Origin of the sequence: Paenibacillus woosongensis, assembly GCF_009725165.1 — a bacterium.
Taxonomy (GTDB): domain Bacteria; phylum Bacillota; class Bacilli; order Paenibacillales; family Paenibacillaceae; genus Fontibacillus; species Fontibacillus woosongensis.
The window spans coordinates 690754-748132 of sequence record NZ_WNZW01000001.1 but is presented as its reverse complement, the minus strand read 5'-3'; the positions used below and the strand labels follow the sequence as shown (position 1 = coordinate 748132).

Below are 57379 nucleotides of genomic sequence, written 5' to 3'. Positions count from 1 at the left end.
ACAGGCTTTAAAGGAACATTTCCAGGCTGGTAGCAGAATTTAACGGTATCAAGCGGGTTAGGAAAAGTAAATTTTGAAAGGGAAGGGCAAAACTCGTCAATTAATTGAAGAAGATGCGGGGTGGGGGGCATAAGCACTCCTTGGCAGTTAGCCTGGAGAATGGATGCCCCTTCGGTTAGCGTATTTTTGGCTGCTGTCATTGTTCCGAACCCTTGTGCTTCGAACAATATGGGGCCGGTATAATTAAGGTTGCGGATTCTTTGCGGCATAAGGTAATCAGAAGTGGCAATAATGGCATCGTATTGAAACATCTGAAGTAGTTTAAATAATTCAGGGTCTGTTGGGGAGATAAAAGTTGGGATGTCCGAAATGTTCTGCAGACCAGAACCTGTGCTTGTGTATAGAAGATGTCCCTTAATAGCCACTTCGCGCAGCGCTTCGCATCGTAGGCGATTTAACGTTTCCACGCCTCCGCTGGGAACATAAAACGTAAACAGAACCTTCATGATGGGTCACCTCGAAAAATGTATATCATATAGTACGCGCCGAAAAAATAAGGGTGAGGGTATGTTTACCTGTATGCAGCGACTTTCCCCGGAGCATCCTAACGGATGTTCATTATCCATCACTTTAAAAACGGGGGATGACTAAATGCGAATAGCCAAAGTTGTTAGCTTGTCTTTGTCGGCAACGCTTATTGCCGGAATGGTCGGATTAACGGGCTGCGGGACTAGAACCGATAATACGAACATGCGATCTCAAAGCGTCCGCAACAACGGAAATTACGACGTGAATTCCCTGAGAACAGGCGATCGGAATTTCACGCGGAGTCTTGGCAACGGTCAAAGCGAGCGTATCAACTCGTTGAAGTACAGCCCAGCTTTGAGCAACAAAGTAGCGCAGATGCGTGAGGTTCAATCGGCCCATGTTGTGGTTACCGATCGTGATGCTTATGTTGCGGTAACCCTTCATGGACAAGGCCATCAAGGTACCGGTACAAGAGCCGGTGGAGTTAATCAAGGCACTACAAGATATGGGAATCAAGGCATGAGCAATTATGGCATGACAAGTACAGGTACGGGTACAACAGGTCTTGGAAGAACTCCAGGTACTTTCCCTAACGGAACGGCTGGATTTGGTACGGGAACTGGTTACGGTTATGGAACGAGAACGGGGACTGGCCTCGGAAACGGTACATTAGGATACGGCCCAGGCACTGGCATGGGATTAGGTTCGACGGGTTATGGCACAGGTACGGGAACAGGGACAGGTGTTGGAGCAGGGACTGGAACCGGGTACGGAACAGGATATGGTACGGGATACGGGACTGCTGGTACTGGAAGGAACTATGATGGGCTTGGTGGAGGACTAATGGGCCGTTCTGGTGTAGCTGGAAGTTTGTTTGATACGACTACCCGCGGGAACAGAGGGGTAAACGGAATGAATGGCGGCACTGATGGGATGATTGGAATGAAGAGTACGCGCAACAGAAATACGGTGGATGGCGTTGGAACTACTCGCGGTCTTGGAACGGGAACTGGGACGGTGGTTGATAACGTGCCACAAAGCGTTAAGGACCATATTTCCAGCGTTGTCAAGAAAACGGCTCCCCATATTCGCAATGTGCACGTATCCGGTAATCCGGAGTTCATGAACCACGTTAGCAACTACGCGACACAGCATCGCACCGGTGGTACTTTGCAGGGGCATGTAAGAGATTTCGAGCATATGGTTAATCGAATCTTTCCAGGACGTGCTGGTACGATGACAGGTCCGAGCGGATACAGAAATACAAGTACCGGAACAACTGGCACTGGAACAACTGGCACTGGAACGACGGGTACAGGCACGGGCATGTCCGGTACTGCCGGCACAGGAACCGGCAGCGGTACAGGCTTCTCGGGTGGAGTAACCCGATAAGAAGCATCTAGTGCTGTGACAAAAAGGCAGCAGCTCAAAGGATGAATACCATTCAAATCCTTGGCTGCTGCTTTTGATTGTTTTTTATGATTTTACTTCAAATTTCCGCCCTTTGACCCATGTATCCTGCAAATTCAAATTTGCGTCGACCAGCAGTAAATCAGCTTGTTTCCCCGTCTCGATCGAGCCGGTAAAATGGTCGATTCGGATCAGTTTGGCGGGGTTTAAACTGGCCGCTTCCGAGGCTTTTTCGATCGAAAGGCCGACTTCCCGGACCAGATGGCGGAAGCCGCGAATCATAGTCAAGGTGCTGCCCGCAAGCGTATTATCACTGTCTTTAAGGGTACATACATTGTCCTTAACGACAACAGGAAGGTCACCAAGCATGTATTCGCCGTCCCCAAGCCCTGCCGCAGACATGGCATCGGTGATCAAAATCAAATTGTTGTCGTTCTTCACCTGAGCCAGAAGACGGATGGCTGCATGGTGCACGTGAATGCCGTCGGCGATAATTTCCGCACTGATCCCGGGAGTGCTCAGGACCGCACCGGCCGTACCCGGTTTCCGGTGATGAAGCGGAGTCATCGCATTGAAGGTATGGACGGCATGATGCAGCCCCACCTGAACGGCCGCCATAATCTCTTCGTAAGTGGCATCAGTATGGCCCGCCGCTGCGACGATGCCCTCTTTGCGAAGGTATCGGGTCAGCTCCAGTGCTCCTTCTCTTTCGGGGGCAAAGGTTACCTGTTTGATTAGGCCAGGGTATTTATTGTTCCACGCCTCCACCCAGGAACGGTTTGGGGGCACGATATGCGAAGGATTCTGGGCGCCGGGCCATTTTGGGCTGATAAAGGGGCCTTCTAAATGAACGCCTGCCAATTGAGCGTAAGGCATGTCTTTTGCCATATACTCGTTTACTTTCTCAAGCACTTCATCAATCACGGCTTGCGGCATCGTCATCGTCGTAGCAAGCATAGATGTCGTGCCTTGGCTGCAGTGCAGCTTCGTAATCGCGTCGAAGGCTTCCTGGCTGGGAATGGAGAAATCTTCCAGCATGCCTCCGTGAACATGAATATCGATAAAACCTGGCAACACGTAGCTTCCTTCAGCATCAACCGTGGATGCCGAAGCCGGAGAATCCGAAGGCATTCCTGATGTTGAGCCCACGTATGCAATTAAGCCTTCCTCTACGACCACCGCGCCGTCATGTATGATTCCTTTTGGAGTAACGACTTCGGCGTGAGTGATTTGAAAACTCCGGTTCGCGGCAGTCATAGTTATAGCAGCCTCCCGGCATCTTGGTCGACGATGACAACAACATTTGGATGAAGCTGCAGGAGGGAGGCAGGACATTGCGTTGTTACAGGGCCTTTAAGTGCTTTAGCCACGATTTCAGCCTTGTCTGCTCCTTTAGCCATCAGCAGGATTTGCTTCGCCTTCAGAATGGAGCCGATGCCCATCGTAATGGCATGAGTTGGCACTTCGTCGATGGAGTTGAAGTAACGCGCATTAGCTTTGCGGGTAACCTCGTCCAGCTCGACAACATGTGTCGCAGCCTTCAATTCGTCTGCGGGCTCGTTGAAGCCGATATGGCCGTTGTGGCCAAGGCCAAGAAGCTGCAAATCGATTTGTCCTGCTTGCTCTAGAAGCTGTGTATACTCCTCTGCGGCTTTATGCCCATCACCGGATACGCCTGATGGCACATGCGTATTGTTCAAATCGATGTCTACATGATTGAACAATTTCTCGTTCATGAATCTGCGGTAGCTTTCTGAGTGATCCTCCGCAAGGCCGATATACTCATCCAGGTTGTAGCTGCGGACTTCCTTGAAGCTGACCAGCCCTTGCTTGTGAAGCTCAATCAGATGCTGGTATACTCCGACAGGAGTCCCGCCAGTAGCCAGTCCTAACGCAGCACGTGGGTTCGTTTGCAGCAGGCTTGCAATAATTCCTGCTCCGGTCTCATTGAATTGCTGTTCATTGTTTACTTTAATGATATTAAACATATTATTCGCCTCCTGTACTTTTGCGATAAATTTGAACGTTCTGGTATGAATTTTTCAGTTTTGGCGTATATTCCGTAAATTCCAGACTTACCATTCCCGTAAATAGAATATCAATGACATGCAGTTGGGCAATTCTTGAGGCCATGTCTCCCCGGCGCATTCCTTCCTCCAGCGAAGAAGAGAACAGCGATATGTCAGCCAGGGATGCCAGGGTGCTGCTCCCGTATTGGGTTAACGAGAGGGTGATCGCACCGCTGTCTTTGGCACAGCGCAGCGCATCTATCGTCTCCGGCGTTTCTCCAGAATAGGAGATTGCCAATGCCGCATCGCCCTCGCTTAAGCTGGATGCCGAAGTGATTTGCATGTGGGAATCCGCAAACGCAGTACAATTTTTGCCGATCCGAATAAGCTTCTGGTAGAAATCCTGCGCAATGACGGAGGACGTAGCCACCCCGTAAAGATCGATTCGTTTAGCGCGGCAAAGTACCTCTACCGCTTTCTGGAGCTGGCTGATATTCAACAGACGCGTCGTGTCCGTAATCGAAGCAAGATGATTCGCCTCCATGGCCTGGACGATCCTGTGCAGATCATTGCCCGCAATAATGTCCTGGTAGTGGCTTTCTGAAGGCTTGTGAGCGAGTTCAAAAGCCAGCTTCATTTTGAAATCGGGAAACCCTTTGAAATGAAACGACTTGCAAAATCTTGTCACTGTGGATGGACTGATTCCGCACTCCTCAGCGAGATCAGTAATGCCCATATGGATGACGGAACTAGGGGCGTTAAGAATGTGTTCTGCCAGTCGTCTTTCTTGGGGCGGCAAGCTGTTCAGTTGTGTAGACAACGCATGCAGAATAGGAGTAAGAATGTAAGTTCACCTTCTTTCCTGTAGCAGATACACAATAGATTAAGAAAATAATTTTCGTGGAATTAACAAGTAACGTGAAAACTATTTTAGTACATAATAAAATATTCCACTTTATAATGCAAGGTGTTTTATTACACCCAAGTGACACTTTTGAAACGAATTCCTTGTATTTTTAAGAAACGCATAATACACTAATATTTGCTCAAGCTTACCGGTTTTATCCGTATTATTTCCGATGAGGAGGAATAGCGTGGATCCGAATCTCGATCACTATATAGACCGGCTCCAATCGAAGTTTTCGGTGGTCGTCAAGAAGCTGCAAAACGAAATCATGCAGCACCGCGATCTGCCGTTAACGGGGCCGCAGTTCCATATGCTGTCGCTCATAGCGAAGGAGCGAAGCTGCAATGTCACTTATTTGGCGGAGGCACTGGTCGTGAAGCCGAGCGCGATCACGGTTATGCTTGACCGCCTCGTTCAGAACGGCTACGTCGAGCGCAGGCATGATGAGCAGGATCGCCGTGCCGTGCTGTTATCCGTTACGGAGCATGGCAAGGAAGTGTATGAGAAGGCGCGGAAGAAATCCAGGGAAGTGCTGGCTAATTATTTCGCTTGCCTGGATGAGAATGAGAAAGAAGTGCTGGAACGCGTTATCAATAAGTTTGATGAGGTAGGGCGTTTACGCCTTAAAGAGAGAGAAGCTGGTGAAGCATAGGGGAATCGGAAAGATGCAGGTGACTGGATGGCTGTTCCCAGCCCGGCTCGTTGCTTGTACATTTGTGTGATTTGCCCGCATTTGCCGATGCCATCGGGAAAAATTTCGAATTTAAGTTTGGAGTTCTTGTATGCGGTCAGAGCGACTAAGCACCTTTGAGGGTGCTTTTTTTGGGTTTAGCTGAAAGTTTGGAGGAGCGGGTTCCACTAAGTTGGAGAGGCTGCCATAATGCAGCGCCAACGGACCGTAGTTCCGCTATACAGGCAAAAAGTTGTTAAACGGAGTGCTAATGGACCGTAGTTCCGCTATTTGCCTAAAATAGGTATACGACATGCGTATTTTTGGCGAATAAGGGCTTCTCTGTCCGTAAGCTCGTCAAAATCAGCAAAAAAGCAGGAATAAGTACTTTGATGTCCGTTAGCTTCCCGATAACTGTGGTCGGTTGGTGCTATTTGCGTATAAGAAACTTTAGTTTACTTAAAGATGCTTTTGGCTTAATTATACATAGGTTGCTTTAAATTACTTGTTGAGCTTAGGTAATTCGGGGCTTGGCGTACTAGCTGATGCTTAATGAGGATGGTTATCCGGGACAAACCTTCAAGACAGAACATTGCTGGCTCGGGGGTGCTTTTTCATTTGTAACGCAATCCGCTAACGAGGTAGAATAAGGTTAATATTTCTCAATTTTTAAATCTTTAATGTTTTGGAATTCTGTAATTTTAAACGATGCTGGAACTTGAAAGGGAGAGCATGTTGGGCTCAGGTAATAGCAAAATTGAGCAAAGACCAAGGAGCGGAGGATGTTTATGGAACAATATATACTTGCTCTTGACCAGGGAACTACAAGTACGCGGGCGATTCTGTTTAACAAGCAAGGGGAGATCGTGCACTTGGCGCAGCGTGAATTTCCGCAATATTTTCCAAAGCCAGGGTGGGTGGAGCATAATCCCAATGAAATTTGGGGTTCCACTCTCGCGGTGATCGCTTCCTGCTTGTCGGAGTCAGGGGTTAAGCCGGGGCAGGTGGCTGGAATCGGTATCACGAACCAGAGGGAAACAACGATCATTTGGGAGAAGGAGACCGGAAATCATATCTACAATGCTGTTGTATGGCAATCCCGGCAGACAGCGGATATTTGCGAGGAGCTGATGGCGGCGGGCCATAATCCAGTATTCCAGCAAAAGACGGGACTGCTGATCGATCCCTACTTCTCAGGGACGAAAGTGAAGTGGATTCTGGATCATGTCGAGGGAGCAAGGGAGCGTGCAGAAAAGGGAGAACTGCTCTTCGGTACGATCGATTCCTGGCTCATATGGAAGCTGACTGGCGGCCAGGTGCATGTGACCGACTACTCCAACGCATCGAGGACCTTGATGTATAACATTCACGAGCTATGCTGGGATGACGAACTGCTGGAGCTGCTTCAAGTTCCGAAAGCGATGCTTCCCGAAGTACGCTCATCTTCTGAGGTTTACGGACGGACGGCGCCTTACCATTTCTTTGGACATGAGGTGCCGATTGCGGGAGCCGCGGGCGACCAGCAGGCCGCTTTATTCGGACAAAATTGCTTTGAGCGGGGCATGGTAAAAACAACGTACGGCACAGGCTGCTTCATGCTGATGAATACGGGCGATCAGCCGGTCTCGTCGGGTCATGGCCTCATTACATCGATTGCCTGGGGGATCGGAGGCAAGGTTGAATATGCGCTTGAGGGTAGTATCTTCGTCTCGGGTTCAGCCATACAATGGCTTAGAGACGGTTTGCGGATGTTTAGGGAGTCGAAGGACAGCGAAAGGTATGCCGAACGCGTCCAGTCCACGGAGGGGGTATACGTCGTGCCGGCCTTTGTCGGCTTAGGCAGCCCATATTGGGACAGCGACGTTCGAGGCGCTGTATTTGGCCTCACTCGGGGAACGAGTAAGGAGCATTTTATCCGTGCAACCCTTGAATCATTGGCTTATCAGACCAAAGACATTCTAGTGGCGATGGAGAAGGATTGCGGCTACAAGGTGAATACGATGCGGGTGGACGGGGGAGCGGTATCGAATACGTTCTTGATGGCATTCCAAAGCGATATTCTTGATGTTCCGGTGGAACGTCCGGCTGTGCGCGAGACGACCGCGCTAGGCGCAGCCTATCTGGCCGGGCTTGCCGTCGGTTATTGGCGGGATCTTGAAGAAATTCGCCGCATTTGGAGCTTGGAACGGCGATTTGAACCGGCAATGCCGGAAAGTGAGCGTGAATCACTCTACAATGGCTGGAAAAAAGCCGTTTATGCCGCTATGGCCTTCAAATGAGGAATGGGCTGCCAGAAGCAGCCCATTTTTGCTTTGTATCGCACGCTTACTCGCTGTTTTTCATAATATGTTTTGACTGTATCCCTTAACCTTGTTATACCACAAAACCCGAGCAAGGAGGGGTGACGCATTTTGAAAAGCAGCGATCGTAACAGCAAATTTCTGTTGACTCATCGTGAGCGGGAAGTTTTTGAACTCCTCGTGCAGGATAAAACGACGCGCGACATTGCGGGGCAACTATTCATTAGCGAGAAGACCGTACGAAATCATATTTCTAATGTCATGCAGAAATTGAACGTAAAAGGTCGTGCGCAGGCGGTTGTCGAGCTGATTAAGCTTGGGGAGCTGAAAATCTGACGGTTTGGGCAAAACACGTCAAAAATCGCAAGCCTTCTAATTCCTTTTCCGGAGAGGAAAGGAACTAGAAGGTTTTTTGTTGTTTAAGGCTGATGGAGAAAATCTAGTTTTGGGTTGATAATTCCTTGTTTTCCATATATTATATATTGGTGAATTGAATAAACGGGAGCTTGGGCCAACCAGGCTGAGAGGATAGCTAATGCGCTGTCGACCGTAATACCTGATCTGGGTAATGCCAGCGGAGGAAACGTTCGAGCCTATGTGTATACAGAGACCGCTTCTTTCGTTGCGGTCTTTTTTTGTTGCACTTGGCAGCAGCAGCTCCGCTTGAACCCATTCATTCTAAGGAGGAATAGAAATGGCAAGCGAAACCAGCAACAACACAGTCAACCCTGAGTTCTTAGCTTTTCCGGGCAGCCGCAAGGTGTATATTCAAGGTTCACGGCCGGATATACAAGTGCCCATGAGAGAGATTGCACTTACGCCGACCGTTCGAGGAGAATCGGTAGAAGAGAATGAACCTGTTCGGGTATATGATTGCAGCGGTCCTTACACAGACGCTAACTATCATGCGGATATTAGGACAGGGCTTCCAGCGAATCGCACAAATTGGATTCTGGAGCGGGGGGATGTGGAGGATTATGAAGGCAGAAGCATAAGACCTGAGGATGATGGATACCAAACAGAAAAGCAGCTTGAGCAGAAGGAGACATTCCCCGGCCTGCGCCGTAAGCCTTTAAGAGCCAAAGCCGGCCGCAATGTGACGCAAATGCATTACGCAAGAAAGGGAATCATCACGCCCGAAATGGAGTACATTGCAATCCGGGAGAACGTGACTCCGGAATTCGTACGCAGGGAAGTCGCCGAAGGCAGAGCGATCATCCCTTCCAATATCAATCATCCTGAGAGCGAGCCAATGATCATCGGCCGTAATTTTCTGGTCAAAATCAATGCAAACATCGGCAACTCGGCCGTCGCCTCCTCTATTGAGGAGGAAGTGGAGAAGATGAGATGGGCGACCCGTTGGGGCGCCGACACGATCATGGATCTTTCCACGGGAAAAAACATTCACACGACGCGGGAGTGGATCATCCGCAATTCACCTGTGCCTGTAGGCACAGTCCCGCTCTACCAGGCGTTGGAGAAGGTAGGCGGAAAGGCTGAGGCATTGAACTGGGAAGTCTACCGCGATACATTGATCGAGCAAGCGGAGCAGGGCGTCGACTATTTTACGATCCATGCCGGAGTGCTCCTGCGGTATATTCCGTTAACGGCTAAGCGTGTCACAGGTATTGTGTCTCGCGGAGGTTCCATCATGGCAGCCTGGTGCCTTGCTCATCATCAAGAGAACTTCCTTTATACCCATTTTGAAGAAATCTGTGAAATCATGAAAAGCTATGACATCGCCTTTTCGCTTGGCGACGGCCTGCGGCCGGGTTCGATTGCGGATGCTAACGACGAAGCTCAGTTCGCTGAGCTCGAGACGCTCGGCGAACTGACCCAAATCGCATGGAAGCATGACGTTCAGGTGATGATCGAAGGGCCGGGTCACGTACCGATGCACTTAATTAAAGAAAATGTAGACAAACAAATGGAAATATGCCAGGAGGCTCCTTTCTATACGCTGGGCCCGTTAACGACGGATATTGCCCCAGGCTACGATCATATTACTTCAGCGATAGGAGCGGCCATGATCGGCTGGTTCGGGACGGCTATGCTGTGTTATGTGACGCCTAAGGAACACCTCGGCCTTCCTAATAAAGACGATGTTCGCGAGGGAGTCATTGCTTATAAAATAGCCGCGCATGCAGCTGATCTAGCTAAGGGACATCCTGGGGCCCAAGACAGAGATAATGCGTTATCCAAGGCCCGGTTCGAATTCCGCTGGCGAGACCAGTTCAACCTCTCGCTCGATCCGGAGAGGGCTCTGGAGTATCATGATGAAACATTGCCCGCGGAAGGGGCCAAGACCGCTCACTTCTGTTCCATGTGCGGCCCTAAATTTTGCAGCATGCGAATCACTCAGGACATTCGCGATTATGCCAAGCAGCATGGACTTGAAGAAGAGGAGGCTATCGCCAAAGGCCTGAAGGAAAAATCACGGCAGTTCAAAGAAGCGGGTAATGTCATTTATCGCTAGTAAATATTAAGCCTCCTAACTTTTGTCCGGAAACGGAAGAGAGCCAGGAGGCTTTTTTCATACTACAAATCACAACGCTTCTTCTTCATCAATTGCCTCCGGTAATCCCTCGGCGTCATCCCGTAGGTTTTGTGGAATACTTTGCTGAAATACCGGGAATCCTTGTAGCCGACCATCTCTCCGACGGCATACTGCGTCAGCTCGGGATTTCTCAGCAGCTCGCATGCCTTTTCCATGCGGATTTGCGTCAAGAAGGAGAGGAAGGTCTGCCCGGTGACCGACTTGAACACCTGCCCGAAATATTGTGTCGTCAGATGGAACTGCTCGGCGGCATCCTTCAGGCTGATGTCATTGTCCAAATGGTCATGCATAAATGTAATGGCCCGTTCCACTACGTTCTCATGATAGGTCATGGGCACCAGCTCAGGATCGGCTTCTTCAGTGCTGGCTTGGCGCGGCGTTTCCGTGGCCAGAATATCGTCGACGATGGCCAGCAGCTCATCCGTATCGATTGGCTTAAGTACATAGCCGGCAGCCCGGTACTTCATCGCCTTCTTGACGTAGTCGAATTCCTCATAGCCGCTGATAACAATCATGTGAATATCCGGACGATGCTTATGCAAATGCTCCATCAGCTCAAGCCCGTTCATATCGGGCATTTGAATGTCTGTGATTAGCAGGTCGATGTGGGTGCGCTCCAGCCAGTCCATCACCTCGCGGCCGTTAGCCGCAGTGCCGACGACATCGACGTCCCGTTCTGCCCACTCATCCATCGTGCTCAGGCTTTCCGAAATCATGTGTTCATCATCTGCGATTAATAGCCGGCAGGTCATCCGTGTTCCCTCCTTGGAAGCATAATCGTCACTTTCATTCCCCGATTGATCTCGCTATCCAGCGTAATACCGTAGCGGTCTCCGAAATGATACTTGATCCTCGCTTGTACGTTAAAGAGCCCGATGTGCTCCTGCTTTTTCGATAACTGCCCATAGTCGTTCTCCAGCGCTTCCTGAAGCGGTTTCAACTTATCGCTGTCCATGCCGACGCCGTAGTCCTGAATGACGATCCAGACCACATCGTCATCGATCCAACCCATTACCTCTATGCAGCCTTCGCTTTGCTTCGGATCCAAGCCGTGCATAATGGCATTTTCGAGAATCGGCTGGAAAATCCACTTGACCGTGTAAAGATCATAGATTTCTTCCTCGACCTGGATCGTATAGCTGATCTGCTTCTTCAGCCGCAGTTTATGGATTTCCAGGTACAGCCTCAGGTATTCCAGCTCTTTGGAGAACGGTACGAGCTCCTCAAAGGAACTGATGCTGATGCGCAGTAATTTGCCGAGCAGGACGATCATTTTACTGATGTCCTTCTCTTTGCTTTGCCGGGCCAGTGAATTGATAGACTCTAGCGTATTGTATAAAAAATGAGGGTTGATCTGGGCCTGAAGGGCGGCAACCTCTGCGATTCGCTTATGGTTCTGCTCAGTATAGACAAGCTCGATCAGGTCTTTGATTTTTCTGACCATTTTGTTATAGCCGATCCCCAGCAGGCCGATTTCATCCTTGGCCGTGATCCGGAACTGTTCATCGAAATTGCCCTGCTCCACCTCCTTCATCAGCAGGCGAAGCTGCTTGATCGGCCTCGAGAAACGGGTCGAAATGAACAGGGAAGCGACCGCACCGATAATCAGGCTGACAATGATGGCGCTTACAAATATTTTGCGAATATCATAAACCGGTTCGTACCACTTATTCTCGAGAAAATAAGCAGACATGGTCCACCCGGTCATTGGCTCCGTTCGCTGGACAAGGCGATATTTCGATAAGTCGCGGGGCAAGTCATGCTGGGCTTCGCTATGTGGATATACTATCGTTCCCTGCTGATCCTGAATGTAGAAGCGGAGCGAATCCCCGGACTCATTCGCGCTAAATGCCGGATCTGCCGCAAATAAACGGCTTAGCGCATCGAGATCGAAATCGATGACAAGCAGGCCCGTAGCCCGCAAATCGATGCTGTGCAGCTTCCGCACGAAGGAGAAGACCTTCTGGCCGCTGTTCAGATTGCTGTACGGCCGCAGATGCAAAGGAGTTACATAAGCATTATCCTGTAGGGCGGTTTCTTTCGGCAGCCAGTCGAAGCGGGAGAAGTTATCGTTGTCCCGATTGAGCGAATAGCCGTAATAGTACACGAACTGGTTGCTGCTGACAAGCGTGATACCTGTATTTTCCGGCCGAATCGAATTTGCGCTGTTTATGATGTCGTCCATTTTCGGAAAAGACGCATAATAAGCAGACTCGCTTCTGTTCTTCAGAAAGTCGGAGACCACCGAGCTCATCGCGATGGCATCGCTCATGCGGTTCAAGTCGCTAAGGTAAATGGACAGCACTTTGAAATTGCGGTTAAAGGTCGATTCCGCCTCGTTATTCAGCTGCTGATTGAGAGATGAGGCGGAGTTCCGGTACGTAATCCAGCCAAGAAATAGCAGAAGCACCGTAAACAAAATAAAGAAGGAGACGAACAATTTTGCGAATAAAGTATGGTAGAATCTCACATGCTCATCCCTCTTTCCCTAGGATGACTCTAAATTAGCAAAAGTTATATCCGAAATCAATGGTTGGCCTAACCAGTCCTCATGAACCATTTTTTTTTCACCTTTTTCAATGTTTTGTCACATTTTCACCGGAAGAAGAAGACGGTATAGTTGTGCATAAGCCGGCTTGACACCAACCACAGGGGGTATGAGAACAACATGAAGAGAAGATTACAGCTATTCGCCAGTTTGCTTATGGTTTTCGCGCTTGTATTGTCAGGCTGCCAATCGCCAGCAGGCTCTTCTTCCAAACAAGATGAAAGCGGTGCCAAGGCGAATGGGAATGCCAGCCAGCAGGCTGGGGGAGATAGAACGCTAAGACTAATGATTCCGAACTATTTCAACGATCTGGAGAAAAATATTTGGTCCAACGTCGTCAAAAACTTTGAAAATGCCAATCCAGGCGTCAAAGTCGAGCTGACGACCGGCGACATGCAGGTAGAGAACGGAAAGCTGACTACGATTCTTCAATCTGGAGTTACACCGCCGGATGCCATGCTTATCAATGCCGGCGCAGGCCGTGTCAAAATATTGGCGGATGCGAACTTGATCAAACCGCTGGATGAGGCTTACCAAGAAAACGGCTGGCAGGACAAAATCAAGCCATTCGCCTATAATCTCGTTTCGGGCTCGGAGCATATTTACGAGCTGCCTCATTCGATGGATGCGCTGCAGGCGTACTATCACAAGGACATGTTCGAGCAATATGGCATTCAAGTACCAACGACACAGGAGGAATTGATCCAAGCGTTCGACAAATTGAAGGAGGCAGGCATTACGCCAATCAGCGTGGGCGCGCGCGACAGGTTCCCGATCAGCTGGATGTTCTCGACGCTTCTTGAGGCAGCCGCGGGACGCGAGAAAATGGAGAGCCTGCTGTATGGTGATGGCCGATGGGATGATCCTGAAGTAGTTGCGGCGGTTGAGACATTGGAGCTATGGGTGAAAAAAGGCTACATCGCCAAAGAGTCCATCTCCCAGACGGCGGCCGACGCCAAATTTGCTTTCCTGAACAAGAAAACCGCGATTGGCTTCTACAGCTCGCAAATTATCGTCAATGCGGTAGAGAACAAGGTGGAGAACAATCTGGGCGCATTTACTATTCCGTCCTTCATCGAAGGGAAAACGGCGGCGCCAGCCAGCGGTCTGGGCACAACATGGGTCATTCCGTCCAAAGCGGAGAACGCTGATTTGGCCATCACTTGGCTGAACTATGTTCTGTCCGATTTCAGCAAAGTCGTTCTTGCGGATACGAACTACAACTACATTCTAGTATCGAAAAGCGCCGAGTCCACCCAGCCGGCTGGCCAGCTTCTAGAGCAAGCAATGAAGGCTGTGGAACAGGATTCCGGTTACAATCCGGCGGTATTCATCGGGCCAGAAACGAAAGAAGCTTATTTCCAGAATCTGCAGGGAGTCGTGGGCGGTCTAACATCGCCGCTGGAAGCCGCAAAAAAAATCCAGGAAGGCAAAGAGAAGGATACAGCGGCAGGCTACAAAATCACCAAAAAGTAAAATTCAACCCGGCCAGGACTCGTCCTGAGTCCTGGCCGGTGATATAGAGGGGGATTAAAATGGAAACGGCTTCGATGGGAAAGACCCGCATGCTGAGACGCTGGCTCGTCATCGCATCATTTATACTTCCCGCCTTTATATTGTATGGGATGTTCCTGCTTTGGCCGGTAGGGCAAGCGATACAATTGAGCTTCTTCCATTGGGACGGCTCGTCGCCGCAAATGGAATTTATCGGACTGGACAATTACGCTAATTTGGCCAAGGACGCGATTTTCATCAAAGGGCTAATACATAACGTCATTTGGCTCGTGCTTAGTCTGCTGTTAGTCGTCATTCCGACGCTGGCGTTGTCGCTTTTGATCAGCAAGGTACGGAAGGGAAGAATGTTTTTTCGGGCGGCTTTTTATTTGCCGTCAGTGCTCTCGCTTGCCGTCATCGGGGTATTGTGGACGAAGATTTACGATCCGAACGCAGGGCTGCTGAACGAGTTCCTGCGTGATATCGGCTTGGGCGGCCTGGCGCGCAACTGGCTTGGAGAACCGCTTACCGTGCTCCCGGCGCTTGTCGTAGTTAGCACCTGGGCATTTTACGGGCTGTACATGATCCTGTACTTGGCTGGCCTGCAAAATATCGATTATTCGATTTACGAAGCAGCCGATATCGACGGAGCGGGGCCGCTCCGCAAATTCTGGAGCATTACGGTGCCTAGCCTTCGCAATACGCTGAATATTGTTATCAGCATGGTAATCATTTATTCCTTCAAAGGGTTTGCACTGGTTTGGATTATGACACAGGGCGGGCCATTCTATATGAGTGAAATTGTCCCTACTTATGTCTATAAAGCAGCTTTCAGTATGAATAAGGTAGGCTACGGGACGGCCGGCAGCCTTGTACTGGGCATCATTGTCATGGGGTGTACGGTGTTATTCAATTATTACCGGGAAAAGAGGGAGTGACCATGCACAGCAGCCATAGCACGCGAAAATATCCGCAGGTTATTTTATACGTAGTTCTATCCCTGCTGCTCATCGTTATTGTAGCCCCGATTTTCTGGGCGATTCTGGGCAGCTTCAAAACGAACTTTGAAATCGCGAACTACCCGTTTGCCTTGCCATCCTCCTGGAGGCTGAACAATTTCTACGAGGCCTGGAATCTGGGGAATTTCAAAAGGTATTTTTTCAACAGTGCCTATATTACGGTTTCAGGCATGGTTCTCGTGGCGCTCGTGGCTTGTCCGGCAGGATATGCCTTTGCCCAATTCGCATTTAAGGGCCGTAACCTGCTGTTTTATTTGTTCCTGATCGGCATGCAGCTGCCAGTTCAAGCGATTATCATTCCGGTGTTCTTCCAGCTCAAGGCGATGGGCATCATCGATACGCTGAGCGGAGTTGTGCTGGTATCTGCCGCTGAGGCGCTGCCGTTCTCCATCTTCCTCATGCGCAATACGTTTAAGGACGTACCGGCGGAGCTGCGGGAATCCGCGCAAATTGACGGGGCCAGCGAGTGGAGAACATATTTCCAGGTCATGCTTCCGCTGGCGAAGCCGGGGCTTGTCGCGCTGCTTGTGTTTACGTTTATGAATATTTGGAACGACTTTCTAACACCGCTCGTGCTGTTGATTTCCAATGATAATTTTACGATGTCGATTGGCTTGTATTCGTTCACGGGCGAGAATGCAACCAACTTTGCGCTTATATTTGCAGGCACCGTCATCAGCATGATCCCGAGCATTATCGTTTATATGATTTTCCAGCGGCAATTCATTGAGGGAATGTCGGCAGGCTCCGGCAAATAACAGATAAATCCTAAGCGACAAGAATTGATAAGGGGAGAGAGAAAATGACTACATTGAAGCAAGTGACAATCCTATATACGAATGATTTTCATGCCCAGGATCAACCCGTAAGAGCGACTTGGGTAAACGGCAGCCCGCTCATGGGAGGAGCCGCCCATTTGGCCAGTTATATCAGAAATGTACGATCCGAAGAGGAGAATGTGGTCGTGCTGGATGCCGGGGATATTCTGACGGGTCCGCCAATCAGTACACTAACTGAAGGCGAGGCTCCAATCGATCTCTACAATTATATTGGTTATGATGCTGTTGCCGTAGGCAATCACGAATTTGATCATGGATGGCAGCGGGCGCGGGAGCTGCTTAGCAAGGCGCAGTTTCCGTTCCTGTCGGCAAATATCTTCTATAAGAATACGAATATTTTATTTGCCAAACCCTATGAAATCATTGATACGGGTGATGTCCGCATCGGAGTCATCGGCATTCACGGCAAAAAAGCGGGACTTGAGACGATTCAGCTGGACCGGGTTACTGAACTCGAATTCCGAAGCCAGGAATCCATACTTCAGGAGGCTGTCAATTTGCTGAGGCCGCATGTCGACCTGATCGTTGTACTAGCCCATCAGGGCGTTCCGGCCGAACAAGGTACGGAAGATCGCGAGGTGGACGTAGAGCGTGATTTTGAGGAAGACGTATATATTGTTAATAATGTGACGGGCATTGATGTATTAATTGCCGGTCACTGTCATAAATCGATTGCCGAGCCTTATGTTGCCAAAAGTACAGGCACGCTGCTCGTATCCACTCGCGGGTTAGGCACAGTTGTAGGATATCTTCATCTTACGGTCGATGCTGAGGCGAAGAAGGTGGTCCGGCATAAAGGGCATTTAGTGCCGATTTATTCAGATAAAATCGAAGCAGATCCGATTTTGGCCAGCCGACTCGAGTACTGGGACGAGAAGCTGAAGGTGTTGATCGACCAGCCGATCGGACAAGCAACGGCGGCATTTACGCGGAATTATTTTGAAGAATCGACTTTAGGGAATCTTATTACCGATGCAGTTCGTGATTATACGAATGCGGATGTCGCCTTCCAGGTTGGCGGCGGTCTGAGAGCGGACATTGAGCAGGGCATTGTGACTTATGGAGACATTATGAATGTTGTTCCGTTCAATTCGGAAATTTATTTAATGGAGATGAGCGGTGCGGATCTTCTATATCTGCTGGAGCAGAGCGCGGGAATGGTATCTGGAGTGCTGCAGCAGTCCGGGCTTACGCTCGTCATCGATACGAAGCGGGAAATTGGAGACCGGGTCGCTTCGGCGATCGTGAACGGCAGACAGGTGGAGAAGGAAGAGACGTATACGATTGCGGTCAATGCGTTTATTCGCTCGGGCGGTGATGGTTTTACCGGCTTCCTCAGGGGAGCGAATGTCCGCAGTACCTCTGTGGTGGAGCGCGAAATCGTCGTAGACTATATCAAAAAACTTCAAACGATCGCTCCGAAGGTGGAAGGAAGAATTATTCTGCAATAGTTGATAAGGAGACAAAACAGTGAGACAGCCCAATATTGTAGTAGTTGGAAGTTTAAACATGGATATTGTCGTAAAGGCGGAGCGTGCTCCGGAAATGGGGGAGACGCTGCTGGGCCAAGAGGTCCATTTCATTCCCGGCGGCAAAGGAGCGAATCAGGCAGTAGCCGCCGCCCGGCTAGGTGCAAACGTCTTCATGCTTGGCGCTGTAGGAGATGACGCCTTTGGCCTGGAGCTTCGACAGTCATTGGAGCAGAACGGCGTGAATGCTGCTGCAGTTAGAATCGCTGCAGGGGAATCGTCTGGAATAGCATCGATTCTGCTTGTTCAGGGAGACAACCAGATTGTTGTCGTTCCTGGTGCAAATGCAAGCTGTACGCCGGAGGATGTATATATTCATGAGGAATTGTTCGCGCAAGCGGACGTTGTCCTTTTGCAATTGGAAATTCCGGTGGAATCGGCCGCTGCGGCGGCGGAGCTGGCTCATAAGTATGGCAAGGCCGTCATTCTCAATCCAGCCCCGGCGCAAAGTCTGCCGGAGAAGCTGCTGGAGAACACCGATTATATTACGCCCAATCGTTCGGAGCTCGGGCTGCTGACAGGACTTGAAGTTTCGGGAGCCGCTTGGAAATCGGCTGCAGAGCAGCTGGTTCGGATGGGCCCGGGGCAGGCCGTCGTTACTCTGGGCTCGGAGGGAGCTGCCTATATGACTGGAGCAGGCACAATGGAAAAGAAATCTGCTTACCGTGTCTCCGCTGTGGATACAACCGGAGCTGGCGATACTTTTAATGGAGGCTTGGCCTACGCGTTAGGATCGGGAGCTGGGCTGGGGGAGGCCGTATCTTTTGCCGTGGCTGCCTCGGCCCTCTCAGTGACGAAGCTGGGTGCACAAACGGGAATGCCCACGTATGAGGAAGTCATGAAATTTATGCACAAAGAGAAGGAAGTGATCGAATGACGGCAGCACCGCGAAAAATAATATTGGACTGCGACCCGGGCATTGACGATGCCATGGCGATCATATTGGCCGCTTACAACCCCTATATCGATCTGCTGGGAATCACGACGGTGGCTGGCAACGTCTCGGTAGAGAAGACAACTAGGAACGCCCTCTGTCTATGCGAGCTTATGGGAATCGGGCATGTTCCCGTGGCTCAGGGCGCGCAGCAGCCGCTTGTTCGAAAATCGGTATTTGCCGATTATGTACATGGCGACTCCGGCCTCGGGGGGATTCAATTGCCGCCTCCCCAGAAAGAAGTCATGCCCGAGCATGGGGTTGATTTTATCGTCCGTACGCTGATGGAATCGGAGGGGGATATTACACTTGTAGCGATCGGGCCGTTGACCAACGTGGCGCTCGCTTTGCGCAAGCAGCCGGAAATCGCCGCAAAAGTGCAGGAGATCGTCATTATGGGCGGCGGGACGATGGGCAATATTACACCAGCGGCGGAGTTCAACTTCTTTGCTGATGCGGAAGCTGCAAAAGTAGTGTTCGGCTGCGGGGCCCCGATTACGATGATCGGCCTGGATTTGACAAATCAGGCGATGGCGACCGCAGAGGTCAAAGAACAATTCGCCGCGGTGAACAATCGCATGTCCCGGTTCATCCTGGATTTAATTGAGGATTATGAGCAGCATAATTTAAAGCTGGGCCTAGCCGGAGCCACGGTTCATGACCCTTGCTGCATCGCTTACTGCATCGATCCGTCGATGTTTGAGGCAAAACGGCTGCGTGTAGATATTGAGACGAACGGTGAATTGACCTATGGGATGTCTGTCATCGACATGCTGGGCGTCACGCAGAAGCCGGCGAACGCCAATGTCCCGCTCAAGCTGGATCAACGGGTGTTCTGGGATTTATTTGTGAAAACGATTAGGGAAGCGAATGGTTCAGAGGATTAGATGGATTTTACGCAAATCCAATATTCCTTCCTTATTGCAGAAATTAACTGCTATAAATCCATTTATAATAAGTTGAACTTTTTAGTTGAACTTATTATAGCAATAAAACCATCCAGCCCCCTCCATGCGGAGGGGGCTGGAAAGGTTGATTGTCACCTGTGCTGGAGCGATTTCAGATAGTCTACGATCGTTAGCAGCCCTTTATCGAAATTCTCCAGATTGAAGTGCTCGTTGGGAGCATGGAGGTTCTCATCGGGAAGCCCGAAGCCCATCATGACGGCCGGGGCATTCAGTACGCGCGATAATGTTTCGACAATCGGGATGGAGCCGCCGTCGTGCGTAAACAGAGCTCGGGTGCCATATACGCGTTCGTATGCGTCCGCGGCTTTCTGCAGCATCGGATTCGCAGGATTGATAGTGAACGCCCGGGCTTTCTCGACTTGAACGATGTTCAACTTGGCGCCAGGCTGTACGTGCTGCTTGAGGTGCGCCTCGATTTTATCCAGAATATCCTGAGGATCCTGATCGCCGACTAAGCGGCACGTAATTTTGGCGTGAGCTTCCTTTGGGATGACGGTTTTGGAGCCTTCGCCCTGGAACCCGCCGTATACTCCATTCAATTCCAGCGTTGGACGGGCACCGGTCCGTTCCACGAAGCTATAGCCTTCTTCGCCATAGAGCGTGTCCAGGCCCAGATCGGCTTTTAATTTGGTCTCGTTGAATTGCTGCTTAGCGAATTCCTCGCGCATGGCAGGAGTCAGCTCCGGTACTCCTTGATAGAAGCCCTCCACGGCTACTCTTCCCTTGTCGTCATGGAGCGAGGCCAGCAAAGAAACGATCGCATGCAGCGCATTGGGTACGCCGCCTCCGAAGGTTCCCGAGTGCAGATCCGTATTTGCGGTGTGCACCGTAACTTCCAGGGAGCAAAGGCCGCGAAGCCCAATGCAGATTGCTGGTTTGCCCGGCTCCAGCAGAGCCGTATCGGAGATAAGGACGACATCGGCCGCTAGCTTCTCCTTATGCTCATCCAAGTACGGCGGAAGGTTAGGGCTGGCGATTTCCTCTTCGCCTTCAATGCAAAACTTAATGTTGACCGGAAGCTGCTTCTCTTCCTTTAATATAGCCTCCACGGCTTTGATGTGCAGAAACAGCTGGCCTTTATCGTCCGTTGCTCCGCGGGCATACAGCTTACCGTCCCGGATTGTTGGCTCGAACGGAGGGGTCTCCCATAAGTGCAGCGGATCTACCGGTTGAACGTCATAGTGCCCATATACGAGCACGGTTGGTTTCCCTGGAGCATGCAGATGGTCTGCGTAAATAATCGGGTGTCCCTTGGTTGGGATGATTTCCACATTCTCTAGTCCTGCGCTGGATAGTGAACTGGAAATCCACTCTGCTGCCCTGGCAATATCCGGCTTATGCTCGGATAGGGCGGAAATGCTTGGTATCGTTAGCAATTGCTTAAGTTCGTCTAAATGCTGTTCCCTGTGTTGTTGAAAATAGGATTCATAGCTCATCGTTGATCATATCCTCCCGGACTTTTTTGTGACCCCTTTAGTTTACTACGTTTTGCCCGCTAACACGAATACAAAGAGACAGGTACAGTTATTCTAACCGTGCGGATCATTTGTCATGTGAATTTGACAGATTTTACAATAATCTCGTTAATTTTATTTTTCTTTAATGTACGATATCACTAATTCTGGTACTCTTTTTAAAGAGAGCTCAATACTGAGAGCTTGGGTTGTCAGTAGATTGAAGGGAGTTATTGCGTACATGGATGATAAAGATAAGAAGGAACTGGAATCAGTAGAGGGGGTAGAACAAGAGCAAGGAAGCCAGTCCGCTGAACCGGGAACAGCTGATGAGGCAGTAACTGGATCGGAAACAGGGACTGGAGCCGAAGAAGGCGCAAATGCAGATGACAGCAAGGAGGCTGAAGCGGCTGCTGAAGGTAGTACGGAAGCAGAAGCTGACGTAGACTTCACGGAACCGGAAGCTGTTCAAGCGATCGAGGCGATTGAGCCAGCACAGGCTGCCGCCAAGCCGGATTATTATTTTGATGGACAAGCCAATACAGGAGCTGGATTTACGCCTTCACCATCTTCCAGTTCGTCCAAAGCGTGGCCGATCATTTCACTGATTCTAGCCGCTGGGCTAGTAATTGCATTGGTATTTCCACTGCTGAATAACAAGAAGGATGTTGTGGCTACGGTTAACGGTACTAAAATTACGCAGGATGAACTGTATAATGAACTTGTGAAGGCTGGCGGCGGAGAGCAAGCCAAGCAAGCGCTGAATGCTATAGTTATGAAGACTCTGATTACGCAGGAGGCTAAGAAAAAGAATATCGTAGTGACGGAAGAGGATATCAACGCGGAAATCGATAACTATATAAAATCCTTCGGCAGCCTTGAAATGCTGGAGCAAATGCTTCAGCAGTATGGCATGACGATGGACGATTTGAAGCAGGACTCCGAAATGAATGTCATGATTACCAAGCTGCTTGAGGATAAAACGAACGTGACAGAAGACGAAGTGAAGCAAACCTTCGAAACGTATAAAGAGTCCTTCAACACTCCTGAGCAGGTTCGGGCTTCTATTATATTGGTAGAGACCGAAGATGAGGCTAACGAGGTCATTCAGCAGTTGAAGGACGGCAAGGATTTTGCCGAGCTTGCCAAGGACAAGTCGCTGGATACCTTCACTAAGGATTCGGGCGGGGATACAGGATTCTTTGAACGGGGACAAGTGGAGCCTGCCGTCGAGGAGGCCGCATTTAAGCTGAAGCAGGATGAAGTCAGCGGCGCCGTTAAGACCGACGAGGGATACAAAGTCATTAAATTGACCGACCGCAAGGAAGCCAAAGAGGGTACGCTTGAAGAAAATAAAGAAGAGATTCGCAAGGGCTTGGTAGCGCAGCAAGTTCAGGAACTGTTCGGGGATTGGTACAGTGAACTAGAGAGCCAAGCGAAGATCACTAATAAACTGACGGATGCGGATACAGCGAAAAGCGATAATTCCGCAAGCTAATTTTTGAGCAAAGAAGAATTCGACTCAAGAATAGCCGGCGTCTCCTAAACAGGGATGCTGGCTATTTTGCTGTATTTTCGGCCTGATGGCCAGGGAGCCTAGCTGGAGATGTCAATTTCGATTGCAAGTTGCAGGGTTTATGTATAACCTTATGAATAGATGTTTTTTTTGATAGGAGAGGAGTAGTTCTGATGGCGGAGTGGTATGAACGCAGCTTCGGTGAAGATTATTTACTTGTCTACAAACATCGCGACGTGCAAGGAGCGAAACGCGAAGTACATACGATGATTTCTTGGCTGGATTTGCCTGTAGGGGCAAAGGTGCTCGATCTTTGCTGCGGCATGGGACGGCACTCCATGGCGTTGGTTGAAGCGGGTTACGAGGTTACGGGAGTAGATTTATCGGACGTGCTGCTGCGGGAGGCGCGGAAGAATGATCCTAATGGCCGCGTTACCTGGCTAAAGGGGGATATGCGCCAATTGCCGCTTGAGAGCGGTTTTGACGCGGTTGTCAACCTGTTCTCTTCCTTTGGCTACTTTGAGGAGGATACAGAGCATATCAAGGTATTACAGGAAATTCGCAGAGTATTGAAGCCAGGCGGACAATTTATTATTGATTTCCTAAATCCGGCATATACGGTGGAGCATCTGGTGCCTCGCTCCGAGCGGGTGGATGAAGGACAGCACATTACAGAAGAGCGCAGCATCCAGAACGGATATGTGAAGAAAAATATAACGGTCCGGAATATGGACTCGGGGACGACGGATGAACCGAGACATTATTTGGAACGGATCAAACTGTATAATCGAGAGGATTTTACCGAAATGTTAAAAAGCAGCGGTCTGCAATTGGAGCATGTTTATGGGGGCTACGGCGATATCCCCTATGAGCCGGAAACATCCCCCCGCATGATTATGGTCGGTAGATCCCTATGACGACCGGGCGATTTCAGGAGTGGGCTGAAGCTGGTGTGATTCAAATTCCGATTTCCATGGCGCCGCCGCTGCGACAGGTGAACAGTTATCTGCTTCACGGTCCAGAGGGAGTCACTATTGTAGATCCAGGGCCGCGAACGGATGCGACGGAGCAGGAGTGGAAAGAAGTCTTAAGGGAGCTTGGGCTTCAACCAGCCGATATTACATCGATTGTCCTCACCCATCATCACCCCGATCATTTTGGACTGGCCGGGTATTTGCAGCAATTGACCCAAGCTCCGGTCTACATGTCCGAACGCTCATATGAAGAAGCCGAGCGAATGTGGGGAGCGAACAGTAGGGTCAATGAGGCGCTGCCCGCCCTGTTTCGGCAGCATGGCATGCCTGAAGAGTGGTTGAGCCAGCTGCCGTCGCATTTGCACAGCTTCATGGCTCAAGTGACGCCTTTCCCCGAAGTTACTTTTGTAACGGAAAGCACCCCAATCGCTATGGGAGGGCGAAACTGGGAGCCTATCGTTACCGGGGGGCATGCTCCCGGTCATATGTCGTATTATGATCGGAGCAGCAAAATCATGATCTGCGGCGATGCCGTACTGCCGCAAATATCTCCTAACATCAGCTTAGTGCCCGGCAGCGAGCCAAATCCGCTGAAATCCTTTATGGATAGCTTGAAGCGGCTGGGTGCTTACGAAGTCAGTATGGCTTTTCCAGGACACCGCAGTCCGTTTGATTATTTCAATGAGCGGATTCGTTTGTTAATCGAACATCATGAGCAGCGGTTGGAGCGAATGGAACAGCTGCTGGTGGAAAAGCCAATGACAGGCTTCGAGGTGTGCAGCGCCGTATTTGGAACTAAGCTGGGCATCCATCAAATGCGGTTCGCGATCTCGGAGACTCTGGCTCATTTGCTTGAGCTGGTCCGCCAAGGCCGCACGGCCTTGGAAGAGACGGGCGGGAATGGGGAGCTTCAATTCAGGGGTTTGCAGGAATCTTATAGAGCCCGTTAGAGGCATATGATTATTAAAACAAGAACAAGCCGCGCATTCACGCAGCTTGTTCTTTGTTTTCCCGGCAAGTAAGATTTAGCGGTCTGAATCGATCGTTTCCTCGCCGTGTTCTTTCTCGCGCTCCGCCTGTTTGCGGTGGGCGATCCGGCTGCTCGCTGAAGCGGCAATGGCTCCAACGATATCGTCAAGAAACGTGTTGCAGGGGCCCAGGCTTTTATCGTTCAGCCGCTCCAAGACGCCAGGTTTAAGCTTGTCCACATAGCCATAGTTCGTAAAACCGATGCTTCCGTAAACGTTAACAATGGAGAATGCTAAAATTTCATCGACGCCGTACAAACCTTCGTCATTGGCGATCATATCCTGCAGCTCTGGAATCAGAAGCCCTTGCTCTGCCAAAATATCCAGTTGAATGCCTGTCAGCACGGCATTTTGGACCTCTCTCTTGCTGAGAACCTGCTCCACGTTGTGGATGCACTCCTCCATAGTCAGGTTTGGGTAATACTTCTGCTGCAGCAGCATAACCAGCTCGGCAATTTCGCCGAGTGTCACCCCGCGTTTATGCAGCCACTCCATGGTGGCATCAGCTACCTTTTTACTGTTCAAAGTATAAGGTACTTTCGCTTTTGGTTGGTCCATCCCCATTCACCTCTACCCCTCTTATATGATGTTCATGTGCTTGAATCGTCTGACTCGGCTAAGATGCAGTGTGTCCACTTCCGGGAAAAATTAGTTATTTTTCAAGAAGGGGCTCGTATATATAGTAATACAAACCTTAGAAAAATGTTAGGGAGGACCCTGGTCATGAATTGGAACCGCTCATTACGCAATACTGCCGTAGCGGGAATGCTCGCGCTTCCGTTATTGCTGACAGCCTGTAATCCTTTTGCCGCAAAATCGTCGGGTCAAATCGATCCTCCGCCTGCAGATGTTGAATACGAGATGCTGAGGAATCTTGAAGCGCAAGATCAGACAAGCCTGAGTACGGACGGTTTAATGTCCACCGTCTATCTGGAGAACGAGCACGGTTTGCTTGCTCCGGTAGCCCTGCGGCTGCCTGATGAAGACAGCAGCACGCAGTTGACAAGGGTACTGGAGAGCTTGGTGAAGGACGGCCCTTACGCCAAGCTTATTCCGGAAGGATTTACTGGTGTGCTGCCGGAAGGTACGGAAGTCGAGGCGGTTACGCTGCAGAAGGATCAGCAGCTGGCGATCGTTGAATTCACGGAGCCATTTACAAATTACGATGCCCGCAATGAGCGCAAGATTATGGAGGCTCTTGCATGGACGTTAACGGAGAATCCGGACGTTCAGCAGGTTCAGCTCTGGGTTGACGGAGCCAAACTGAACGAAATGCCTGTAGATGGCACGCCTCTGGATCGTCCATTGACACGTGCTTTAGGCATCAACTTGGAAATCAGCAGCGGCACAAGCCTTTCGCTGAGCAGTCCGGTCACTGTGTATTTCTCAGCTGCGACACCGGAGGGAGTGCAATATTTTGTACCGGTTACCCGTTTTGTCTCAAGTACCACCGACCGGGTTCAATCGGCGCTGCATGAGCTGATTAAAGGGCCGGCCCAGGGCGAAGGATTGGAGCGGGTCGTAACCGATAATACTAGCGTCGACAGTATTGACGTATCCCAGGAAGGGATCGTTACGGTAGCGATCAGTGACGATATGTTTGAGCCCGGGGAGAGAGTTCCTGCCCAAATGCTGCAGTCGCTTGTTCTTACTGTAACGGAGAACACACAGGAGGATCAGGTAAGGATCTGGCTGAATGGCGAAAAAGATGTCATAGGGCTTGATAACCAGAAATATAGCGAGCCGGTTTCCAGGCCTGAAACCATTAACGAAATCCCTCTGTAATGCTGTAATGACGATGCTTCGATTGCTTATTGGGCTTGCTGCGGCAAGTCCAATTCTGTTATTCAAGGCATTTAGGCTTTTGGAGTACCGTTCTGTGAAGGAGGAATACAGATATATCGCGGGGAAGGAATGGAATGGTGATTTTATGCTTACACTTTGGTAGAATAGGGAAAGCGTAAAGACAGCATGAAACGTAGGAGGCGGGTTACGATGAGAATAAACGGGCGTGAAGCAAACGAGCGGCGGCCAATGAACTTAACAGTAAATATTAACAAGTATGCAGAAGGATCCGTATACATCGAGGTTGGAGACACGAAGGTAATATGTACGGCTACCGTCGATGAGAAGGTGCCGATGTTCATGAAAGGCCAGGGCAAAGGTTGGGTAACTGCAGAATACTCTATGCTTCCCCGGGCAACCCACTCCCGTAACCAGCGCGAATCGGCACGCGGCAAGCAAAGCGGACGGACGATGGAAATCCAGCGTTTGATCGGCAGAGCTCTGCGTTCCATCGTTGATTTGCAAGCCCTTGGCGAGCGGTCGATCACCATTGACTGCGATGTGCTGCAAGCCGATGGAGGAACACGCACCACGTCGATTACTGGTGCATTCGTTGCACTGGCACTGGCAGTGAACAAGATCGTACAGAAGCACGCTTTGCCTGTATTCCCCATCACCGATTATCTGGCTTCCGTCAGCGTCGGTATCGTCGGCCAGGAGACGCTGCTGGATCTTAATTACGACGAGGACTCCAAGGCCAAGGTGGACATGAATGTAGTTATGACGGGGCAAGGCCAGTTCGTCGAAGTGCAGGGAACCGGCGAAGAGAATCCATTTTCCCGGGAGGAACTGAATAATATGCTCGAGCTTGCGGAGAAAGGCATTCGCGAAATGATTCAAATTCAGCGCGAAGCGCTTGGACCCATCGCCATGAAGATTGGAAGCAAGCAATCGGGGGCGGATGTATGAATAATAGCCAGGAATCAGTTCTTATTGTAGCCACCCGGAATCAGGGAAAAGTGAGGGAATTTGCTCATGCGCTTGCCTTTCTAGGCAAGCCCGTAAAGAGCATGTACGACTATCCCGAGGTTCCGGAAGTGGTCGAGGACGGCAAGACGTTTGCGGAGAACGCACGCAAGAAGGCAAAGGAAGTGGGTGATTTCCTTGGCCAGTCTGTGCTGGCCGATGATTCGGGGTTATGCGTGGACAAGCTGGAAGGCGCGCCTGGCGTTTATTCGGCTCGCTATGCTGGGGAAGGGGCTTCGGATGAGGACAACAATGCCAAGCTTCTGAGCGAATTGGAGCACATGCGGCTAGGGGAAGATACGGAGCAGCCGCTGCTCAGCACAGCCCGGTTCGTGTGTCATCTTGCCCTGTATAATCCGGCGACGGGGGAGTTTACAGAGGCTTCTGGAACGGTGGAGGGCTGGATTACATCGGAGCCAGCCGGAGAAGGCGGATTCGGATATGACCCGCTGTTTTATCTGCCGGAGTACGAGAAGACCCTTGCCGAGCTAACCGTCTCGGAGAAGCAGGCGATCAGCCATCGCGGGGCGGCATTGCGCCAACTGGCCCAGCAAATGGAGGACATGAATAAATAAGAAGCCTCGGCAGTGCGGAGGCTTCTGAGAAATTGATTACGTAATGAAGTTACTATAACCCCTTTAAGTGACCGTATACGAGCCTGTTCATTTCCTTAAGGACGGACTGAATGCTGAACTTAAAGGGGTATTTCGCATGACACGGTTGTGGCCGCTATGCTACTGAAGCTCGTTGTTTTCATTGTTATTTTTACGGCGGCTATAATAAAAAAACCAACAGTCATTAAGCAGGCGAATTTGACGCCGGTCTTTTTTATGAAAGGCGCGCATCATCTGGTTGCTGAGCCAATTGGGCAATACAATCTCCTCCCGACTTTTCCCTATGTACGTTAGCATATGGGGAGAAGCCGTGAAATGTGCAGGTCCATGAGCTCTAGTGGCCCTCTTCCTCGTACCACTGCTCTAGCTGGGCCTGCAGCGCGCGAATTTCCGTAAGCAAAGAGATCAAGGGATAATTCTCTTCGCGTATTGCGGAGAATGCAGCTTCAAGCTCATTGATGTAGGCTAAGCCGCTTGTAATTTGCAGTGATTCCTGCAGCAGATCAAGCTGTTCGCATTCGGCAATCGCTTGCGGCAGAGATGGAATCTGGGCTGCGGTTAGCTTATCGATTTCTTTGTTCAGGCGCAAATTGAGGGCGCTTAGCTGGTAAGCGTAATCCGCAGGCATTTCCACAAAACGCAAATCGCTGCCCTGCTGCAAAATGACATATCTCATTAAGGACATTTTTTACAGTCTCCTTTTCAATTATTGCTACTTGACAGTGTAGCTTAACAGGAAGTTAGAATTCAAGTACAAACCGTGTTTGATCAAGGGCAGGAATGTGAATGGCTGCAAGAAATGGGGGTTATTTTCATGACGGATGAACAACTACAGGCCTGGGTGGAGGAGATTTCGCTTCGCAGCTTTGGGTTGCCTTTTCGCCATGAAGCCAGGTTTAACCGGAGGCTTAGGTCGACAGGCGGCAGATATTTTATGAAGTCCCATCATATCGAGATTAATCCGGCCCAGCTGGCTGTTTACGGGGTAGAGGAAGTGGAGAAAATCATTAAGCATGAGCTATGCCACTATCATTTGCATATTATGGGCAGAGGCTACAGACATCGGGACCCGGAATTCAAAGCGTTATTAAGCCGGGTTGGGGGAAGCAGATACTGTCAATCGTTGCCTGGAGATCAGGGCAGAAGTACATTGCCTTACCGGTATATGCTCAAGTGTACAAGCTGTGGTATGGAATATTTGCGTAAACGCCGCGTTGATCCTCGGCGATACCGCTGCGGGAAATGTTCGGGAAGTCTACAACTGTCGAGTTACGGGCAGCAAAATTGACATAAGCAGCAGAACTGAAGTGTGATATACTACAATAAAAGATAGGGAAGTGATCCATTATGGCTAAGTCGAAGGCCAAACGAATGCGCGAGAAATTAACGCGCGAAGGCAGACGCAACCCGGAACTGGGGAGAAGCCCCTTTGCCACAGCAGATTTGAGAACGAGAAGAACCAAAACTAAGCAAGAGCTGTTAAATCAGAGTAAGCATAAACGGAAGAACCTGATCTCTTATTATGGAGATGATGGTTCTTTTTTGTTGACAAGAAGCAGCTCGGCTTGTCATATATATGAAGTGGGAGCGTAAGGATCCAAAAGGGAGAGGAGCAGCCGGCCTCGAAGGAGCAATATGCGGACGGAGGCGAAGCAAAATGAGTGCAGAGATGCTGATTCAACTGCTAGTACTTATCGTCATGCTCATCGAACTGGCGCGGCACCGAAAGGATTCCTGAAGTTCCGTGAAGGTCTGGCCGCCGGTGCCAGGCCTTTCCAGCCCTATCTTACGACATGTCCTAATCTTGACTTTGCTTCAAAATCATGATAAATTATACCGTAAATCTATAGTAAACAATTAGCGTTCCCCGATAGCTCAGTCGGTAGAGCACTCGACTGTTAATCGAGTTGTCACAGGTTCGAGTCCTGTTCGGGGAGCCATGTCTTTGGAGAGATACCCAAGTGGCTATAAGGGGACCCTCTGCTAAGGGGTTAGACTGCGTAAGCGGTGCGAGGGTTCGAATCCCTCTCTCTCCGCCACTATAGATTGAGAACCCTCGGTGGTTCGTCGGAGCATGAAGCCAAAAAGTCCTGATGGACTTTTTTTAATTTTCTTTTGTAAAAAAAGGGGTTGCCAACGCTCGCGAACTTTGCTATACTCATTTTTGTTGTCGCTCCAAAAAAGACTTCACCTTAAATAAATATGGCCCGTTGGTCAAGGGGTTAAGACACCTCCCTTTCACGGAGGTAACAGGGGTTCGAATCCCCTACGGGTCACCACTTTCATATATATGCTTCAGTAGGGTGAGAATCCCTTGAGGGGTTCGTCGGAGCATAGGCTTCGGTAGGAATACTTCGCAGTCTCGAACGAAAGAGAGAGTATCCCCTACGGGTCACCACTTTCATATATATGCTTCGGTAGGGTGAGAGTCAGAAGTATTATAACTTAATATGCGGTCGTGGTGGAATGGCAGACACGCTATCTTGAGGGGGTAGTGGGTGTATACCCGTGGAGGTTCGAGTCCTCTCGACCGCATTGATAACAAAGAGAAGAACCTTGCGTAAGCAGGGTTCTTTTGAACTTTTTATTACATCGCAATATATAGCAAAAGCTGCTTAAGGAATCTACATATGGTAAAAGAAAAGCATCCTCGCCATTGGCGAGGATGCTCTATAGCGGAAGCTTTATAGATCTAGAAGCGTACTTAAGGCATAGGCGACTCCGTGTTCGTTGTTACTGCGGGTAGTCAAAGTGCTTAGCCGCTTGACTTCTTCGACGGCATTACCCATCGCTACCTTTGTCCCAGCAATCTGGAACATGGAAATATCATTATAACTGTCACCGATAACGATCGTATCAGCCATGTCGATATCGAAATAGGAAGCCAGAAATTGAAGGGCGCTTCCTTTGTCCGTTTCGGTCGATATGATTTCTAGCGTATGCTTGGCAGCGGCTGTTGTATGGACGAAAGGCTGATCGCGGAAATGATCGCGAATTTGATCCAGCTTCGCATCATCATAAGTAAAAATTAACAGTTTATAAATAGGGCTTCTGGCTTGTACCACCTCACGAAGATCATCAATTTGCCGGAAGCCGAATTGTTGAAACTGGGTTTGCACAGCGGCCTGCAGCGTATCTGCGTCGATGTCGGGATTGGCGCTGACTAGGATATCGATTTCGGCCTGAAGCTTGCCTTCTCCGCCACATGGCGAATAAATGTCATCCGGGCAAAATATTTCGAAATATACGTCCTGCTCCAATAAGTAATTTATGGACTCAGCGGCAATGGCGTGGGGGATCGGAGTCTCGTTCAAAAGACGGCCACGCTCATCGTGGACAGCAGCTCCATTGGATGAAATAATCGGAATGGATAATTCCTCGCCAATTATTCCCTTCACATCAAAGCGGGCTCTGCCTGTGCAGATCGTTACTTTATGATCCCCGCCGGACAATATATTGCGAATGGCCGCGAGGCCCTCTGTACTAGGTTTGCTCTCAGCGGTGAGCAAGGTTCCGTCCAAATCGATAGCAATTAATTTCATGCATATAGCCTCCCTATAGCTTGTTCTGCGGTTGCTTGCTAAGAGTATAAAGTATGAAAATGATTTCAGGTCAATATAAGGAAACTATGTTACTATAAATCATAGGTAATCAGGGTGGAAAACCCAGCATTCTATTGGAGTACCACTTGAATTTGTATAAAGATAAAAGAACAACTTAGGAGCAGGATGGGGAAATGGAATCTCAACTTTGGATTATTCTTCTCATTGGAGCAGGAACTTATTTGTTTCGCGCAGGTTCGCTTGTGCTTGGGAGCAGGGTACAATGGTCAGAACGGACTAAGGAATGGCTTTCTTACGTGTCCCCGGCAGTTCTGGGTGCCTTGCTAGGTCCTTTATTATTGCTGGACGAGGGGCAATGGGTGCCCATTAAGGATAATATTATGCTGTTAGCGGCTATACCAACGATAGCAACAGCCTGGTGGACGCGGCGGTTGCTCTTGACTGTAACGGCAGGCATCGCCTGTTTTGCTGTATTATATTATTTCATGTGACAGGAGATACAAGCATGAGTCGAAGAGATAGAGTAGCTTTGGCGTTAAAGGATGTGTTGCCAATCATGCTGGCATATTTTCCTTTATCGATCACGTTTGGCGTCTTGGCAGCTGCAAGCGGGGTGCCCTGGCATACGTCGATTTTTAGCTCGATATGGATTTATTCCGGGGGAGCCCAGTTTATGCTTATCAGTATGTTGGATACGGCGACGGCTCCTGCTACAATCATCGCTACCATCCTGCTAGTGAATATGCGGCATATTTTGTATGGTGCCACAATGGGGCCGAATTTGGCTCACTGGCGGGAACCATTGAAATGGTTGGCGGCGGTAGGATTAACGGACGAGAGTTTTGTCGTAACCTACAACCGGGCCGCTGCCGGCGAAAAGCTGGCGCCTTCCTATTATTTGACCTTTGCGCTGGCGGCATACGGATCATGGATTGCAGGTACGGTTGTCGGTGCGGGAATCGGCGGGATTGTTCCCTCAGAGGCCGCCGCTGTGCTTAGCTTTGCGCTTCCTGCGCTGTTCCTAGCACTATTGTTCGCTGGCGAGCGCACGCTTCCGCATCTGCTGGCAGCCTGCACAGGAGCGGGCTTAGCTACGCTGGCAGGGCTCATGAATTTAGGCGGAGTCGGCCTTATCGCCGGGGGGCTTGTCGGAGCTACGGCAGGACAGCTGCTGTACAGGCAAAGGAGCAGAATCAGCAAACAAGCCAGAAGCTAATATCTGGATGATAGCGTTAGCCCTAGTCCTCATTTGCGGGTAAATCAAGGATTGAAGAATATTTGGGATATAAGACACGGATGCAATCCGGGCATATATCATGAGTAAATTCCGCATGGGTATTCCTGATCAGGAAGTTCTCGATATCGTCCCAGTGGTTATCTTCATCCTTTATTCGCTTGCATACCGCACAGATCGGAAGCAGACCGCGCAGCGTGCGGATTTGCGAGATAATTTCTACAAGCTGCAATTCATACCTCTTATAACGCGTCATATCTATGCAGCTCAGGACAACGCCGCCAATACAGTTCTCTTCCATAAGCGGGATAACCTCCAATTGGAACCATATCGTTTCTTGCGACAACGACAAATGAATGTGAAATTCCTTGCTATAGAAAGAACAGTCCCCTTGAAGAATGTTATTCAGCTGAGAAAGGAACATCGGGGCATTAGGGCACAAATCCCGATTGTCCGGATTCTTTAGAAACTCGATAAGATTTAATCCGGGTCGATCCCATAAAGGAGATAGACCCAACTGAGCGGCTTTCTTTGCCCAGGTTGGGTTCACCTGCTGGATGGTACCTTGGGTATCGGTTATGGCCAGGCTTTGGTTCAGGGACTGGGCAGCCGAAATCCATAAAGACAGACTATGGGTCATCGCGAACACTCCTATCTGAAATTACTAAAGGATAGATGCTGGCCTGGCTATTGTCACCGTGTGCGGGATCAAGATGTGAAGGATCTGGATGGTCTATGATATAATGGCCTGAAAGGATTGCCCAAGACATAAAAAGGTTTAATCAAATTATACACGTAAATACGTGACTTTACAACAAAATGACGTAAATGCGTAATGGTTTTGCGAAGGAGGGCCGAAGAGTTGTCTATTTATGAAAGGATCGAATCGCTCATCAAAAGCAAAGCTATGACCAAGAAGGAATTCTGCAAGGAACTTGGCATCAGCACCGGAAACTTGGGCGACTGGAAGCGCGGCAAATCTTCGCCTGGCACGAATAAGCTCATCGATATTGCCGCATATTTCGATGTGAGTCTGGATTGGCTGATGACCGGCCGGGAACGTGAAGCAGTACAGGTGCATGAGGAAAGAGAAGCTTATGCTGCGGACGAGCCGGACTGGATCCGCCTTAGCAGCCGTTTGACAGAGCGTGAGAAGGCTTTTATTCAGGAGTATTTGGAGTTTACCGAATACCGCAGAAAGATAAAGAGAATGGGCGGAAAATAATAACACTTTACTTTTAGTTCCCGCGGCGATATAATATAAAATGTTCGTTTCAAACATAACCTGCGGTCGTGGTGGAATGGCAGACACGCTATCTTGAGGGGGTAGTGGGTGTATACCCGTGGAGGTTCGAGTCCTCTCGACCGCATATGGCAAATGAAGAAAAGCCGTTTCTTTAGTAGATTATATCTACTGGAGAGACGGCTTTTTTGCTGTTGAATTGGATTTGGACCGCCCCTCAAAACCGTCTGGCAGGTTTTAACATTCAGAGAACAATCATTTGACATTCCCCTAAAGATTGGGATTTACACTCTTAATAGTTCTGATCATTGTTGGGAGGAGATTTAGTGAATAAACTACTGAAAGGCTTGGCAATCGGCGGATTGGTATTATCCGTTGTTTCTGCCGGATCATTGGCAACAGCGAAGGAGAATACCTCGGGGGCGGCAGTCTCGAAAGGGCAGTCCAAAAATTTGATCGTTCTGATCGGAGACGGCATGGGGCCGGCGCAAGTATCGGCGGCTCGTTATTTTCAACAATACGAGAATAATGTAAAAAGCCTGAATTTAGATCCGTATTATGTCGGACAAGCGACGACTTATGCGGATCGCGGGGAAGACGGCGGACAAATTGTCTCTGGAATCGTGACGGATTCGGCCTCTGCGGGAACGGCATTTGCGACGGGGAATAAAACGTATAACGCAGCTATCAGCGTCTCCAACGAAGACGTCTCCAGACCGTTTGCCTCCGTGCTTGAAGCCGCTGAGCTGAATGGCAAATCGACAGGTCTCGTTACGACAGCGCGTATCACTCATGCCACACCGGCAGTATACGCTTCGCATGTGCGCAACCGTGACAACGAGAATGCAATCGCATCGCAGTATCTCGATAGCGGGATCGATGTGCTGTTTGGCGGGGGTGAATCATTTTTCCTGACAAAAGAAGAAAAGGGCAAGCGCAGCGATAAAAATCTCCTTCCTGAATTTGAGGCCAAAGGCTATAAAGTCGTAAAAACAGGACAAAACCTAGGCAAGCTGTCTGCCAAGGATTCCAAAGTGCTGGGATTGTTCGGAAGCTCTCACGTTGCTTACGTGCCGGATCGTACGGCTGAAGTTCCAAGCCTGGCTGAGATGACCTCGAAGGCGCTCGAAATTTTGTCCGCCAACGAGAATGGGTTCGCCATCATGATCGAGGGAGGACGCATCGACCATGCCGGCCATGCGAACGATTTGCCAACGATGGTTCAAGAAGTGATTGATTTTGACGAGGCCTTTAAGGTGGCGATTGAATTCGCCAAGAAGGACGGAAATACGTCGGTCGTCGTTACCGCTGATCATGAAACGGGCGGCCTTTCCTTATCCCGGGACAACATTTACGAGCTTAATGTAGATCTATGGAATCAACAGAAGAATTCCTCCGAGAGCTTGGTAACGGTTTTGAATGAGGCAAAAACGATCGCGGACGTGAAAAAAATCGTTGCGAACAATACTTGGATTACTGATCTGACGGATGAAGAGGCGCAATATATCCTCGACGGCGACGGCTCCTCATATAAACGTGAAGGCGGGTATAACGCCGTCATCTCCAAGCGTCTGCTTGTCGGCTGGTCCGGTCATGGGCATTCTGCTGTGGATGTAGGCGTGTGGGCTTACGGGCCGATCGCGGAGAAAGTAAAGGGTCAAATCGACAATACGCGGATCGCTACAGCTAGCGCTGAGGTGCTGGGCGTTGACTTGCAACAAGCGACGGCTAACCTGCAAGCGAAGCATCTGTATCCAAAATTCAAAATTAACCGCAGCAATGAAGTGCTCTATCCGGCCAAAGCGTTAACGGAAGCGCTTGGGGGCAAGTACCAGATTGCAAACGGGATAGCTACGATCAGCGGCAAGGGCGGTACGGTCACTGTCGATTTGAACGCGAAGAAGGCTAAATTGAACGGAAAAGACTCCTCGATTTCCGCAGATATTGATAATGATGTGCTGTACCTTCCGTTAACGGCATTTAGTCAAGTATCGGGACAATCCTTGAAGTGGGACGCTCTGTCCGAACGGATCGTACTGAAATAACGATAAACATACAAATGGGGATGCCCAGCTGGGAAACAGGGGAATGTGCTTCTCCTGTTTTCCTGTATTTTCAGATAGGGGGAAAGAATATGCTGCAAATTCAAGGGGTGAAGAAAGGGTTCCATGTAGGCGGTAGCCGTATTCCGATCCTTGACATTCCGCAGTGGGACGTCGGGCGTGGGGAGAAAATAGCGATCATCGGACCAAGCGGCTCGGGAAAAAGCACCTTGCTTCATATTATTAGCGGAATTCTCCGGGCGGACGAAGGGGAGGTGCAAATCGACGGGCAAGCGATCCATCGCATGACGGAGCCGGCGAGGGACAGCTTTCGCGCTAGCCGCATCGGCTATATCCTGCAGGATTTTCACCTGATTCCTTCGCTTTCGGCAAGGCAGAATGTCGAAATTGTGATGCCTGCCCAAATGGGTGCCGCAGAGCGGCGGAAACGCATCGATCTTTGGTTCGAGCGGGTTGGGCTCGGCGATCGCAGCCGCCACTTGCCATCACAGCTGTCCCGGGGACAGCAGCAGCGCGTTGCGATCATTCGGGCGCTGGTCAATGAGCCGCCGCTCGTCTTGGCGGATGAGCCTACAGGCAGCCTGGACTGGGAAACGGCGGACGAAGTGACGGATTTGCTGCTGGAGCTTTGCCGCGAAGAACAGCATACATTAATCGTCGTAACGCATGATCTGAATATGGCGAACCGTTTTCCGAGACGAGTCCATATTGGCGAAATCAATCAGATCACCGGAATGAAGCGTTTGGCCGAAAATCGGGAGGAGAGGGCGATATGAACTTTTTTCACCTCATCCTAAGAAATATGCTGCACCGGAAATTTCTGTCCCTCCTGACGATTCTGTCTGTAACGGCCACGGTCGCATTTGTCCTGCTTCTCTCGTTATCCAAGGCGAGCGTTGAACAAGGGGCACAGAAGGGATACGGTCCATTTGACGTTGTCGTGGGCGCGCAGGGAAGCCAGACTCAGCTGGTGCTGAATACCTTCTATCACATTGGCGCTCCAGTCGGGAATATTCCCGGCCGCACAATGGATATGGTTCTGGAGGACAGCGGGGTCGAGAAGGCGTATGCCATCACAACTGGCGATAACTATAACGGTTATCCGATCGTGGGCGTTAACCCGGAGTATTTTCTAACCCGGTATGGCGACCAGAAGCTGCAGGAAGGAAGCTTATACAGCGAGACCGGCGAAGTGGTCGTCGGGGCTTATGTGGCTCGAATGCTCGGGCTGCGGGCAGGAGATACCTTTACGGGGGCGCACGGACTGGTCGAGGGCGCGCATCATGCAGACATGGACGACGAAGGTCATGGCGAATCAGGCGAACATCATGATGACCACGAAAGCTTCATTTATACGGTAAAGGGCATTCTGCCCATGTTGAATACCCCGGATGATCGTGCGGTCTTCACGACCTTGGATTACGCCTGGGCGGTCCATGGCCAGATGTCGGGAGAGAGGGAGATTACAGCCATTCTGATCAAGCCGGCTAGCCTGCTCGGTGCGCAGGGATTGAAGACTAAACTCGAGGGCATGCCTCAAGTCCAGGCCGTGTATACAAGCAAAGCTGTAGCGGATGTGGTGAATCTCGTGGATCAAGGGGCTGGAATCATTGAGGTGGTGACGGTGCTGTGTGTCATCCTGGCTGCCATATCAATTCTGCTGTCGCTTATCGCAGCTGTCAATGAAAGAACGAAGGACGTAGGTCTCCTGCGTCTGCTCGGAAAATCAAAAGGCTACGTGCTGATGACGCTGGTCGGAGAAGGGATATTGGTAACGGCAGCTGGGCTTGTCTCAGGATTTCTGGCCGGGCATGCAGCAAGTTATGTTCTGAAAGATGCGCTGTTCAGTTATGCCGGCATCCAGATCACTCCATTTCAATGGAGTGCTGATCATATCATTATTGCGGCAGCAACGATGGCGATTGGTGCCCTTGCTTCCCTGGGACCGGCCCTGCGGTTGTACCGGATGGATTCATTGTCGCTATTCAAAGCGTAAGGAGGTATCCTGAATTGAAAAAAATATTACTCGTATTGCCGATTCTTGCTGCGGTCGTGTTGCTGCAAGCGTGCGGCCAGAAAGAGTTAGCCAGTGAACAAGCAGGTTCGTTTGCGGCGGCAATAAACCGCAGCCCGGCAGCAGTTACGCCAAATTCCTATGACCCTCTATCTACAGGTAAAGAAGCTAATGCAGCGGTGAAGGCGCCGGAGGATCGACCTGCTGATGAAGAGTGGAAGGAAGATAAAGGCGGGGTGGAGCAGCCGGGTAGTGGGGATGATACTGCTAAGGCGGAGCTTCCTGTACAGAAGCCCGCCGTGCAGGAACTCCCTGTCCCCGAAGCGAAACCGATCGTTAATGCGGGGGACGGAAGTAAGGCGGCCGAACCTTCTGCAGCCCCACCGAAGAGCGTGGCGATAGAAAGCCCGGTGCGATCTTCGGCAGAGAAGAACGTGAAGAAGGGCACCGAACAGACTGCGGCAAATGCAGCTCCCAAAGTGGAGGCAGTAGTGACTGCGGAGGAAGATAAGCTGCAGGCTGCAGAGGAGACGAAAGGAACGGGGCCAGCGAAGATCGGCTGGTCGGAATTTTTTGATGGGGATGACCAAACGACGCCTTCGGACCGCTTCTGGGATCTCAGCGGTTCTACCGTAACGATAAAGGGATTTATGGGCGAGGTGCTGTCCTTTGAGAAAAACTGGTTTCTGCTTATCCCCGAGCCTGGCGCGGAATGCCCTTTTGACAATGGAGACGAGACCTATTGGAACAAGATCATGATCGTGTTCGTGCCAGATGATGTGAAGTTGAGATATAAGTCGGAGCCGCTGGAGATCACAGGACGTCTCGACGTCGGTATTAAAATCGACGAGTCGGGATATAAAACGATGTTCCGCCTATATGACGCCTCCTTCAAGGAAATCAAATCCTGACGGGGAAACAGGAGAATAACCAGGGCAGGCGTTTCAAAGCGGTCTTATTGCTTTAAATGGACAATGACCCGAATATTTTAACAAGGAGGGAACGATTCATGGAAGCAATGTATACGGCAACCGCTACGATTCAGGGAGGAAGATCCGGCACCGTGGAGACTTCGGACGGGGCGTTGAAGCTCGAACTGAGCATGCCCAAAGCAATGGGTGGACAAGGCGGCTCCGGCACTAACCCGGAGGAGCTGTTCGCGGCCGGATATGGCGCTTGTTTCGCCAGCGCTCTGGAGCATGTAGCAGAACAAGACGGCATAAAGCTGGAGCAGGCAATCGTGAAGCATCATGTGAGCATCGGCAAGGATCCTGCAGATGGCGGATTCCAATTAGCTGTGGCCATCGATGCGCAAATTCCGGGAGTAGAGCGAGGCACAGCCCAACAATTGCTGCATAAGGCGCATGATTTTTGCCCTTATTCGAAGGCGACACGAGGCAATATCGAGGTGAAGCTGAACTTAATTGAAGGTTAATGATATGAAAAGACTTCTCATGGGCAATACTGTTCTGGAGAAGTCTTTTTGATCACATTGAAATGGATTTAATTGTCATTCAATTCCAAGTTGACACACCGTAAAAAATTATTTAATATGTCTAAGTACTAAATAGGACTTAAATCTGATAATACGGGTGATGACCATGTCTTACAGACCGAGTGTACAGAACGTGACCAAGGCCAGCAGCAATGAAAAAGAAGGACTGTATGAATTCATCGTCACAATGGCTGATGGCACAGCGTGCCGGGTATTTTTCCACCGGAATCCGGAATGGCGGCTTACGAACGTCAGCCGGCTTCAGCGAACACCTTGTCCAGTTTGCCGCAAAGATTTCATTTGCAAATGCATGGACAAATTCAGCGGAGAGATTAAGCAGCAAATGGATGACGGTCAGTGGATTGAGAAGGCGCTGGCTCAGTAAGATAGCAGTCAATCAACGTTGGAGACGGGCTCGTAGAGGGATCTATGGGACGTTCATAAGATTGAAAAGCAAGCGGGTCGACCAAGGAGTTTCCTTGGCTGACCCGCTTGCTTTTTTCGTTTGTCCGAAGTCATGCTATAATTGCAATAAAAGCGAGGTGAAGGAACGATGGCGCAAACTTCGGGACAGCACGATAACGTCGTCCTGTTTGATGGCGTATGCCATTTATGCCAGGGAGCCGTTAAATTTATAATCAGAAGGGACCCAGAACGCCGCTTTCGGTTCGCTTCCCTCCAATCAGAAGCTGGGGAGAGAATATTGCAGGGCAGCCGGCGCCCGGACATTTCTCCTGATCGGATAAACACAATTGTCCTGTATCAGAACGGCGTTTATTATACGCGTTCATCCGCTGCGCTGCGAATCGCAAAAGGATTGCGGTATCCTTGGCCGCTTGCCTTTGGATTCATTATTGTACCGCGATTTATACGGGACGCCGTATACCGCATCGTTGCGGCTAATCGCTATCGATGGTTCGGCAAGGACGAGACATGCCTTGTGCCCACGAAAGAGAATAAGGAACGATTTTTGCAGGATGGATAATCATCTTCAGAAAAAGCCTTGCGAGAGTCAGAGAAGTATGTTATTCTAACTGTAAATTTCAGGGATGAACGACGGAAGCACCGTCCAACAACCGCATCTGCGGTTATTGGACGGTGCTTTTTTGCGTTCTTGAAAGGTTGTGATAAGGGTGGTTCCAGTTCGGCTTGTTCTGGCCGCTAGGGATGAGCAGTATATCGAGCCTTTTTTGCATTATGTCCGCCACAGCGAGTTTGACCGCCGCTTTTCCGTAACGGCTTTCAGCCGCGAGGATGCTTTCGTGCGGCATATGGAATCGAGCCGGCTTTACGCAGATGTCGTATTAGCCGAGAAATCGTTTCTTGAAGCGTGGCTGGGTAGCGGGGAGACGCCCCAAGTTCCATATGTTCATCTTGAGGAGGAGGGGACTGCGAAAGGTTGCGGAAAGAGCATTTCCAAGTATCAGCCGCTGCCTTTGCTTCTAACGGCGGTACTGGAATATGCGAGGGGAGGAGCCGCAGCCAGGGAGCCGGTGGATGGCAAGGCGCTTGTCGTCGGAGTATATTCCGCAGTAGGCGGATGCGGCAAGACAACGGTGGCCGCTCATCTTGTAAAGCAGCTTGCCGGAGAAGGCCGCAAGGTATTTTATCTGAATCTGGAAACGATCAGCAGCGGCATATTATCCGAAAATTCTTCTGTACAGGAAGGGCAGCATCGTACCCATGGCCTTGCCCGGCTTCTATACGACTTGAAGGCGGCGGGGGAGCGGGGCGAGCCTATAAATCAACCGGTCTCGTCTTATGCGTACAGGCATCCGGCCCTTGAAGGCGATACATTTGGGCCAGTGGACAATTTAAATGAAATGCTGGAAATGGAGTCCGGGGATACTGCTCGGCTGATTGATTTTATTGCGGACAGCGGACTTTATGACGTCATCGTCGCCGATGCCGATTCGTATCCTAATGCGCGAACAGAAACGGTGCTGGATCGTGCCGACAAGCTGGTCTGGCTGCTGGCCGGCGAAGAGAATGTGGTGCGCAAGAGCGGATTATGGATATCTCACATGGAACGGTCAAATCCAGAACGCTGTCGCTTGATTATGGGAAAAGCATTGTTCGCGGTGAACCGGTGCATGGGGGAAGCGGGTCTGTCGCTGCCAAGACCTGGCATGACAGCAGAGATCGTGTTGCCTAATATACCATCCTGGAATCAGTTGACGGGACAAGGGGACCTGCTGCAATCCCCGGTTTTTCAGAAGGAAATGCTTAAGCTCAGCCGCAGTCTATACAGCTGGGGTCATGCCCTTGGAATTGGGGGAGCATCGGGGTGACGGAGGATTTTTTTACGGAACTGCGCGCAAGCATTCGCTCGGGACTGGATATGACATCAACGCTATCAGACTCGCAACTGATGGATTACATTGAACGCCGTGTTCTTGCAGACAGCGGACTTAATGAGTTGACGGCTTCTGAGAAGCGGAAATGGGTGCGCAGGCTTTATGACTCTTTTCGGGGACTTGACGTGCTTCAGCCTCTCGTGGACGACCGGTCAGTGTCAGAAATCATGATCAACAGCCACGAGGAAATTTTTATTGAACAAAATGGCCAGGTGCGGCGAATTGATGTGCGCTTTGAATCACAGGAGAAATTGGAGGACATGATTCAGAACATCGTTTCTACGGTAAACCGTGTCGTGAATGACTCCTCGCCGATTGTGGATGCAAGGCTTCCGGGCGGGTCGCGGGTGAATATTGTGCTTCCTCCGATAGCGCTCAAGGGTCCAACCATGACGATCCGCAAGTTTCCGGAGCAGCCTGTAACGATGGAGCGGCTGGTGGAATGGGGTTCGCTGACCGAAGAGGCGGCTCTTTTTCTGCAAGGTCTCGTCAAAGGGAAATACAACATTTTTATTAGCGGGGGAACGGGGTCCGGGAAGACCACTTTTTTAAACGCACTTTCGCAATATATTCCGCCGGATGAACGGGTGATTACGATTGAAGATTCGGCGGAGCTGCGGATCGTCACCGTGCCGAATCTAGTTTCCCTGGAGACACGCAATGCCAATACGGAAGGAAAAGGAGAAATCTCGGTTCGCGACTTAATCAGAGCTTCACTGCGAATGAGGCCAAACCGGATCATTGTCGGCGAGGTGCGCGGCAGCGAAACGATCGATATGCTGCAGGCGATGAACACTGGACATGACGGGAGCTTGTCAACCGGCCACGCTAACAGCACGAAGGACATGATTAGCCGGCTGGAGACGATGGTGCTGAGCGGGGCTGCACTGCCTGTTCAAGTGGTACGCCAGCAAATCGGCTCAGCGATTGATATTTTTGTTCATTTATCCAGGCTAAGGGATCGTTCACGCAGGGTCATGGAAATCTCGGAAGTATGCGGTCTTGTCGAGGGGGAGGTGATGCTAAATCCGTTATTTGTTTTTCAGGAAGAAGCAGAGATCGAGGGGAAAATCCGCGGGAGGCTGACAAAGCGGAGTAGCCTGGCGAATCTCGACAAGCTGCGGATGGCGGGGATTGATTTTGGAACAGGAGCTTGAACAAGCGAAAACGGCAGGAGGCGGGAACGCATAATGAAATTGGGGTTTGGACGACGCGGCAGGCCTTCACCCCCGGGGAGTGAGGCGGAAGGACTGCCGGATTATCAGAACTACGTACTGTCAGGAAAGCAAACTATGCTCTGCCTGGCTGCAGGGGGCGTAATGTTTACGGCTGTCGGATATATCTTTTTCCATTCCTGGCTGCTGGCGCTTTTGCTTGCCGGCGCGGCACTGTTTGTACCAAAGCCGTGGAGCAGGTACCTGCTTCGCAGGCGGAGGGAAGCGCTCAGCCTGAATTTTAAACAGGCGCTCTATTCATTGTCCTCCTCGCTGGCAGCAGGCCGTTCCGTCGAAAACGGATTTCGCGAAGCGATTCAGGATCTTCGGCTGCTGTATCCAGACGGCAAGAATGATCTTATGATCGAGCTTGGGATCATATGCACCCGGATGGAATACGGGGAGCCGGTCGAGGATGCATTACAGGATTTCAGCAGACGGGCCGGTATGGAGGACATCAGCAATTTTGCGGATGTGTTTACGACCTGTAAACGCTCTGGAGGCGATCTGGTAGAGGTCGTGAGAAGAACCTCATCTATTATTAGCGAGAAGCTTGAAATCAGCCAGGAAATCAGCGTCATGATTGCCCAGAAGCGCTTTGAGGCCAAGGCGATGCTGGCATCTCCGGTCCTGTTTCTATTATTCATGGATTTAACTTCTCCAGACTACATGCAGCCGCTTCATCAAGGTGCCGGACTGGTCGTTTCGTCGGCTGCCTTAATTCTGTTTGCCGTATGCGCCTGGATCATGATGAAGATCATGGATATCCGGGTTTAGGAGGGGTGCTCATATTGACATGAACTTGCTGTGGGGAATTTTGGCGATCGTCCTGCTTTTTGCCTGGGCGCTGCTGTACAGACAAACGTTACGGCGGTATCCCGGCACTGCGAAACTGGAGATGGATGGCATCCGGCTGCAGAAATTGGCCCCTCCCATGCTTTATGTACTGGAGCGGCTCCAGGTGTCGCAAAGGTTTCCGCTGTTCTTCTTCAAAATCCAGCGCTCGGTCAGGCAGATTAACGGCCAGCAGCGCGGCGGGGAGTACACGCTGCTCTTTTTGGCAGAGATGCTTACCTACAGTTACCTGCTGCTGTTTGGCGGCTGCTTGATTTCAATAGCGATGGAGGGGGAAGCCAGCGGGTTCCTCATTGGGCTTCTGCTCGCCGTTCTGCTGCCGGTTGCGCTAATTAGCGACTTGCACAGCAAGGTGAAGCGGCGGGAACAGCAGATTCTGCTTGAATTGCCAGAGCTGTTGAATAAAATCGTCCTGCTTGTCGGCGCCGGCTCGACAGTTCAGCAGGCGATCAAGCATTGCCTGGAACGGAAGCGCGGGCAAGAGAGCCATCCTTTGTATCGCGAGCTGTTTCAAATGCAGCGGGAATGCGAAGGAGGATATTCCTTTGCTCAGGCTATGGAAGGCTTTAGCAAACGCTGCGGCATCCAGGAGGTGTCCGCATTTACGACGGCGGTATTGCTGAATTTTCGCCGCGGCGGCAGCGATTTCGTGATGGCGCTTCGCGATCTGTCCCATTCGCTATGGGAGAAACGGAAAGCGGTCGGCAAGACCCTGGGAGAGCAGGCTTCATCCAAACTGGTTTTTCCAATGGTGCTGTTGTTTTTAATAATTGTTATTTTGGTGGGGACTCCCGCATTCATGATTATGGATCTGTAGCTTTTATTAATTCGAGGAGGGGTTTGCTGATGTTAGAGGTATTGCGCGGAAGAATGGGAGAGCTTTGGCGGGATGAAGACGGTCTCGGTATGCTCGAGATGATTTTGATCATCGCGGTCATCGTTATTATTGCCGTGATCTTTCGTAAGGAGTTGAAGGCGATTGTTGAAAATCTGCTGTCCAAGGCTGACAAGAAGACGGACTCCTTTATGGACGGCGGAGAATAGTGAAGCTGCTGCGAAACAAGGATGGGAACTTTACGATAGAAGCCTCGCTTGTATTTCCGGTCATATTTTTTACGATACTGCTGCTGCTGTTTTTTTGCATGTATTTATACCAGAATGCAGTGTTGGGCCATACGGCTTTCGCAGCTGCCGAGCGCAGCGCCTATGTATGGGATAACAGCTACCGCGAACCAAGGACAGGGGCCTATGAGGAGGATCAGCATGATTCGCTGTATTGGCGAATACATGACGACGGCATGCTGCAGCTTCTCTTCGGCTCGTTCAGCGGAAATTCCCCGGCTGTATTGGAGCTGGAGCTGCCAAATAGTGCAGAGTCCAGCGGCAGTCTGCCTTTGAAGAAGCTCGGAAATATCGGCCGTGAAATTCCGGCCGGGATGGAAGGGCATATGAAATACGATAACAGGCTGCTGTTCCGTAAAGTTTCCGTATTTTTACACCGGAACATCTCCCTTGCTCCGCTAGAAACCATCATCGGGGACGCCAGGCAAGCAGGGCATTCCGCCTCTTATATTGTAGAGCCGGTGGAATGGATCCGAACCGTCGAGCTTGTCCGTTATTACGGAGCGAGGTTTAAAGGAACAGGCAAGGAGCATGTCAGTCAGGCCGACGCGGGGAAAGCGCTGAAACTATATGCGAAATAAGGCCGCATCTTGTTGAAGGGGGTTCCTATGTTGGACAAGCGCCGTTCAGAACAGGGGGCAGTAACGGTATTTCTGATTGTTATTTTTGCGGCTGTTTTTGCTTTTGTGGCGATTTTTATTGACTTCGCCAGAATGTCGGCGCTGCAGGCGAGAACGGAGGTGCTCGCTCATTCCGCAGCACGCTCCGTTCTATCTGCGTACGATAAGCAGCTGCTGGAGAAATACGGATTGTTTGCGTTCGGTGAGACGGATGAAAATTATTTAATGTCCAAGGTGCTCCAGGACAACTTTCAGCTGGCAATGCGGAGCGATAATTTGCCTATTATGGAAGCGCAACTGGATTCTTCCTCCGTAGAATTGCTGCGCCCCTTGGGACACTACTCTGTCTTCAGGCGGCAAATTCGCGAGGACATGAAATATAAAGCACCGATTGATTTTGCGATTGAAGTCGTCAACAAATTCAAGCCAATGGCGCAGATCATGAAAGAGGCCTCCAACACGGTGGATTTACTTAGCAAGCTGCAAAGGTTGTATGATCAGCGGGAGGATAAATTGGATCAATTGCTGTCCGCGCAGAAGCAAGCTGCTTCGTCCGCCAAGGGGTATACAGACCGCCTAGCCAGGCGGAATTATACGTACATTCCGGATCATTTGCTGGGAAGCCCCATTCACCTGATAGCTGATGCGGCCTCCCAATACAACGACTATTTGGCCAAAGCGGAGGAGGATCGGGATAGGGAGGCGTCCGAACGAGTGTATTCCGATTTGCTGGCGGATTACCGATATGACACTGGAAGGGCCTTTAATGCACTGTCGCAAGCCGATCAGGAGGCCGCAGTTCAGCATGCCCAACAGCTTATCGCGGCTAGAGCTTTGCTTGAAGAAGTACGGGGAATCAACGAGCAAATGCGTCAGGTTATCAAGGAGTCCGAAAGCAGGCCGGCACAGCATGGATATGATTCCGTATCCCGGGGACTAAGCATAGGAGGTGACGAAGCAGCTTCCGGCGAGTCGGAAATCGCCGAAATCCGCGGCAGGAGCGAAAACTTGTTGTTGCAGGCATCGCTCTTAATGGACTTGGAAGCAGGGATCGAAGCCCAAGAGGCGAGCTTCAACAGCGCTCATCAAGCCGTTGCCTCCCTGCTATCCAGCTCTTCGGATATGGGTACGGCATCTTCTGGCAGCGCCAGCGGTTTTAAATCGAAGACGATGCAGGCCAGTCGGGAAATCGACCGATATTTGCGTACTTATTCCGATTCAGGTAGCGGTAATGCGCTGCAGCAAATCCAAGCCAAAGTAGAGGCTCATCGTTCAAGCGACGCACAGCGCAAGCAGACAGAGCAGCAAGCTGCTGCAGAACTGAAGCATGCGTTCAGTTTGCTTCGGCAGATCGAAGAACTAAAGAACAAAATGGGCGAGCATCAAAAGCAATTTGATGTGCTGAGGTCTTATTTTGATAACAATCGCGCATTAAATCAAGATCATTCCGCCGCGGAAGCGGGACAAGGTATCCGGGGGCGCAGTCCAGATCCATACGAGACCGGGGAGCAAGCCATGGGGGGCATGGATGTTTTGTACGCTTCCTTGTCTGAAATGATGTCCGGCATAACGGACAATGGCTATCAGACAGAGTATGTTGTCAGTTACTTTGATTTCTTCGACGTCAGCACGCTTAAGGAGCTTATGGAAGGCCGGTCGGATAAGCTGGATGCGATGGTAGAGCAATTTGCCCCGCAGCGGCAGGAGGTAGAGTATATATTGTACGGTTTTCATAATCCAGCAGGAAATGTTGCCGCTGCCTACGGTGAAATATTCACTATGCGTCTTGCGATTCGTACGATGGAGGGACTCATCAAGCATGCGAGCAAGGTCAACCCGCTGTTGATTTTGGCCTCTGCCTTGCTTTATGGAGTTGTTGAGGCCGTCAAGGATATGGTGCGGCTATGCCAAAAGGGAGGCTTACAGCTTAGCGATTATTTGAGAGTCGAATTAACGTACAGGGATCACCTTCGGTTATTTCTGCTGCTCCATGGTACCAGCGATCGGCGCCTGTCGCGGATGTTATCGGTAGTTCGCTTAAATACAGGCATCAATCCCGATGAACGGGCTACTTATATTCAGGGTGAAGTAACCGTAGCTTTGCCATTATGGTTCTTGCCGGGAGTGTCCAAAGCCATTGGCAGCGCCGGCGCTTTACAGGGACGAGTGGAAGGAAGCCGATATTATGCCGTCAAGCAAGCGCATTATTCATATTGAGTCTGCTGACAAAACCTCTAGCGGGAGCATCGTGCTGGAAGCTTCGCTTGTGCTGCCTATTTTCATCATGGTCATGTTCTTCTTTATTTACATGGTTCAAATGACCGTCTATTCCGTACAATTGAACAGCGTTGCTTCCAATGCGGTAAGGCAGGTATCCGCGCATATATATCCCGTTGCCTTGGCCGTAGACCAGTATTCGGAGCAAAAAAAAAGAGAGGGGAAGAACGATGGCGGCGCTGTAGGGCAAGGGAGCGTGTTCGATTGGAATATGCCCAAATTGTCGCTGTCGGAATGGGCCGGGCAATATGCCGATAAGCTTCCCGAACCTTTATCCCAGTGGATTATGGATGCGGCAGCCAAGGGGGATGAACCGCTGGGCGACTTGAAGAACAGCGTGCTGGAAGCGGTTCTTGATCCTGCAGTGAAACCGCTGTTGCAACCTTTCGTACAGAATACGCAGCTTAGCGAGCGGCGGCTGCATGTGAGCCGGATTATCGTGCCTGATCTGAAGACGGGAAAGAACCCTTACTTTGGAATCGAGTTAAGCTATGAACTGCCGATTAAAGTGCCCCTCAGCAATCGGAAAATCGTGCTTCAGGCGAGGGCGCAGGAACGGCTCTGGATCGGGGATACCGGGGAGCTAGAGACGGATGCAAGCGGGGAACAGGCCGAGGGACGGGCTCCGGTGATCTTGACCAAGCCGGATCCGGCATATGCCGGCCGTAAAGCGCGGGTCAGCGCCCAGGTTGAGCCGGGGGTGATCGCCAAGCTGACGGTGTATTACAAGAGCGGGGTAAGCCAGGCCAAATTTCTGGGGGAAGCTTCCGCGGATGAAAACGGCATTGCGGAGTGGCAATGGCTTGTCGGCGGCAATACGACGCCCGGCACTTGGATATTCGTGGTCGAGACGGAGGACGGGCTGCGTACGACAGCTGAGTTTGTTGTTGAAAGCCCGAACAAAAAATGACGAGGAGTGCTGCTATGCATGTTATTGAAATTTGGGGCTGCTTTTTATTGCTTGCTGCTGCGTTCATTACCGATATTCGCACGATGAAAATCCCCAATGTGATTACAATAACCGGTACGGTGCTTGGTATTGCATATCATGGAATTTCCGGCGGGTCAGCAGGTTTTATATTTGCTATAAAGGGTGCTGCTGTCGGCTTTGGCGTAGTGGCAATATTGTATGCGGTGCGGGCCGTAGGCGGAGGTGACGTGAAGCTGTTTGCCGGAATCGGAGCTTGGGTTGGCGTACCGCTGACATTATCCGTGCTGATGTACTCGATTCTGGCTGCCGGCTGCATCGGCATTTTGATTCTAATTTGCCGAAGAGAAGCGGTGAGGCGGCTTGGAGGCATACTGCGCAGTATCTTGGGTGTTATCATGCTGCGCAGTATAAGTCCAATTCGGTCCTTTACAGTGCAGAACAAGCCACTAACTTTTCCGTTTATGCTGGCTGTGTTGCCCGGTGCCATCATGGCAGTCTATTATTTTTAGGGGCAGGGAGTGAGCTTTCGTTTGAAAGGGATAGTAACTGATTTTGTCAGGAATGATGGGACATATATGGTGGTTAATACGGAAGATGGGCTGCATGCTGAGCAGTTGAATTTAGTACAGAGAAATATGGTGAATTCGGTAGCGATCCCCCATCTGCTGCGGCTGGAAGTGAGGGAGATTGATTTTAAAGTTACGCTGCATTATGAGATTACCGGAAAAAGAATGCTGTCGCAGTGCCTGAAAAGCGAATGGATGACGATGACGGAATTCTACAGCATTTTACTGCAAATCGTTAAAGTTCTCAATAGCAGCAAGGAATATATGCTCTCTTCCGGAAATTATCTCCTGGATGAAGATCATATATTTGTGGAAGATTCATTGCCGAGCGGTACTATCTATCTGGCCTATCTGCCCATGCTCCATACACCTCCAGATCAATCCATTGCCCAATCTATGCTGCATCTCGTCAACCGTATGATGACAAGGGTTAAGAATATAGAGGGAAGCGGCATTCAGAAAATTATCGGTTTATGTGGGGGAGAGCTGTTCTCGGTAACCGGGTTAAAGGATTTGCTGATATCACTGCTGCTCGAGGAAGATTCTAGTGAAGGGCAGGGATCAAACGTACATATCCGTGATACCGGGAGAAGACCACGTGAGTTAGATGCTCCTGAAGTGCCGATTTCGCCGAATTCCAAAAATATATCTCAAGTACCGTTTGCCGACCCTGAACCAAGCTTAAGCTCAGTTCCTAGTGCCAGCATTCACGAAGGAGCTTTGATGAAGAAAGAGGGAGGAGTATATGAGGAGGAGGCGGAGGGCCGGACAGTAATTAAACCAGCATATATATGGCTAGGCGCTGCGTTACTGGTTGCGCTCATCTGGAAGCTTGCGTATTTGGATGGGCCTGCTCGCAATGGACTTTACATTAGTGCGGGGTCATCGCTGGCTGTAATATTCATTGCGCTGCTAATCCAGAGCGGAAAATTTGACTTGGTTCGTTTTTTTAGGGGCAAGGGCAATGAGGAAGGGGATTTTCAAATTGACGATAATGTTCGTTTAGCCGGGGAGGAGGAACATGAAAGGTCTAGGTTCACCAAACACCGCAAGCTGGAGCGCTATGAGGAGAAATGGAGATGGAACGCCCCGTCCCCCTCTATTGAGCCTTTTCCAATTAGTTCATCCGAATTCTATGAATCAATTCAGACTCCGGTATCCAAGCCGTATCGTGAGCATGTTGAAGCGCAGCCGCCCGCCGCGGCTTCCCCGGCAACCGTATTGTTGAAGGATTTAGCAAAGTCAGAGCGAGGACAGGCTGACAACATAAATTATTTGGATAAAATAACCTCTTCAGGTGCTGGATTTGAACGAATCCCTTTATCCAAAGGCAGCTTTATTATCGGCCGTTCCGAGGAATTAGCCCAATATGTGGAAAAGCAGGCCGGGGTATCCCGGGCTCATGTCGAGCTTATGATCCTGGAAGGTGATTGCCGCATCAAGGATTTAGGCTCCAGAAACGGAACCAAGTTAAACGGAGAACTGATTGCGCCTTACAAAGACTATCCGCTCGAACCGGGAGATTCGTTTACCATGGCCGAGGTTACGTTTCGTTACGGTAGAGAGATTCGAAATTCGGCATGACGAAGGGATAAGTAACTTGTAAGAAATATATATGTACAGCCCGCTGTCCCTGTACGGATGACGGGCTTATTGGCGTGTCTTTAAATCCGCTGCGGCGGATTCCAGCTCTGGATACTGAAAATGGAAACCGTGCTGCAACGCTGCTTGGGGCAGGACCCTTTGTCCTTCCAGCAGCAGTGCGGACATTTCGCCAAGCATCGTCTTTAATGCGAAGGCTGGCAGTGGAAGCCAGTATGGCCTGCGGTGAACCCGGCTGACAATCCTGCCGAATTCGTCGTTGGTCACGGGGGTTGGGCTTACTGCGTTGACAGCGCCTTCAACTTCCGAATGCTTCACACAGAAATCGATTAAGGCTACGATGTCGTGGATATGAATCCAGGGGACCCACTGTCTGCCAGACCCGATTTTACCGCCCGCCCCAAGCAGAATAGGAAGGCGCATGAGTGGATAGGCCCCGCCCTTATTACCGAGCACTACGCCCGTACGCAGCTTTACAAGCCGAATACCCCGAAAGCCATTCTCCGCTGCGGTTTCCCATTGGCGGGTCACATTTGCGAGAAAGTCATCTGCTTCAGACTGGGAGTTCTCATCAAATGTATCCGTTAGAGATGTTCCGTATATTCCAACGGCTGAGCCTTGAATGACTACTTCAGGTTTGCTGTTCAAAGACTGTACCCATTTGGCCGTTAAATTGGTCGCTTGCAGCCTAGATTGCAAAATGCTGTCCTTGGCTTTACTAGTCCAGCGCTGATTCAGGGAAGTGCCGGCGAGGTTGACGACTGCATCCGCCTCGATCCCGCGCGAAGAAGGCTGTGCAAGCTGCTCCCAGGTCAGGTAGGCAAGAGGAGCGGCTCCCTCTCTTGCTTGAGACTTGGGATCACCTTGACTATGCTGCTGGGGCTTGCGGCGCGTGATGACCGTAACATCATGTCCCTGCCGCTGCCAGTAGGAGGCCAAAGCGCTCCCGATAAAACCTGTTCCTCCGGTAATACAGATTTTCATCGCGATCCTCCCAGATAATATAATCGTGATAGCTATAAGAAAAACACCCGGCTAGCAGGCGTTCTTCAGACGTCGCGACCGGATGTATCATTTGTTCTATTTGTTGATCAAATGCTGATAGGGGCGGTAGTCGATATTGCTCTTTTCCAAAAAGTTCATCAGAAATTTGTAATCCCGCTTTGGCGTCGCTACGATATAGCCTTTGATACAGTGATCCTGCGTAACCTCGGAAGCTTCCTCCTGCAGGGCAATTTTGCCGATTTCCGCGGCAATCGAATGCTTGGCGATATCCCGGAACGGGGTAGGTACGGGCTGTACCAGCAGATCAAGGAACGCCTTCGCTTCATCCGTCCACAAATGCCGGCTTTTCTCGACCCAATGATTCTGCCAATCAAGCTTGGACATGCCGTCCGCCTTGGGGAGCACCTTCAGAAATTTGCGGAACATGAAAAAACCGCCGATGCACATGACGCCGAGCATGACGAATCCCCAGAATGCGATCGAGTTCATAAACCAGCGATTCGGCCCTGCCGAAGCCAGTGCAAGCCAAGTGATGTTCAAGTGCGGCATCGATTCATTCACCTCGAATAATTAGTCCTTAAAACCCTTCAATCTTTAAGAATTATACCTTATTTGTGGATTTATATCGATATTCAAGATAAAATAGGTTTGTTTAAAGAACGTTGTCCATAAGGGGGATAAAGAAATGTTAAAAATAGGTTCGCATGTCTCGTTCTCGGACAAGGGGCTATTAACCGCAACGGAGGAGGCCGCATCTTACGGCTCCAGCTCGTTCATGATATATACCGGCGCACCGCAGAATACGCGCCGCAAACCGATCGAATCGATGAATATCGAGGACGGCAAGGCCGCGATGGCCATTGCCGGCATTGACGAAATTGTCGTTCACGCGCCTTATATCATCAATCTGGGCTCTTATAAGTCTAACACGTACCAGCTGGCAGTAGACTTCCTGCAAGAGGAAATCCGCCGCACCCATGCGCTGGGCGTGCGAAATATCGTGCTTCACCCGGGCGCATTCACGGATAAAGATGCCGAATACGGCATTAACCGGATCGCCGAAGGCTTGAATGAGGTGTTGAACGGAACAGATGAAACGGAAGTTAACATCGCGTTGGAAACGATGGCTGGCAAAGGGACGGAAATGGGACGCAGCTTCGAGGAAATCGCCGCGATCATCGATAAAGTCCAGCATAATGAGCGTCTGACGATATGCTTGGACACCTGCCACATCCATGATGCCGGCTACGATATCGTCAACGATCTCGACGGCGTGCTGCACCAGTTCGATCAGCTGGTCGGCTTGAACCGGATCGCCGTCGTGCACGTCAATGACAGTAAAAACCCGATGGGGGCGCGGAAAGACCGCCATACGCCTGTCGGAACCGGATGGATCGGATTCGAGGCGCTTAACCGTGTGGTGCATCACGAATTGCTGCAGGGGCGTCCGTTTATCCTGGAGACGCCTTGGATCGGCAAGGAAGCCAAAACCCAGCGGCCGATGTATGAAGTCGAAATCGCCCTGCTTCGGGGGAGCGTTCCTGAGAGATTCGGCGAGTCCTTCCTGTCGGAAATAGAGATGCTGAGCAGCTTCTTTGCGAAACGCGATATTGAACAGCGCGCGTTCGTGCTGGATACCTGGAAATTGCTCAAGGACGACGCCAAAGCAAGAAAGGCGGATCCGCGCGAACCGCTGGAGCGCCTCTATGATCTCGTATTGGAAGCCAATTTGTTCCCGGATTACAGCGAGGAACAAATCAATTTCCGGCTAATCGGCTGGCTTGCAGCCAAAGGCCTGTAAATCACATCATGAAATAGAATCAAGACCAAAATCAGTTGTTTACAATAGTTAGCGGGAGGATTTGAGAGAAAGATGGATGTACATGTAAAATCAGGCGCAAGGCCTGTCAAACCTTATGAAAATCATCGGGCGCGGATGTTGATTTCATGTCCGGACGGGCCTGGCATCGTAGCCGCGGTGTCGGATTTCCTGCATCAGCATGGCGCAAACATCGTGCAGTCGGACCAGTATACGATGGATCCCGAAGGCGGCATGTTCTTCATGCGGATCGAATTCGATCTCGAGCGGCTGCATGACAATCTGGCACAACTAAAGCAGGATTTTGCGGTAATTGCCGCCAAATTCGAGATGAAATGGGAAATCTATCCGCTGAATGAGAAGAAGAAGCTGGCTATTTTCGTCTCCAAAGAGGATCACTGCCTCGTAGAATTGCTGTGGCAATGGCAGGCTGGGGACTTGGATGCGGAAATTTCCATGGTCATCAGCAATCATCCCGATAATAAAGAATACGTCGAATCGTTTGGCATTCCTTTCTATCACATTCCGGTTACGCCGGATACGAAGAGGGAAGCCGAGCAGAAGCAGCTGGAACTGGTTAATGGGAAGGTCGATTTAATCGTGCTGGCCAGATACATGCAAATTTTGTCCCCTGCTCTGATCGAGCCTTACCGGAACCGGATCATTAATATTCACCACTCGTTCCTGCCGGCCTTCGTAGGCGGCAAACCGTATGCCCAAGCCTATGACCGCGGCGTGAAAATCATCGGCGCAACCGCTCATTACGTCACCGAGGAACTGGATGGCGGGCCGATCATCGAGCAGGACGTTCAGCGCGTTAGCCACCGTGATGACGTTGGCGAGCTCAAGCGGATCGGCCGCACGATTGAAAGAGTTGTTCTGGCCCGGGCCGTCAAATGGCATATCGAGGACCGCATTCTTGTGCATCAGAATAAAACTGTCGTATTCAGCTAATAGCAAACAAGGATATTAATTTACCTTAACAACTAGAAAGCCGTCTCAGTTGGCATGCCTGTCATACTGGACGGCTTTAGTTGTATGTTTTTCGCGGATACTTGTAAGTTGTTGCCGTTTTATGCAGAAAAATAGAAGCCGGCTTGTAAACATTTTGCGCTTGAATACGTCCTTATATATAGGGTCATTTTCATGATGAGAGGAGAGAATCATTTGTTCTTATTTGACAAGAAAAGGGGAACCCTGGCCATGCTGTGGCTCTTAACCGCCATAATTATGCTGCTGCCGGGGGCTGTAAGTCCTCAAGCTGTCTATGCGGCGGAGCCGTCGATCAGCATGAAGACGGAAGTCGGCTACGATGGCCATTACAAAATTGGAGAATGGACGCCGCTAAAAATTACGCTGACCAGCGACACGGATATTTCCGGGGAAGTCGTCGTCCAAACGGAATACCCGTACAATTCCAATCGGGCTTCATACGCGGCAAAAGTCGATTTGCCGGCGGGTACACCAAAGGAAGTCACTTTCGGCATCCTAGGAACATCCTTTCATAAAGATAACAACTCAATTCGTTTCTATAAAGATTCGGCAGAAACGGGGAAATACATCCCCTTTAAAGCTTCGACCCCGTATTTGAATGCCAGCGGGGACAATGGCACCTTGATCGGTGTACTCGCTTCGGATCCGGACAGCATGAATTTTCTAAACGTGCTGAACGGCAAGGGGAAGGACGTGAAGGTTATTCCGCTCAAAGCGGAGCAGCTGCCCGAGGACGGCGTACTGCTGGAGGGGCTGGATATTCTCGTCATCAACAACTACCCGGCGGGCAATCTCGGGGATAAGCGAACGGATGCGATTAAAGCGTGGGTGAAGTCAGGAGGGACGCTTGTACTGGGCGGAGGCGCAGGTTATGCAAAAACAGTCCAGGGGCTCGAGGATTTGTCGCCCGTAGACTATTCGGGTCTTGCTGATGTCACCTCGCTGCAGGAACTGGAGAAAGCGACAGGCAAGCTGATCTCTCTAGATGGAGCCTTCCCAGTTTCTGCTGCTAAGCTGAAGGAGGGGGCACGAACACTCGTAAAAGGCGAGCAGCCATTGTTCGCCTCCTGGAACGTGAGCAGGGGCAGCGTCATTTATGCAGCCTACGACGTTTCCATGGAGCCCTTGCAATCGTGGTCCGGTCATACTGATATATGGAATAAGGTGCTTCAGCAGCATTCCCCTCTGGCTTCGGCTTCGCAAGGAAATATGCCTGGAAAAGGGGAATTGACGCAAAGAATCAACTATTTGCTGGACTATTTCCCGAGCCTGACATTGCCTCCTTATTCCCTGCTGCTCTGGATGCTGCTGGGATATGCGGTCATCGTTGCGCCGGGGCTCTATTTCGTACTGAAAAAGCTCGATAAACGCGAGTGGGCCTGGCTGCTCATTCCGGCTATTGCCGTATTGGCCAGCGGTGGAATCTATGTGGCTGGCACCACGGGGAAAAACACGCTGCGCACGAACACGCTCAGCATCGTCGAATTGAATGGCCATGGGGATGCCGAGCGAAGCACGTCCACGGCATTATTCATCCCGCGAAGCGGCGATTACAAACTAAGCTTTCCGGCTGGCACGCACATCACAGTGCAGCGTGAAGACGGACTCATTTCGGGCGGACAGGCGGCTGACTCGGAGCGGCAGCTGATCCGATTTGGTGACAGCGGTACGGCTGTCGATTTAAAGGGAATGACGCATCGCTCCCTCGCCAAGTTAACCGTGAGGCAGCTGGAGGACCGGCAGCTTGGTCAGGTGGAGTTCGACATCTCTATTAACGAACAGGGCATTCCGCAAGGGACAGTGACCAACAAGACTATTGCGGATTTAACGGACACAGCGATCATTTTGAACGATAAAATGTATCTGCTTGGCGATATCGGCAGAAATCAGACGGCAGCGATTACCTCCTTGCCGCTGACTATTAACCACTATGATTACGGCTACTTCATATTTCCTTCCCAGGGCAATCGTCTGGAGGATATGAAGCTGGAACGGCCACGCGGTCTCGTTAACGCCTATTTTAGCCGAAACAATATGACAGATAACTATGCCTTTATCGGCTGGAGCCAGGATGAGCTGATGAATTATGAGGTAAATGGCAAAAAAGTAGCCGCCGACCCGCTGAATATGTGGGTTCAGCGCATTGAGCCGGAAATCCATCGAGAAGGACAGTGGAACATACCTTATGGTTATATCGCGCCTTCCGTCAGCAAGGCGACTTCATCGGACTGGGCATACGAAACAAGCCGCAGCATTCATATGTCCGGGGGCGAGATGGAGCTCGAATACACATTACC

At 50.5% G+C, this 57379-nt stretch carries 57 protein-coding genes, 5 tRNA genes and 1 riboswitch (2 of these 63 running past the window's edge); of the genes, 48 read left to right on the top strand and 14 right to left on the bottom strand.

Annotated features, from left to right (window positions below; genetic code table 11):
* Positions 1–506, bottom strand: the beginning of a protein-coding gene (locus tag GNP95_RS03620; RefSeq protein WP_155609500.1) for a glycosyltransferase. Its footprint begins 571 nt before the window's first position; 506 of the gene's 1077 nt are visible here — the first part of the coding sequence; its start codon is at positions 504–506; the stop codon falls past the left edge of the window.
* A gap of 145 nt (positions 507–651) precedes the next feature.
* Here GNP95_RS03620 and GNP95_RS03615 point away from each other — a divergent pair, with 145 nt between their 5' ends.
* Positions 652–1920, top strand: a complete 1269-nt coding sequence (locus GNP95_RS03615) for a YhcN/YlaJ family sporulation lipoprotein (RefSeq protein ID WP_155609499.1) — start codon at positions 652–654, stop codon at positions 1918–1920.
* A gap of 84 nt (positions 1921–2004) precedes the next feature.
* Here the strand turns inward: GNP95_RS03615 and nagA are convergent, their stop codons facing one another.
* From nagA to GNP95_RS03600, 3 genes are read right to left on the bottom strand one after another with little or no spacing between them, the layout of a single operon-like run.
* Entirely contained in the window at positions 2005–3195 is a 1191-nt protein-coding gene (gene nagA / locus GNP95_RS03610; protein WP_155609498.1) for an N-acetylglucosamine-6-phosphate deacetylase, read from the bottom strand.
* Between the two features lie 2 nt (positions 3196–3197).
* Positions 3198–3926, bottom strand: coding sequence for a glucosamine-6-phosphate deaminase (gene nagB, locus GNP95_RS03605; RefSeq protein WP_155609497.1), 729 nt, complete (start codon positions 3924–3926; stop codon positions 3198–3200).
* A gap of 1 nt (position 3927) precedes the next feature.
* On the bottom strand, positions 3928–4767 hold the full coding sequence (locus tag GNP95_RS03600) for a MurR/RpiR family transcriptional regulator (protein WP_155609496.1): 840 nt from the start codon (positions 4765–4767) through the stop codon (positions 3928–3930).
* A gap of 274 nt (positions 4768–5041) precedes the next feature.
* Between GNP95_RS03600 and GNP95_RS03595 the strand changes: the two genes are divergently transcribed.
* From GNP95_RS03595 to thiC, 4 genes are all read left to right on the top strand, one after another.
* Positions 5042–5506 carry a MarR family winged helix-turn-helix transcriptional regulator gene (locus GNP95_RS03595; protein ID WP_283927463.1) on the top strand — a complete coding sequence of 155 codons (465 nt, stop codon included), beginning with the start codon at positions 5042–5044 and terminating at the stop codon, positions 5504–5506.
* 806 nt (positions 5507–6312) lie between these two features.
* Positions 6313–7803 (top strand): glycerol kinase GlpK, encoded by a 1491-nt coding sequence (gene glpK / locus GNP95_RS03590; protein WP_155609494.1) that lies wholly within the window; start codon positions 6313–6315, stop codon positions 7801–7803.
* Between the two features lie 132 nt (positions 7804–7935).
* Positions 7936–8160 carry a helix-turn-helix domain-containing protein gene (locus GNP95_RS03585; protein ID WP_009225122.1) on the top strand — a complete coding sequence of 75 codons (225 nt, stop codon included), beginning with the start codon at positions 7936–7938 and terminating at the stop codon, positions 8158–8160.
* Positions 8161–8312: 152 nt separating this feature from the next.
* A riboswitch (TPP riboswitch) is annotated at positions 8313–8424 on the top strand.
* Between the two features lie 94 nt (positions 8425–8518).
* Entirely contained in the window at positions 8519–10300 is a 1782-nt protein-coding gene (gene thiC / locus GNP95_RS03580) for a phosphomethylpyrimidine synthase ThiC (RefSeq protein WP_155609493.1), read from the top strand.
* Positions 10301–10362: 62 nt separating this feature from the next.
* Here the strand turns inward: thiC and GNP95_RS03575 are convergent, their stop codons facing one another.
* Positions 10363–11133: a response regulator transcription factor gene (locus tag GNP95_RS03575; protein WP_155609492.1), complete on the bottom strand. Its 771-nt coding sequence runs from the start codon at positions 11131–11133 to the stop codon at positions 10363–10365.
* Positions 11130–12851, bottom strand: a complete 1722-nt coding sequence (locus tag GNP95_RS03570; protein ID WP_155609491.1) for a sensor histidine kinase — start codon at positions 12849–12851, stop codon at positions 11130–11132. Before GNP95_RS03570 ends, GNP95_RS03575 begins: the two co-directional genes overlap by 4 nt.
* Positions 12852–13049: 198 nt before the next feature.
* Between GNP95_RS03570 and GNP95_RS03565 the strand changes: the two genes are divergently transcribed.
* From GNP95_RS03565 to GNP95_RS03540, 6 genes are read left to right on the top strand one after another with little or no spacing between them, the layout of a single operon-like run.
* Complete coding sequence (locus GNP95_RS03565) at positions 13050–14405, top strand: ABC transporter substrate-binding protein (RefSeq protein WP_155609490.1); 1356 nt, start codon at positions 13050–13052, stop codon at positions 14403–14405.
* 59 nt (positions 14406–14464) lie between these two features.
* The gene (locus tag GNP95_RS03560) at positions 14465–15361 is read left to right on the top strand and encodes a carbohydrate ABC transporter permease (protein ID WP_155609489.1); all 897 of its coding nucleotides are present in this window, start codon (positions 14465–14467) and stop codon (positions 15359–15361) included.
* A 2-nt stretch (positions 15362–15363) separates the two neighbouring features.
* Positions 15364–16200, top strand: coding sequence for a carbohydrate ABC transporter permease (locus GNP95_RS03555; protein WP_155609488.1), 837 nt, complete (start codon positions 15364–15366; stop codon positions 16198–16200).
* A gap of 44 nt (positions 16201–16244) precedes the next feature.
* The gene (locus GNP95_RS03550) at positions 16245–17732 is read left to right on the top strand and encodes a bifunctional metallophosphatase/5'-nucleotidase (RefSeq protein ID WP_155609487.1); all 1488 of its coding nucleotides are present in this window, start codon (positions 16245–16247) and stop codon (positions 17730–17732) included.
* A 19-nt stretch (positions 17733–17751) separates the two neighbouring features.
* A complete protein-coding gene (rbsK, locus tag GNP95_RS03545) occupies positions 17752–18687 on the top strand; it encodes a ribokinase (protein ID WP_330163254.1) in 936 nt (311 codons plus the stop codon).
* Positions 18684–19631 carry a nucleoside hydrolase gene (locus GNP95_RS03540; protein ID WP_155609485.1) on the top strand — a complete coding sequence of 316 codons (948 nt, stop codon included), beginning with the start codon at positions 18684–18686 and terminating at the stop codon, positions 19629–19631. Before rbsK ends, GNP95_RS03540 begins: the two co-directional genes overlap by 4 nt.
* Positions 19632–19783: 152 nt before the next feature.
* Here the strand turns inward: GNP95_RS03540 and GNP95_RS03535 are convergent, their stop codons facing one another.
* Entirely contained in the window at positions 19784–21148 is a 1365-nt protein-coding gene (locus tag GNP95_RS03535) for a dipeptidase (protein ID WP_155609484.1), read from the bottom strand.
* Between the two features lie 259 nt (positions 21149–21407).
* On the opposite strand from GNP95_RS03535, the gene GNP95_RS03530 reads away from it, so the two are divergent.
* The 3 genes from GNP95_RS03530 (at position 21408) to GNP95_RS03520 (ending at position 24606) form a co-directional block, all read left to right on the top strand.
* Positions 21408–22664 carry a peptidylprolyl isomerase gene (locus GNP95_RS03530; protein ID WP_155609483.1) on the top strand — a complete coding sequence of 419 codons (1257 nt, stop codon included), beginning with the start codon at positions 21408–21410 and terminating at the stop codon, positions 22662–22664.
* A gap of 191 nt (positions 22665–22855) precedes the next feature.
* The gene (locus GNP95_RS03525; RefSeq protein ID WP_155609482.1) at positions 22856–23599 is read left to right on the top strand and encodes a class I SAM-dependent methyltransferase; all 744 of its coding nucleotides are present in this window, start codon (positions 22856–22858) and stop codon (positions 23597–23599) included.
* On the top strand, positions 23596–24606 hold the full coding sequence (locus GNP95_RS03520; protein ID WP_155609481.1) for an MBL fold metallo-hydrolase: 1011 nt from the start codon (positions 23596–23598) through the stop codon (positions 24604–24606). Before GNP95_RS03525 ends, GNP95_RS03520 begins: the two co-directional genes overlap by 4 nt.
* Positions 24607–24681: 75 nt before the next feature.
* Here the strand turns inward: GNP95_RS03520 and GNP95_RS03515 are convergent, their stop codons facing one another.
* Positions 24682–25248: a phosphatidylglycerophosphatase A family protein gene (locus GNP95_RS03515; protein ID WP_413773714.1), complete on the bottom strand. Its 567-nt coding sequence runs from the start codon at positions 25246–25248 to the stop codon at positions 24682–24684.
* Between the two features lie 159 nt (positions 25249–25407).
* Here GNP95_RS03515 and GNP95_RS03510 point away from each other — a divergent pair, with 159 nt between their 5' ends.
* The 3 genes from GNP95_RS03510 to GNP95_RS03500 all read left to right on the top strand — a co-directional run bounded on the left by GNP95_RS03510 (position 25408) and on the right by GNP95_RS03500 (position 28070).
* Positions 25408–26469, top strand: a complete 1062-nt coding sequence (locus GNP95_RS03510; RefSeq protein WP_155609479.1) for a GerMN domain-containing protein — start codon at positions 25408–25410, stop codon at positions 26467–26469.
* A gap of 210 nt (positions 26470–26679) precedes the next feature.
* Positions 26680–27438, top strand: a complete 759-nt coding sequence (gene rph / locus GNP95_RS03505) for a ribonuclease PH (protein ID WP_155609478.1) — start codon at positions 26680–26682, stop codon at positions 27436–27438.
* Positions 27435–28070, top strand: coding sequence for an XTP/dITP diphosphatase (locus GNP95_RS03500; protein WP_155609477.1), 636 nt, complete (start codon positions 27435–27437; stop codon positions 28068–28070). The genes rph and GNP95_RS03500 overlap by 4 nt, the downstream gene beginning before the upstream one ends.
* Positions 28071–28229: 159 nt before the next feature.
* On the opposite strand, the gene cmpA is transcribed toward GNP95_RS03500, so the two are convergent.
* Together cmpA and GNP95_RS03490 are read right to left on the bottom strand one after the other, a co-directional pair.
* On the bottom strand, positions 28230–28367 hold the full coding sequence (gene cmpA / locus GNP95_RS03495; RefSeq protein ID WP_155609476.1) for a cortex morphogenetic protein CmpA: 138 nt from the start codon (positions 28365–28367) through the stop codon (positions 28230–28232).
* A 76-nt stretch (positions 28368–28443) separates the two neighbouring features.
* Positions 28444–28794, bottom strand: a complete 351-nt coding sequence (locus GNP95_RS03490; RefSeq protein WP_155609475.1) for a hydrolase/acyltransferase — start codon at positions 28792–28794, stop codon at positions 28444–28446.
* 129 nt (positions 28795–28923) lie between these two features.
* Here GNP95_RS03490 and GNP95_RS03485 point away from each other — a divergent pair, with 129 nt between their 5' ends.
* From GNP95_RS03485 to GNP95_RS03455, 7 genes are all read left to right on the top strand, one after another.
* A complete protein-coding gene (locus GNP95_RS03485) occupies positions 28924–29397 on the top strand; it encodes a SprT family protein (RefSeq protein WP_155609474.1) in 474 nt (157 codons plus the stop codon).
* 59 nt (positions 29398–29456) lie between these two features.
* Entirely contained in the window at positions 29457–29702 is a 246-nt protein-coding gene (locus GNP95_RS03480) for a hypothetical protein (protein ID WP_155609473.1), read from the top strand.
* Complete coding sequence (locus GNP95_RS03475; RefSeq protein WP_155609472.1) at positions 29686–29847, top strand: hypothetical protein; 162 nt, start codon at positions 29686–29688, stop codon at positions 29845–29847. The genes GNP95_RS03480 and GNP95_RS03475 overlap by 17 nt, the downstream gene beginning before the upstream one ends.
* A 126-nt stretch (positions 29848–29973) precedes the next feature.
* Positions 29974–30049: transfer RNA gene (locus GNP95_RS03470), tRNA-Asn, on the top strand.
* A gap of 7 nt (positions 30050–30056) precedes the next feature.
* Positions 30057–30148: transfer RNA gene (locus tag GNP95_RS03465), tRNA-Ser, on the top strand.
* 165 nt (positions 30149–30313) lie between these two features.
* Positions 30314–30388, top strand: a tRNA-Glu gene (locus GNP95_RS03460).
* Positions 30389–30561: 173 nt separating this feature from the next.
* Positions 30562–30644: transfer RNA gene (locus tag GNP95_RS03455), tRNA-Leu, on the top strand.
* Between the two features lie 149 nt (positions 30645–30793).
* On the opposite strand, the gene GNP95_RS03450 is transcribed toward GNP95_RS03455, so the two are convergent.
* The gene (locus tag GNP95_RS03450; RefSeq protein ID WP_155609471.1) at positions 30794–31651 is read right to left on the bottom strand and encodes an HAD family hydrolase; all 858 of its coding nucleotides are present in this window, start codon (positions 31649–31651) and stop codon (positions 30794–30796) included.
* A gap of 194 nt (positions 31652–31845) precedes the next feature.
* On the opposite strand from GNP95_RS03450, the gene GNP95_RS03445 reads away from it, so the two are divergent.
* Both GNP95_RS03445 and GNP95_RS03440 read left to right on the top strand, forming a co-directional pair.
* Complete coding sequence (locus GNP95_RS03445; RefSeq protein ID WP_155609470.1) at positions 31846–32163, top strand: AzlD domain-containing protein; 318 nt, start codon at positions 31846–31848, stop codon at positions 32161–32163.
* A gap of 14 nt (positions 32164–32177) precedes the next feature.
* Positions 32178–32888, top strand: a complete 711-nt coding sequence (locus GNP95_RS03440) for an AzlC family ABC transporter permease (RefSeq protein WP_155609469.1) — start codon at positions 32178–32180, stop codon at positions 32886–32888.
* A 22-nt stretch (positions 32889–32910) separates the two neighbouring features.
* On the opposite strand, the gene GNP95_RS03435 is transcribed toward GNP95_RS03440, so the two are convergent.
* Positions 32911–33546, bottom strand: a complete 636-nt coding sequence (locus GNP95_RS03435; RefSeq protein WP_155609468.1) for a PAS domain-containing protein — start codon at positions 33544–33546, stop codon at positions 32911–32913.
* Positions 33547–33768: 222 nt separating this feature from the next.
* Between GNP95_RS03435 and GNP95_RS03430 the strand changes: the two genes are divergently transcribed.
* The 19 genes from GNP95_RS03430 (at position 33769) to GNP95_RS03340 (ending at position 51247) form a co-directional block, all read left to right on the top strand.
* Complete coding sequence (locus tag GNP95_RS03430) at positions 33769–34131, top strand: helix-turn-helix domain-containing protein (RefSeq protein WP_155609467.1); 363 nt, start codon at positions 33769–33771, stop codon at positions 34129–34131.
* Positions 34132–34193: 62 nt separating this feature from the next.
* Positions 34194–34276: transfer RNA gene (locus GNP95_RS03425), tRNA-Leu, on the top strand.
* Positions 34277–34475: 199 nt separating this feature from the next.
* Positions 34476–36194, top strand: a complete 1719-nt coding sequence (locus tag GNP95_RS03420; RefSeq protein WP_330163253.1) for an alkaline phosphatase — start codon at positions 34476–34478, stop codon at positions 36192–36194.
* Positions 36195–36283: 89 nt separating this feature from the next.
* Entirely contained in the window at positions 36284–36988 is a 705-nt protein-coding gene (locus GNP95_RS03415; RefSeq protein ID WP_155609465.1) for an ABC transporter ATP-binding protein, read from the top strand.
* Positions 36985–38208 carry an ABC transporter permease gene (locus tag GNP95_RS03410; RefSeq protein ID WP_155609464.1) on the top strand — a complete coding sequence of 408 codons (1224 nt, stop codon included), beginning with the start codon at positions 36985–36987 and terminating at the stop codon, positions 38206–38208. The genes GNP95_RS03415 and GNP95_RS03410 overlap by 4 nt, the downstream gene beginning before the upstream one ends.
* 14 nt (positions 38209–38222) lie before the next feature.
* Positions 38223–39137, top strand: coding sequence for a hypothetical protein (locus tag GNP95_RS03405; RefSeq protein WP_155609463.1), 915 nt, complete (start codon positions 38223–38225; stop codon positions 39135–39137).
* Positions 39138–39235: 98 nt separating this feature from the next.
* Positions 39236–39661, top strand: a complete 426-nt coding sequence (locus tag GNP95_RS03400) for an organic hydroperoxide resistance protein (RefSeq protein WP_155609462.1) — start codon at positions 39236–39238, stop codon at positions 39659–39661.
* A gap of 166 nt (positions 39662–39827) precedes the next feature.
* Entirely contained in the window at positions 39828–40106 is a 279-nt protein-coding gene (locus GNP95_RS03395; protein WP_155609461.1) for a hypothetical protein, read from the top strand.
* 168 nt (positions 40107–40274) lie between these two features.
* Positions 40275–40706 carry a thiol-disulfide oxidoreductase DCC family protein gene (locus GNP95_RS03390; RefSeq protein ID WP_155609460.1) on the top strand — a complete coding sequence of 144 codons (432 nt, stop codon included), beginning with the start codon at positions 40275–40277 and terminating at the stop codon, positions 40704–40706.
* Between the two features lie 148 nt (positions 40707–40854).
* Complete coding sequence (locus tag GNP95_RS03385; protein ID WP_330163252.1) at positions 40855–42012, top strand: P-loop NTPase family protein; 1158 nt, start codon at positions 40855–40857, stop codon at positions 42010–42012.
* A complete protein-coding gene (locus tag GNP95_RS03380) occupies positions 42009–43235 on the top strand; it encodes a CpaF family protein (RefSeq protein ID WP_330163251.1) in 1227 nt (408 codons plus the stop codon). The genes GNP95_RS03385 and GNP95_RS03380 overlap by 4 nt, the downstream gene beginning before the upstream one ends.
* A gap of 33 nt (positions 43236–43268) precedes the next feature.
* Positions 43269–44069 (top strand): type II secretion system F family protein, encoded by an 801-nt coding sequence (locus GNP95_RS03375; protein ID WP_155609459.1) that lies wholly within the window; start codon positions 43269–43271, stop codon positions 44067–44069.
* Between the two features lie 19 nt (positions 44070–44088).
* Positions 44089–44964, top strand: coding sequence for a type II secretion system F family protein (locus GNP95_RS03370; protein WP_155609458.1), 876 nt, complete (start codon positions 44089–44091; stop codon positions 44962–44964).
* 29 nt (positions 44965–44993) lie between these two features.
* Complete coding sequence (locus GNP95_RS03365) at positions 44994–45191, top strand: Flp1 family type IVb pilin (RefSeq protein WP_155609457.1); 198 nt, start codon at positions 44994–44996, stop codon at positions 45189–45191.
* Positions 45191–45850, top strand: a complete 660-nt coding sequence (locus GNP95_RS03360) for a TadE/TadG family type IV pilus assembly protein (protein ID WP_330163250.1) — start codon at positions 45191–45193, stop codon at positions 45848–45850. The genes GNP95_RS03365 and GNP95_RS03360 overlap by 1 nt, the downstream gene beginning before the upstream one ends.
* 27 nt (positions 45851–45877) lie before the next feature.
* The gene (locus GNP95_RS03355) at positions 45878–48106 is read left to right on the top strand and encodes a TadE/TadG family type IV pilus assembly protein (RefSeq protein WP_155609456.1); all 2229 of its coding nucleotides are present in this window, start codon (positions 45878–45880) and stop codon (positions 48104–48106) included.
* Positions 48075–49076 (top strand): TadE/TadG family type IV pilus assembly protein, encoded by a 1002-nt coding sequence (locus GNP95_RS03350; protein ID WP_155609455.1) that lies wholly within the window; start codon positions 48075–48077, stop codon positions 49074–49076. The genes GNP95_RS03355 and GNP95_RS03350 overlap by 32 nt, the downstream gene beginning before the upstream one ends.
* Before the next feature lie 14 nt (positions 49077–49090).
* On the top strand, positions 49091–49606 hold the full coding sequence (locus GNP95_RS03345; protein ID WP_155609454.1) for an A24 family peptidase: 516 nt from the start codon (positions 49091–49093) through the stop codon (positions 49604–49606).
* Positions 49607–49672: 66 nt separating this feature from the next.
* Positions 49673–51247, top strand: a complete 1575-nt coding sequence (locus GNP95_RS03340; protein WP_230873636.1) for a DUF6382 domain-containing protein — start codon at positions 49673–49675, stop codon at positions 51245–51247.
* Between the two features lie 66 nt (positions 51248–51313).
* Here GNP95_RS03340 and GNP95_RS03335 read toward each other — a convergent pair whose 3' ends face one another.
* Positions 51314–52249 (bottom strand): TIGR01777 family oxidoreductase, encoded by a 936-nt coding sequence (locus GNP95_RS03335; RefSeq protein ID WP_155609452.1) that lies wholly within the window; start codon positions 52247–52249, stop codon positions 51314–51316.
* Positions 52250–52345: 96 nt separating this feature from the next.
* Positions 52346–52819 (bottom strand): DUF2621 domain-containing protein, encoded by a 474-nt coding sequence (locus GNP95_RS03330; protein WP_196427054.1) that lies wholly within the window; start codon positions 52817–52819, stop codon positions 52346–52348.
* A gap of 136 nt (positions 52820–52955) precedes the next feature.
* On the opposite strand from GNP95_RS03330, the gene GNP95_RS03325 reads away from it, so the two are divergent.
* The 3 genes from GNP95_RS03325 to GNP95_RS03315 form a co-directional block, all read left to right on the top strand.
* Positions 52956–54071: a deoxyribonuclease IV gene (locus GNP95_RS03325; protein ID WP_155609451.1), complete on the top strand. Its 1116-nt coding sequence runs from the start codon at positions 52956–52958 to the stop codon at positions 54069–54071.
* Between the two features lie 72 nt (positions 54072–54143).
* Positions 54144–55043, top strand: a complete 900-nt coding sequence (gene purU / locus GNP95_RS03320; protein ID WP_155609450.1) for a formyltetrahydrofolate deformylase — start codon at positions 54144–54146, stop codon at positions 55041–55043.
* 213 nt (positions 55044–55256) lie between these two features.
* Positions 55257–57379: the 5' portion of a DUF7408 domain-containing protein gene (locus GNP95_RS03315; RefSeq protein WP_155609449.1), read on the top strand. The gene runs 250 nt beyond the window's last position; only the first 2123 of its 2373 coding nucleotides appear in the window; it begins with the start codon at positions 55257–55259; its stop codon lies beyond the right edge, outside the window.

Bases quoted from the DNA above. Each gene is read 5' to 3' on its own strand.
- GNP95_RS03615 (WP_155609499.1), top strand. From the start codon at position 652: ATGCGAATAGCCAAAGTTGTTAGCTTGTCTTTGTCGGCAACGCTTATT.
- nagA (WP_155609498.1), bottom strand. From the start codon at position 3,195: ATGACTGCCGCGAACCGGAGTTTTCAAATCACTCACGCCGAAGTCGTT.
- nagB (WP_155609497.1), bottom strand. From the start codon at position 3,926: ATGTTTAATATCATTAAAGTAAACAATGAACAGCAATTCAATGAGACC.
- glpK (WP_155609494.1), top strand. From the start codon at position 6,313: ATGGAACAATATATACTTGCTCTTGACCAGGGAACTACAAGTACGCGG.
- thiC (WP_155609493.1), top strand. From the start codon at position 8,519: ATGGCAAGCGAAACCAGCAACAACACAGTCAACCCTGAGTTCTTAGCT.
- GNP95_RS03575 (WP_155609492.1), bottom strand. From the start codon at position 11,133: ATGACCTGCCGGCTATTAATCGCAGATGATGAACACATGATTTCGGAA.
- GNP95_RS03565 (WP_155609490.1), top strand. From the start codon at position 13,050: ATGAAGAGAAGATTACAGCTATTCGCCAGTTTGCTTATGGTTTTCGCG.
- GNP95_RS03560 (WP_155609489.1), top strand. From the start codon at position 14,465: ATGGAAACGGCTTCGATGGGAAAGACCCGCATGCTGAGACGCTGGCTC.
- GNP95_RS03555 (WP_155609488.1), top strand. From the start codon at position 15,364: ATGCACAGCAGCCATAGCACGCGAAAATATCCGCAGGTTATTTTATAC.
- GNP95_RS03550 (WP_155609487.1), top strand. From the start codon at position 16,245: ATGACTACATTGAAGCAAGTGACAATCCTATATACGAATGATTTTCAT.
- GNP95_RS03540 (WP_155609485.1), top strand. From the start codon at position 18,684: ATGACGGCAGCACCGCGAAAAATAATATTGGACTGCGACCCGGGCATT.
- GNP95_RS03535 (WP_155609484.1), bottom strand. From the start codon at position 21,148: ATGAGCTATGAATCCTATTTTCAACAACACAGGGAACAGCATTTAGAC.
- GNP95_RS03530 (WP_155609483.1), top strand. From the start codon at position 21,408: ATGGATGATAAAGATAAGAAGGAACTGGAATCAGTAGAGGGGGTAGAA.
- GNP95_RS03525 (WP_155609482.1), top strand. From the start codon at position 22,856: ATGGCGGAGTGGTATGAACGCAGCTTCGGTGAAGATTATTTACTTGTC.
- GNP95_RS03520 (WP_155609481.1), top strand. From the start codon at position 23,596: ATGACGACCGGGCGATTTCAGGAGTGGGCTGAAGCTGGTGTGATTCAA.
- GNP95_RS03515 (WP_413773714.1), bottom strand. From the start codon at position 25,248: ATGGGGATGGACCAACCAAAAGCGAAAGTACCTTATACTTTGAACAGT.
- GNP95_RS03510 (WP_155609479.1), top strand. From the start codon at position 25,408: ATGAATTGGAACCGCTCATTACGCAATACTGCCGTAGCGGGAATGCTC.
- rph (WP_155609478.1), top strand. From the start codon at position 26,680: ATGAGAATAAACGGGCGTGAAGCAAACGAGCGGCGGCCAATGAACTTA.
- GNP95_RS03500 (WP_155609477.1), top strand. From the start codon at position 27,435: ATGAATAATAGCCAGGAATCAGTTCTTATTGTAGCCACCCGGAATCAG.
- GNP95_RS03490 (WP_155609475.1), bottom strand. From the start codon at position 28,794: ATGTCCTTAATGAGATATGTCATTTTGCAGCAGGGCAGCGATTTGCGT.
- GNP95_RS03485 (WP_155609474.1), top strand. From the start codon at position 28,924: ATGACGGATGAACAACTACAGGCCTGGGTGGAGGAGATTTCGCTTCGC.
- GNP95_RS03480 (WP_155609473.1), top strand. From the start codon at position 29,457: ATGGCTAAGTCGAAGGCCAAACGAATGCGCGAGAAATTAACGCGCGAA.
- GNP95_RS03475 (WP_155609472.1), top strand. From the start codon at position 29,686: ATGAAGTGGGAGCGTAAGGATCCAAAAGGGAGAGGAGCAGCCGGCCTC.
- GNP95_RS03450 (WP_155609471.1), bottom strand. From the start codon at position 31,651: ATGAAATTAATTGCTATCGATTTGGACGGAACCTTGCTCACCGCTGAG.
- GNP95_RS03445 (WP_155609470.1), top strand. From the start codon at position 31,846: ATGGAATCTCAACTTTGGATTATTCTTCTCATTGGAGCAGGAACTTAT.
- GNP95_RS03440 (WP_155609469.1), top strand. From the start codon at position 32,178: ATGAGTCGAAGAGATAGAGTAGCTTTGGCGTTAAAGGATGTGTTGCCA.
- GNP95_RS03435 (WP_155609468.1), bottom strand. From the start codon at position 33,546: ATGACCCATAGTCTGTCTTTATGGATTTCGGCTGCCCAGTCCCTGAAC.
- GNP95_RS03415 (WP_155609465.1), top strand. From the start codon at position 36,284: ATGCTGCAAATTCAAGGGGTGAAGAAAGGGTTCCATGTAGGCGGTAGC.
- GNP95_RS03410 (WP_155609464.1), top strand. From the start codon at position 36,985: ATGAACTTTTTTCACCTCATCCTAAGAAATATGCTGCACCGGAAATTT.
- GNP95_RS03400 (WP_155609462.1), top strand. From the start codon at position 39,236: ATGGAAGCAATGTATACGGCAACCGCTACGATTCAGGGAGGAAGATCC.
- GNP95_RS03395 (WP_155609461.1), top strand. From the start codon at position 39,828: ATGTCTTACAGACCGAGTGTACAGAACGTGACCAAGGCCAGCAGCAAT.
- GNP95_RS03390 (WP_155609460.1), top strand. From the start codon at position 40,275: ATGGCGCAAACTTCGGGACAGCACGATAACGTCGTCCTGTTTGATGGC.
- GNP95_RS03375 (WP_155609459.1), top strand. From the start codon at position 43,269: ATGAAATTGGGGTTTGGACGACGCGGCAGGCCTTCACCCCCGGGGAGT.
- GNP95_RS03370 (WP_155609458.1), top strand. From the start codon at position 44,089: ATGAACTTGCTGTGGGGAATTTTGGCGATCGTCCTGCTTTTTGCCTGG.
- GNP95_RS03365 (WP_155609457.1), top strand. From the start codon at position 44,994: ATGTTAGAGGTATTGCGCGGAAGAATGGGAGAGCTTTGGCGGGATGAA.
- GNP95_RS03355 (WP_155609456.1), top strand. From the start codon at position 45,878: ATGTTGGACAAGCGCCGTTCAGAACAGGGGGCAGTAACGGTATTTCTG.
- GNP95_RS03350 (WP_155609455.1), top strand. From the start codon at position 48,075: ATGCCGTCAAGCAAGCGCATTATTCATATTGAGTCTGCTGACAAAACC.
- GNP95_RS03345 (WP_155609454.1), top strand. From the start codon at position 49,091: ATGCATGTTATTGAAATTTGGGGCTGCTTTTTATTGCTTGCTGCTGCG.
- GNP95_RS03340 (WP_230873636.1), top strand. From the start codon at position 49,673: ATGGTGGTTAATACGGAAGATGGGCTGCATGCTGAGCAGTTGAATTTA.
- GNP95_RS03335 (WP_155609452.1), bottom strand. From the start codon at position 52,249: ATGAAAATCTGTATTACCGGAGGAACAGGTTTTATCGGGAGCGCTTTG.
- GNP95_RS03330 (WP_196427054.1), bottom strand. From the start codon at position 52,819: ATGCCGCACTTGAACATCACTTGGCTTGCACTGGCTTCGGCAGGGCCG.
- GNP95_RS03325 (WP_155609451.1), top strand. From the start codon at position 52,956: ATGTTAAAAATAGGTTCGCATGTCTCGTTCTCGGACAAGGGGCTATTA.
- purU (WP_155609450.1), top strand. From the start codon at position 54,144: ATGGATGTACATGTAAAATCAGGCGCAAGGCCTGTCAAACCTTATGAA.